General features: G+C 67.7%; 60 protein-coding genes and 1 tRNA gene (2 of these 61 running past the window's edge). 54 read left to right on the top strand and 7 right to left on the bottom strand.

The annotated features are described in order from the left end of the window. Window positions 1-712: the 5' portion of a pyridoxal phosphate-dependent aminotransferase gene (locus ACGFT2_RS28000; RefSeq protein ID WP_393283232.1), read on the bottom strand. The gene continues 515 nt to the left of window position 1, outside the view; only the first 712 of its 1227 coding nucleotides appear in the window; it begins with the start codon at window positions 710-712; the stop codon falls past the left edge of the window. Window positions 713-974: 262 nt separating this feature from the next. Here ACGFT2_RS28000 and ACGFT2_RS28005 point away from each other — a divergent pair. From ACGFT2_RS28005 to truA, 50 genes are all read left to right on the top strand, one after another. After that, window positions 975-1047: transfer RNA gene (locus ACGFT2_RS28005), tRNA-Trp, on the top strand. Window positions 1048-1153: 106 nt separating this feature from the next. Then, the gene (secE, locus tag ACGFT2_RS28010; RefSeq protein WP_393283489.1) at window positions 1154-1438 is read left to right on the top strand and encodes a preprotein translocase subunit SecE; all 285 of its coding nucleotides are present in this window, start codon (window positions 1154-1156) and stop codon (window positions 1436-1438) included. Between the two features lie 80 nt (window positions 1439-1518). Continuing rightward, complete coding sequence (gene nusG / locus ACGFT2_RS28015) at window positions 1519-2442, top strand: transcription termination/antitermination protein NusG (RefSeq protein ID WP_393283235.1); 924 nt, start codon at window positions 1519-1521, stop codon at window positions 2440-2442. Between the two features lie 210 nt (window positions 2443-2652). Continuing rightward, window positions 2653-2916, top strand: a complete 264-nt coding sequence (locus tag ACGFT2_RS28020; RefSeq protein ID WP_393283238.1) for a hypothetical protein — start codon at window positions 2653-2655, stop codon at window positions 2914-2916. Between the two features lie 133 nt (window positions 2917-3049). Continuing rightward, a complete protein-coding gene (gene rplK, locus ACGFT2_RS28025; RefSeq protein ID WP_037657523.1) occupies window positions 3050-3484 on the top strand; it encodes a 50S ribosomal protein L11 in 435 nt (144 codons plus the stop codon). A 97-nt stretch (window positions 3485-3581) separates the two neighbouring features. After that, window positions 3582-4307, top strand: coding sequence for a 50S ribosomal protein L1 (gene rplA, locus ACGFT2_RS28030; RefSeq protein ID WP_345046720.1), 726 nt, complete (start codon window positions 3582-3584; stop codon window positions 4305-4307). Window positions 4308-4471: 164 nt separating this feature from the next. Beyond that, window positions 4472-5461 (top strand): hypothetical protein, encoded by a 990-nt coding sequence (locus ACGFT2_RS28035; RefSeq protein ID WP_393283242.1) that lies wholly within the window; start codon window positions 4472-4474, stop codon window positions 5459-5461. Window positions 5462-5776: 315 nt separating this feature from the next. Next, window positions 5777-6307 (top strand): 50S ribosomal protein L10, encoded by a 531-nt coding sequence (rplJ, locus tag ACGFT2_RS28040; RefSeq protein ID WP_393283243.1) that lies wholly within the window; start codon window positions 5777-5779, stop codon window positions 6305-6307. A 116-nt stretch (window positions 6308-6423) separates the two neighbouring features. After that, window positions 6424-6813 carry a 50S ribosomal protein L7/L12 gene (gene rplL, locus ACGFT2_RS28045; protein ID WP_393283246.1) on the top strand — a complete coding sequence of 130 codons (390 nt, stop codon included), beginning with the start codon at window positions 6424-6426 and terminating at the stop codon, window positions 6811-6813. A 590-nt stretch (window positions 6814-7403) separates the two neighbouring features. Then, the gene (rpoB, locus tag ACGFT2_RS28050) at window positions 7404-10889 is read left to right on the top strand and encodes a DNA-directed RNA polymerase subunit beta (protein ID WP_393283247.1); all 3486 of its coding nucleotides are present in this window, start codon (window positions 7404-7406) and stop codon (window positions 10887-10889) included. 97 nt (window positions 10890-10986) lie between these two features. Next, window positions 10987-14886, top strand: a complete 3900-nt coding sequence (locus ACGFT2_RS28055; protein ID WP_393283250.1) for a DNA-directed RNA polymerase subunit beta' — start codon at window positions 10987-10989, stop codon at window positions 14884-14886. 607 nt (window positions 14887-15493) lie between these two features. Continuing rightward, window positions 15494-15865: a 30S ribosomal protein S12 gene (rpsL, locus tag ACGFT2_RS28060; protein ID WP_003948652.1), complete on the top strand. Its 372-nt coding sequence runs from the start codon at window positions 15494-15496 to the stop codon at window positions 15863-15865. A gap of 2 nt (window positions 15866-15867) precedes the next feature. Beyond that, window positions 15868-16338 carry a 30S ribosomal protein S7 gene (rpsG, locus tag ACGFT2_RS28065; protein WP_005481264.1) on the top strand — a complete coding sequence of 157 codons (471 nt, stop codon included), beginning with the start codon at window positions 15868-15870 and terminating at the stop codon, window positions 16336-16338. A gap of 39 nt (window positions 16339-16377) precedes the next feature. Then, on the top strand, window positions 16378-18504 hold the full coding sequence (gene fusA / locus ACGFT2_RS28070; protein WP_393283253.1) for an elongation factor G: 2127 nt from the start codon (window positions 16378-16380) through the stop codon (window positions 18502-18504). A gap of 158 nt (window positions 18505-18662) precedes the next feature. Then, on the top strand, window positions 18663-19856 hold the full coding sequence (gene tuf / locus ACGFT2_RS28075) for an elongation factor Tu (RefSeq protein ID WP_393283255.1): 1194 nt from the start codon (window positions 18663-18665) through the stop codon (window positions 19854-19856). 176 nt (window positions 19857-20032) lie between these two features. Continuing rightward, a complete protein-coding gene (locus ACGFT2_RS28080; RefSeq protein ID WP_393283257.1) occupies window positions 20033-20491 on the top strand; it encodes a hypothetical protein in 459 nt (152 codons plus the stop codon). 16 nt (window positions 20492-20507) lie between these two features. Continuing rightward, on the top strand, window positions 20508-22640 hold the full coding sequence (locus ACGFT2_RS28085; protein ID WP_393283259.1) for a hypothetical protein: 2133 nt from the start codon (window positions 20508-20510) through the stop codon (window positions 22638-22640). A 161-nt stretch (window positions 22641-22801) separates the two neighbouring features. Further along, window positions 22802-23176 carry a hypothetical protein gene (locus ACGFT2_RS28090; RefSeq protein ID WP_393283261.1) on the top strand — a complete coding sequence of 125 codons (375 nt, stop codon included), beginning with the start codon at window positions 22802-22804 and terminating at the stop codon, window positions 23174-23176. Window positions 23177-23749: 573 nt separating this feature from the next. Further along, a complete protein-coding gene (locus ACGFT2_RS28095) occupies window positions 23750-23899 on the top strand; it encodes a hypothetical protein (RefSeq protein WP_393283264.1) in 150 nt (49 codons plus the stop codon). Between the two features lie 434 nt (window positions 23900-24333). Further along, window positions 24334-24642 carry a 30S ribosomal protein S10 gene (rpsJ, locus tag ACGFT2_RS28100; protein ID WP_003948644.1) on the top strand — a complete coding sequence of 103 codons (309 nt, stop codon included), beginning with the start codon at window positions 24334-24336 and terminating at the stop codon, window positions 24640-24642. Between the two features lie 17 nt (window positions 24643-24659). After that, window positions 24660-25304: a 50S ribosomal protein L3 gene (gene rplC / locus ACGFT2_RS28105; protein WP_020135811.1), complete on the top strand. Its 645-nt coding sequence runs from the start codon at window positions 24660-24662 to the stop codon at window positions 25302-25304. An 8-nt stretch (window positions 25305-25312) separates the two neighbouring features. Further along, window positions 25313-25969, top strand: a complete 657-nt coding sequence (gene rplD, locus ACGFT2_RS28110; protein WP_393283266.1) for a 50S ribosomal protein L4 — start codon at window positions 25313-25315, stop codon at window positions 25967-25969. Next, a complete protein-coding gene (rplW, locus tag ACGFT2_RS28115; protein WP_393283269.1) occupies window positions 25969-26388 on the top strand; it encodes a 50S ribosomal protein L23 in 420 nt (139 codons plus the stop codon). The genes rplD and rplW overlap by 1 nt, the downstream gene beginning before the upstream one ends. Before the next feature lie 40 nt (window positions 26389-26428). Further along, window positions 26429-27265: a 50S ribosomal protein L2 gene (gene rplB, locus ACGFT2_RS28120; RefSeq protein ID WP_235456332.1), complete on the top strand. Its 837-nt coding sequence runs from the start codon at window positions 26429-26431 to the stop codon at window positions 27263-27265. Window positions 27266-27277: 12 nt separating this feature from the next. Next, the gene (gene rpsS / locus ACGFT2_RS28125; RefSeq protein ID WP_003948639.1) at window positions 27278-27559 is read left to right on the top strand and encodes a 30S ribosomal protein S19; all 282 of its coding nucleotides are present in this window, start codon (window positions 27278-27280) and stop codon (window positions 27557-27559) included. Window positions 27560-27603: 44 nt separating this feature from the next. Then, window positions 27604-27951, top strand: coding sequence for a 50S ribosomal protein L22 (rplV, locus tag ACGFT2_RS28130; protein ID WP_003974262.1), 348 nt, complete (start codon window positions 27604-27606; stop codon window positions 27949-27951). Continuing rightward, window positions 27951-28772 (top strand): 30S ribosomal protein S3, encoded by an 822-nt coding sequence (rpsC, locus tag ACGFT2_RS28135; protein WP_003998826.1) that lies wholly within the window; start codon window positions 27951-27953, stop codon window positions 28770-28772. Before rplV ends, rpsC begins: the two co-directional genes overlap by 1 nt. 5 nt (window positions 28773-28777) lie before the next feature. After that, the gene (rplP, locus tag ACGFT2_RS28140; protein ID WP_004927269.1) at window positions 28778-29197 is read left to right on the top strand and encodes a 50S ribosomal protein L16; all 420 of its coding nucleotides are present in this window, start codon (window positions 28778-28780) and stop codon (window positions 29195-29197) included. Further along, window positions 29197-29421: a 50S ribosomal protein L29 gene (gene rpmC, locus ACGFT2_RS28145; protein WP_010036720.1), complete on the top strand. Its 225-nt coding sequence runs from the start codon at window positions 29197-29199 to the stop codon at window positions 29419-29421. The genes rplP and rpmC overlap by 1 nt, the downstream gene beginning before the upstream one ends. Next, window positions 29421-29705, top strand: coding sequence for a 30S ribosomal protein S17 (rpsQ, locus tag ACGFT2_RS28150; RefSeq protein ID WP_014674375.1), 285 nt, complete (start codon window positions 29421-29423; stop codon window positions 29703-29705). The genes rpmC and rpsQ overlap by 1 nt, the downstream gene beginning before the upstream one ends. A gap of 99 nt (window positions 29706-29804) precedes the next feature. Further along, window positions 29805-30173 (top strand): 50S ribosomal protein L14, encoded by a 369-nt coding sequence (rplN, locus tag ACGFT2_RS28155; protein ID WP_003998823.1) that lies wholly within the window; start codon window positions 29805-29807, stop codon window positions 30171-30173. A gap of 2 nt (window positions 30174-30175) precedes the next feature. Beyond that, a complete protein-coding gene (gene rplX / locus ACGFT2_RS28160) occupies window positions 30176-30499 on the top strand; it encodes a 50S ribosomal protein L24 (RefSeq protein ID WP_030671805.1) in 324 nt (107 codons plus the stop codon). Next, the gene (rplE, locus tag ACGFT2_RS28165; protein ID WP_016434630.1) at window positions 30499-31056 is read left to right on the top strand and encodes a 50S ribosomal protein L5; all 558 of its coding nucleotides are present in this window, start codon (window positions 30499-30501) and stop codon (window positions 31054-31056) included. Before rplX ends, rplE begins: the two co-directional genes overlap by 1 nt. A 5-nt stretch (window positions 31057-31061) precedes the next feature. Further along, window positions 31062-31247 (top strand): type Z 30S ribosomal protein S14, encoded by a 186-nt coding sequence (locus tag ACGFT2_RS28170; protein WP_003948630.1) that lies wholly within the window; start codon window positions 31062-31064, stop codon window positions 31245-31247. A gap of 210 nt (window positions 31248-31457) precedes the next feature. Continuing rightward, a complete protein-coding gene (gene rpsH / locus ACGFT2_RS28175; protein WP_007384075.1) occupies window positions 31458-31856 on the top strand; it encodes a 30S ribosomal protein S8 in 399 nt (132 codons plus the stop codon). A gap of 24 nt (window positions 31857-31880) precedes the next feature. Further along, window positions 31881-32420 carry a 50S ribosomal protein L6 gene (gene rplF, locus ACGFT2_RS28180; RefSeq protein WP_393283277.1) on the top strand — a complete coding sequence of 180 codons (540 nt, stop codon included), beginning with the start codon at window positions 31881-31883 and terminating at the stop codon, window positions 32418-32420. A gap of 3 nt (window positions 32421-32423) precedes the next feature. Then, window positions 32424-32807, top strand: a complete 384-nt coding sequence (gene rplR, locus ACGFT2_RS28185; protein WP_030860987.1) for a 50S ribosomal protein L18 — start codon at window positions 32424-32426, stop codon at window positions 32805-32807. A gap of 39 nt (window positions 32808-32846) precedes the next feature. After that, window positions 32847-33452 carry a 30S ribosomal protein S5 gene (gene rpsE / locus ACGFT2_RS28190; protein WP_003992370.1) on the top strand — a complete coding sequence of 202 codons (606 nt, stop codon included), beginning with the start codon at window positions 32847-32849 and terminating at the stop codon, window positions 33450-33452. Window positions 33453-33454: 2 nt separating this feature from the next. Further along, window positions 33455-33637 (top strand): 50S ribosomal protein L30, encoded by a 183-nt coding sequence (gene rpmD / locus ACGFT2_RS28195; RefSeq protein ID WP_003974250.1) that lies wholly within the window; start codon window positions 33455-33457, stop codon window positions 33635-33637. Window positions 33638-33639: 2 nt separating this feature from the next. Next, the gene (gene rplO, locus ACGFT2_RS28200; protein ID WP_003974249.1) at window positions 33640-34095 is read left to right on the top strand and encodes a 50S ribosomal protein L15; all 456 of its coding nucleotides are present in this window, start codon (window positions 33640-33642) and stop codon (window positions 34093-34095) included. 234 nt (window positions 34096-34329) lie between these two features. After that, entirely contained in the window at window positions 34330-35643 is a 1314-nt protein-coding gene (secY, locus tag ACGFT2_RS28205) for a preprotein translocase subunit SecY (protein ID WP_393283282.1), read from the top strand. Further along, window positions 35643-36308, top strand: a complete 666-nt coding sequence (locus tag ACGFT2_RS28210; RefSeq protein ID WP_393283284.1) for an adenylate kinase — start codon at window positions 35643-35645, stop codon at window positions 36306-36308. Before secY ends, ACGFT2_RS28210 begins: the two co-directional genes overlap by 1 nt. A 126-nt stretch (window positions 36309-36434) precedes the next feature. Then, window positions 36435-37271, top strand: a complete 837-nt coding sequence (gene map / locus ACGFT2_RS28215) for a type I methionyl aminopeptidase (protein ID WP_393283287.1) — start codon at window positions 36435-36437, stop codon at window positions 37269-37271. A gap of 163 nt (window positions 37272-37434) precedes the next feature. After that, window positions 37435-37656 (top strand): translation initiation factor IF-1, encoded by a 222-nt coding sequence (infA, locus tag ACGFT2_RS28220; RefSeq protein WP_003948620.1) that lies wholly within the window; start codon window positions 37435-37437, stop codon window positions 37654-37656. A gap of 59 nt (window positions 37657-37715) precedes the next feature. Then, on the top strand, window positions 37716-37829 hold the full coding sequence (gene rpmJ / locus ACGFT2_RS28225) for a 50S ribosomal protein L36 (protein WP_003974245.1): 114 nt from the start codon (window positions 37716-37718) through the stop codon (window positions 37827-37829). 188 nt (window positions 37830-38017) lie between these two features. After that, window positions 38018-38398, top strand: coding sequence for a 30S ribosomal protein S13 (gene rpsM / locus ACGFT2_RS28230; RefSeq protein ID WP_037680379.1), 381 nt, complete (start codon window positions 38018-38020; stop codon window positions 38396-38398). Window positions 38399-38463: 65 nt separating this feature from the next. Continuing rightward, complete coding sequence (rpsK, locus tag ACGFT2_RS28235) at window positions 38464-38868, top strand: 30S ribosomal protein S11 (RefSeq protein WP_003956432.1); 405 nt, start codon at window positions 38464-38466, stop codon at window positions 38866-38868. Between the two features lie 149 nt (window positions 38869-39017). After that, window positions 39018-40040 (top strand): DNA-directed RNA polymerase subunit alpha, encoded by a 1023-nt coding sequence (locus tag ACGFT2_RS28240; protein WP_067018978.1) that lies wholly within the window; start codon window positions 39018-39020, stop codon window positions 40038-40040. 190 nt (window positions 40041-40230) lie between these two features. Then, window positions 40231-40731 (top strand): 50S ribosomal protein L17, encoded by a 501-nt coding sequence (rplQ, locus tag ACGFT2_RS28245; RefSeq protein WP_393283290.1) that lies wholly within the window; start codon window positions 40231-40233, stop codon window positions 40729-40731. Window positions 40732-40867: 136 nt separating this feature from the next. Further along, window positions 40868-41722 carry a tRNA pseudouridine(38-40) synthase TruA gene (gene truA / locus ACGFT2_RS28250; protein WP_393283293.1) on the top strand — a complete coding sequence of 285 codons (855 nt, stop codon included), beginning with the start codon at window positions 40868-40870 and terminating at the stop codon, window positions 41720-41722. 1 nt (window position 41723) lies between these two features. On the opposite strand, the gene ACGFT2_RS28255 is transcribed toward truA, so the two are convergent. Continuing rightward, the gene (locus ACGFT2_RS28255) at window positions 41724-42602 is read right to left on the bottom strand and encodes a hypothetical protein (RefSeq protein WP_393283295.1); all 879 of its coding nucleotides are present in this window, start codon (window positions 42600-42602) and stop codon (window positions 41724-41726) included. A 289-nt stretch (window positions 42603-42891) separates the two neighbouring features. Here ACGFT2_RS28255 and rplM point away from each other — a divergent pair, with 289 nt between their 5' ends. From rplM to glmM, 3 genes are all read left to right on the top strand, one after another. Continuing rightward, complete coding sequence (gene rplM, locus ACGFT2_RS28260) at window positions 42892-43335, top strand: 50S ribosomal protein L13 (RefSeq protein ID WP_353600321.1); 444 nt, start codon at window positions 42892-42894, stop codon at window positions 43333-43335. Window positions 43336-43377: 42 nt separating this feature from the next. Next, on the top strand, window positions 43378-43890 hold the full coding sequence (gene rpsI / locus ACGFT2_RS28265) for a 30S ribosomal protein S9 (RefSeq protein WP_393283298.1): 513 nt from the start codon (window positions 43378-43380) through the stop codon (window positions 43888-43890). 179 nt (window positions 43891-44069) lie between these two features. Continuing rightward, the gene (gene glmM, locus ACGFT2_RS28270) at window positions 44070-45428 is read left to right on the top strand and encodes a phosphoglucosamine mutase (RefSeq protein WP_393283300.1); all 1359 of its coding nucleotides are present in this window, start codon (window positions 44070-44072) and stop codon (window positions 45426-45428) included. Between the two features lie 327 nt (window positions 45429-45755). Here glmM and ACGFT2_RS28275 read toward each other — a convergent pair whose 3' ends face one another. The 4 genes from ACGFT2_RS28275 to ACGFT2_RS28290 form a co-directional block, all read right to left on the bottom strand. Next, window positions 45756-46700 (bottom strand): DUF389 domain-containing protein, encoded by a 945-nt coding sequence (locus ACGFT2_RS28275; protein WP_393283303.1) that lies wholly within the window; start codon window positions 46698-46700, stop codon window positions 45756-45758. Between the two features lie 31 nt (window positions 46701-46731). Continuing rightward, entirely contained in the window at window positions 46732-47700 is a 969-nt protein-coding gene (coaA, locus tag ACGFT2_RS28280) for a type I pantothenate kinase (RefSeq protein ID WP_393283305.1), read from the bottom strand. A 194-nt stretch (window positions 47701-47894) separates the two neighbouring features. After that, window positions 47895-48248, bottom strand: coding sequence for a hypothetical protein (locus ACGFT2_RS28285; RefSeq protein WP_393283308.1), 354 nt, complete (start codon window positions 48246-48248; stop codon window positions 47895-47897). 28 nt (window positions 48249-48276) lie between these two features. Beyond that, window positions 48277-53223, bottom strand: a complete 4947-nt coding sequence (locus ACGFT2_RS28290; RefSeq protein ID WP_393283310.1) for an RICIN domain-containing protein — start codon at window positions 53221-53223, stop codon at window positions 48277-48279. Between the two features lie 553 nt (window positions 53224-53776). Here ACGFT2_RS28290 and glmS point away from each other — a divergent pair. After that, window positions 53777-55624: a glutamine--fructose-6-phosphate transaminase (isomerizing) gene (gene glmS / locus ACGFT2_RS28295; protein WP_393283312.1), complete on the top strand. Its 1848-nt coding sequence runs from the start codon at window positions 53777-53779 to the stop codon at window positions 55622-55624. A 127-nt stretch (window positions 55625-55751) separates the two neighbouring features. Here the strand turns inward: glmS and ACGFT2_RS28300 are convergent, their stop codons facing one another. Continuing rightward, window positions 55752-55863: the 3' end of a helix-turn-helix transcriptional regulator gene (locus ACGFT2_RS28300; RefSeq protein ID WP_393283315.1), read on the bottom strand. It continues 737 nt past the right edge of the window; only the last 112 of its 849 coding nucleotides appear in the window; its start codon lies off the right edge, out of view; the stop codon is at window positions 55752-55754.

Consider the following 55863-nt stretch of genomic DNA (forward strand, 5'->3'; position numbering starts at 1 on the left):
TGTCGCGCAGTTCCGGCAGGAGCGCCGGCAGGGACACGGAGACCGCGTCGCCGTAGACCAGGTGCTCGTAGATCTCGTCGGTCAGCACCCACAGGCCGTGCTCGAGGGCCCAGCGGCCGATCGCCTCGGTCTCGGCCTCGCTGTAGACGGCGCCGGTCGGGTTGGACGGGGAGACGAAGAGGACGACCTTGGTCTTCTCCGTGCGCGCCGCCTCAAGCTGCTCGACGGAGACGCGGTAGCCGGTCGTCTCGTCGGCCACGACCTCCACCGGGACACCGCCGGCGAGACGGATCGACTCCGGGTACGTCGTCCAGTACGGCGCAGGCACGATGACCTCGTCGCCCGGGTCGAGGATCGCGGCGAACGCCTCGTAGATGGCCTGCTTGCCGCCGTTGGTGACGAGGATCTGCGAGACGTCGGGCTCCCACCCGGAGTCCCGCAACGTCTTCGCGGCGATCGCCGACTTCAGCTCCGGCAGGCCGCCGGCCGGGGTGTAGCGGTGGTACTTCGGGTTCTTGCAGGCCTCGACGGCCGCCTCGACGATGTAGTCCGGGGTCGGGAAGTCGGGCTCACCGGCGCCGAAGCCGATCACCGGACGTCCGGCGGCCTTCAGGGCCTTGGCCTTGGCGTCCACGGCGAGGGTGGCGGACTCGGAGATCGCGCCGACTCGGGCGGAGACCCGGCGCTCGGTGGGAGGGGTTGCAGCGCTCATGAGGCCCATCGTTCCAGACCGCAAACGCCCCCGGCACACGGGTTTCACAGACTGAACAGCAAGGGGTCGAGGCGTGAACAGGGATCCGAATCCGGCGGCCGGCCAGGACGATCTTCGGCCGGGCCGCTCCGGACGGGCGCATTCTGTTCGACGCCGGGCCGTCGACCACGTACACTCACACCTCGTTGGTCTTCGGCAGCCGCGGCCGCAACCGGTGCACACCGAGCACTCGGTCGGATGCGGTACGTTGGGGGACACACAAAGGGTCGTAGCTCAATTGGTAGAGCACCGGTCTCCAAAACCGGCGGTTGGGGGTTCAAGTCCCTCCGGCCCTGCTACACACACCGCCAGGATGTGTGCGCATGTACGTACAGCATTGCACCGCCGTGCGGCTCAGAAACCGGGCGCGGCACGGCCATGACCCGGGATCAGGTGAGGACTATGACGGACGCCGTGGGCTCCATCGACACGCCTGATGCTCAGGACGAGTTGCCCGAGTCGAAGAAGGCTCGCAAGGGCGGCAAGCGCGCCAAGAAGGGCCCGCTCAAGCGCCTGGCCACTTTCTACCGCCAGATCGTCGCGGAACTCCGCAAGGTCGTCTGGCCGTCGCGCAACCAGCTGACGTCGTACACCACCGTGGTGATCTTCTTCGTCGCCATCATGATCGCCCTGGTGACCGTGATTGACTATGGGCTCAACCACGCGGCCAAGTACGTCTTCGGCTGAGTCCAGAGCGAAGGGCGCCGTGGTACCGGCGCCCGTTTTCGCATGTTCCACCCCTATGTATCCAGGAAGAAGCAGCCATCGTGTCTGACCCGAACCTGAACGACGCCACCGAGCCTCGCGAAAATGCCGCCGAGACGGTGGACGACGAGCTCGACATCGTCGAGGGCGCGGACGAGCAGGACGAGTTCGAGGCTGCCGAGGCCGAGTCGGGCGAGCCCGCCGAAGAGGCCGCTCTGCACGTCGAGGACGAGGAAGACGACGCCGAGGAGGGTGACGAGGAAGTCGCCGCCGCCGAGGCCGCCGAGGAGACGGAAGCCGCTGACGCGGAAGCCGCCGACGCGGAAGCCGCCGACGCGGAAGCCGTCGAGGAGGAGCCGGCCGCGCCGGTCGACCCGGTCCAGGCCCTGCGCGAGGAACTGCGCACCCTGCCCGGCGAGTGGTACGTCATCCACACCTACGCCGGTTACGAGAACCGCGTGAAGACCAACCTGGAGCAGCGCGCCGTCTCGCTGAACGTCGAGGACTACATCTTCCAGGCCGAGGTGCCGCAGGAAGAGGTCGTCCAGATCAAGAACGGCGACCGCAAGACGATCAAGCAGAACAAGCTGCCGGGTTACGTCCTGGTCCGCATGGACCTGACGAACGAGTCCTGGGGCGTCGTCCGCAACACCCCGGGCGTCACCGGCTTCGTCGGCAACGCCTACGACCCGTACCCGCTGACCCTGGACGAGATCGTCAAGATGCTCGCGCCGGAGGCCGAGGAGAAGGCCGCCCGCGAGGCCGCCGAGGCCGAGGGCAAGCCCGCCCCGCAGCGCAAGGTCGAGGTCCAGGTGCTGGACTTCGAGGTCGGCGACTCGGTCACCGTCACCGACGGCCCGTTCGCCACGCTGCAGGCGACCATCAACGAGATCAACGCCGACTCGAAGAAGGTCAAGGGCCTGGTGGAGATCTTCGGCCGGGAGACGCCGGTCGAGCTGTCCTTCGACCAGATCCAGAAGAACTGAGCGCACCCCCCGAGAGCGCCCCGCCGGTGAGAACCGGCCCGGGGCGCTCTCGTCGTGTCCGGCCCGCCGTCCGCGGCGTCCTGGCCGCGTGGTGCTGCTCGCGACGTACGCCGCCTTCGTCCCGGCCGCCCTCCTGCGGACCGAGGTCCGGGGGCGGAGCCGGCCGAGGCCACCTTCCACGACGGGGCGTGCTTCCTCGGCGGCTGCCGCGTGACGCTCTCCGTGGCGGGTGAGGAGCTGACGGCAGGTCTGCCGTTCGGCACGCGCGCGCGTGGCCATGTCGAGGGCGACACCGTGGACGTGCTCCACGCGCCCGGTGAGCCGGATCAGGTCGTACTCGCCGCTGACGACGGGCGAGGGAGCGTCGCCGTGCTGCTCGCCGTGCCGGGCGGCGCCACCGTGCTCGTGCTGCTGGCGGGAGCCGTGCACGTGCTGCGCGAGCGACGGTCCGAGGGGTCTGCGCAAGCCGCCTGACCAGGACGATTTCCTGTCCGGACGGGACACCGGCTATCGTGGTGCGGTATGCCATCTATGTGATCTTGCCCCGATGGGCGCAGGTCCAGGACATGGATGGCAATCAACCTCTCAGTAAGGACCCGGAGAGAGCATGCCTCCCAAGAAGAAGAAGGTCACGGGGCTTATCAAGCTCCAGATCCAGGCCGGTGCGGCCAACCCGGCTCCGCCGGTCGGCCCCGCGCTGGGCCAGCACGGCGTCAACATCATGGAGTTCTGCAAGGCCTACAACGCCGCGACCGAGTCGCAGCGTGGCTGGGTCATCCCGGTGGAGATCACGGTCTACGAGGACCGTTCCTTCACCTTCGTGACCAAGACGCCGCCGGCCGCGAAGATGATCCTCAAGGCCGCGGGCGTCGAGAAGGGCTCGGGCGAGCCGCACAAGACCAAGGTCGCCAAGATCACCCAGGCGCAGGTCCGCGAGATCGCCACCACCAAGATGCCCGACCTCAACGCGAACGACCTGGACGCGGCCGCGAAGATCATCGCCGGCACCGCGCGCTCCATGGGCGTCACGGTCGAGGGCTGAAGTCACCCCCAGCAGTCGATGCGGCCGTAGCCGGTCGCACGTGGCAGGGCCCGCTCGGCCCGTACCACGACTCCTTTCAGAACACACAGGAGCAGTTGTGAGCAAGCGCAGCAAGGCTCTCCGCGCTGCGGACGCCAAGATCGACCGGGAGAAGCTCTACGCCCCGCTCGAGGCCGTCCGTCTCGCCAAGGAGACCTCCACCACCAAGTTCGACGGCACCGTCGAGGTCGCCTTCCGCCTGGGTGTCGACCCGCGCAAGGCCGACCAGATGGTCCGTGGCACCGTGAACCTGCCGCACGGCACCGGCAAGACCGCCCGGGTCCTGGTCTTCGCGACCGGTGACCGTGCTGCGGCCGCGGAGGCCGCGGGCGCCGACATCGTCGGCTCCGACGAACTGATCGACGAGGTCGCGAAGGGCCGTCTGGACTTCGACGCCGTCGTCGCCACCCCGGACCTCATGGGCAAGGTCGGCCGCCTCGGCCGCGTCCTCGGCCCGCGTGGCCTGATGCCGAACCCGAAGACCGGCACCGTCACCCCCGACGTCGCCAAGGCCGTCACCGAGATCAAGGGCGGCAAGATCGAGTTCCGCGTCGACAAGCACTCGAACCTGCACTTCATCATCGGCAAGGCGTCCTTCGACGACTCGCAGCTGGTGGAGAACTACGGCGCCGCGCTGGAGGAGATCCTCCGTCTGAAGCCGTCCGCCGCCAAGGGCCGGTACATCAAGAAGGCCGCCATCAGCACCACGATCGGCCCCGGCATCCCGGTCGACCCCAACCGCACCCGCAACCTCCTCGTCGAGGAGGACCCGGCCGCCGTCTGAGCCTCCCGCTCACCTCGGTAGCCGCGTCGCGTACGCGTAACCGGAGGACGGGTCCTGCAACCTTCGAGGTGCAGGGCCCGTCCTTTCTTTGTGCGACTTGTCGTACGACCGTCAGTGGCCTGGGTTACGGTGCAGGCACGGGATTCGTATAGGGGTGGGACTGAATGAAGAGCACGACCGTGCGCGCAATGGGCCTGTCGATCGCGGTGGCCGCCGCACTGACCGGTGTGGCGGCCTGCGGCTCGTCGGACACCGGCAAGGACGGCAAGGACGGCAAGGACGGCAAGGCGGCGGGCGGGGGCGCTGTGCACGTCAGCCCGATCGCCGCCCTGCGGTCCGTCGAGAAGTCCACGGACAAGGCCGACTCCGCCAAGGTGCGGTCCACCACCGCCATGGGCGACCTCATGGCGATGACGGCCAACGGCGCCCTCACCTGGGGTGACGGCCTCCAGGGCAACCTGACCATCACCTACACCGGCGGCAAGATGGCTCAGCTGATGCGCCAGGCCGGCTCCACGTCGATGGAGGCCCGCTACCTGCCGGACGCCTACTACGCGCACATGAGCGACACGTACGCCCAGCAGACCGGCGGCAAGCACTGGCTCAAGTACTCCTACGACGACCTCGCCAAGCTCGGCGGCGCCTCCGGTTCGTACATGAAGGACCAGCTGCAGAACTCCACGCCGGACCAGTCCGTGCGGATGCTGCTGGCCTCCGGCGACGTCAAGAAGGTCGGCGAGGAGACCGTCTCCGGCATCCACACCACGCACTACTCGGGCACGGTGGACGTCGCGGACCTCGCGGACAAGAGCAGCAACCTCAGCGCCGGCCAGCTGGCGGCCCTGAAGAAGCAGCTCAGCCAGGCGGGTGTCAGCACCGACACCGTCAACATCTGGATCAACGACGACAACCTGCTGGTCAAGAAGACCGAGAAGGCGGACACCGCCAACGGCACCATGACCAACACCTCGTTCTACAGCGACTACGGCGTGAAGGTCAGCGCCGAGGCGCCGCCGGCCGGTGACACCAAGGACTTCGCGGACCTGCTCAAGTCCGGTGGCACCGTGGGCGGTGGCACGGCGAGCGGTGGCACCGTGGGCGGCGGGACCGTGGGCGGCAGCACCGTCGGGGGCGGCACCGGCACCAGCTCCTGAGACCGGCGAAGCCGAAGGACCGGGGCGGCCCGTACGAGCCGATTTGCTCGACGGCGCCCCGGTCCCGTACTCTCCACGAGAAGCCAAAGACCGCTGGTCGTTGCCGTGCGCTCGCAAGAGGGCGCGGTGGCCGAAGGATCCGCTGAAAAGTGGGCGACCCGCGCAGGTAAATGTGGAAGTACTCCCGGACAGCACGCGCTCTCGCGTGTGTGACCGGTCGAGTCCGCCCCGTGCGCCTGCGCCGGGGCGTTTCGTTTCCCCAGTCCTCCTTCGGGTCCGCGCGGTCAGAATCACCCGGAAGGAGGCCGAGGCTCTATGGCGAGGCCCGACAAGGCTGCCGCAGTGGCCGAGTTGACGGAGCAGTTCCGCAACTCCAGCGCTGCCGTGCTGACCGAGTACCGCGGTCTCACCGTGGCGCAGCTCAAGACGCTGCGCCGGTCGCTCGGTGAGAACGCCCAGTACGCCGTGGTGAAGAACACGCTGACCAAGATTGCGGCCAACGAGGCCGGGATCTCGACGCTGGACGACCTGTTCAACGGTCCGACGGCTGTCGCCTTCGTCACCGGTGACCCGGTGGAGTCGGCGAAGGGTCTCCGTGACTTCGCCAAGGACAACCCGAATCTCGTCATCAAGGGCGGTGTCCTTGACGGCAAGGCGCTGTCCGCCGACGAGATCAAGAAGCTTGCGGACCTCGAGTCCCGCGAGGTTCTGCTCAGCAAGCTGGCCGGTGCCTTCAAGGCGAAGCAGTCCCAGGCTGCCTCCGTCTTCCAGGCGCTGCCGTCGAAGCTCGTCCGCACCGTGGACGCGCTCCGTGCCAAGCAGGCCGAGCAGGGCGGTGCCGAGTAATTCGGCTCGCTTTCTGATCCTGGCCGCATGATGCGGCGAGGGTCTCAGCGGGCCGACGTACGCCCGCCACACCCAGTACATCCGGCACCTGCCGATTGAGTGGAAGGACCGCCATCATGGCGAAGCTCACCCAGGACGAGCTGCTTGCCCAGTTCGAGGAGATGACCCTCATCGAGCTCTCCGAGTTCGTGAAGGCCTTCGAGGACAAGTTCGACGTCACCGCCGCCGCTGCCGCCCCGGTCGTCATGGCCGGCGCCGGCGCTGGTGCCGGTGCCGCCGAGGCCGAGGAGGAGAAGGACGAGTTCGACGTCATCCTCACCGGCGCCGGCGAGAAGAAGATCCAGGTCATCAAGGTCGTGCGTGAGCTGACCTCGCTGGGCCTGAAGGAGGCCAAGGACCTCGTCGACGGCACCCCGAAGCCGGTCCTCGAGAAGGTCACCAAGGAAGCCGCGGAGAAGGCCGCCGAGTCCCTCAAGGGCGCTGGCGCCTCCGTCGAGGTCAAGTAAGACCTTCCGGGTTCTCCCGAACCCGACTGCACGCGCCTGCGGCCCGTGTCGCGGTGAACCGCGCCTCGTAGGGCTGTAACGCGAACGCACCGAAGAGCGATCATCCATCCGGGTGGTCGCTCTTCGGCGTATCGGGAGGGCCGACCGCGGTTGCCTTGCACTCGCGACGGCGAGGGGTATGGTGATCTTCGTCGTGTCTCCGGCCAGTCTCGTTTGGACTGAGGGGCCTTGACGAACCGCACGCAGCGCGCAATTCTCAGGACGCGTCGTCACAAGGATCCGAATCCGAGGCATGGATCGACGGCGAAGAGGGCAGGATCAACGTGCGTTGAGGGCAGCATGCCGAGGGCGTTGAAACAAGAGCGGTGAGCACAACGAGGGTCTCGAAAAACAGGCGCTGGACATCAGTGTGCCAAGTGGCTACACTGACCCTTTGCGCTGCCTGTTAGCTGTCCCCTGCCCGTCACCAGGGGTCTGCCCTCACTCGAGCACCGATAACAAAGCTCCTTTGACCTGGGGTTTCTGTGTCGGTGTACGGGGGAGGGGCCGGTACGCGCGTAGTGAGTCCGAGCCCTCGGAAGGACCCCCTCTTGGCCGCCTCGCGCAATGCCTCGACCGCGAATTCGAACAACGGCGCCAGCACCGCCCCGCTGCGCATCTCCTTTGCAAAGATCAAGGAGCCTCTCGAGGTTCCGAACCTGCTCGCGCTGCAGACCGAGAGCTTTGACTGGCTGCTCGGCAACACCGCCTGGCAGAGTCGGGTCGAGGAGGCTCTGGAGAACGGTCAGGACGTCCCCACCAAGTCCGGTCTGGAGGAGATCTTCGAGGAGATCTCTCCGATCGAGGACTTCTCCGGGTCGATGTCGCTGACGTTCCGGGACCACCGCTTCGAGCCGCCGAAGAACTCCATCGACGAGTGCAAGGAGCGCGACTTCACGTACGCCGCCCCGCTCTTCGTCACCGCCGAGTTCACCAACAACGAGACCGGTGAGATCAAGTCCCAGACGGTCTTCATGGGCGACTTCCCGCTCATGACGAACAAGGGCACCTTCGTCATCAACGGCACCGAGCGTGTCGTGGTGTCCCAGCTGGTCCGTTCCCCCGGTGTCTACTTCGACTCCTCTATCGACAAGACGTCCGACAAGGACATTTTCTCCGCCAAGATCATCCCGTCCCGGGGCGCCTGGCTGGAGATGGAGATCGACAAGCGCGACATGGTCGGTGTCCGCATCGACCGCAAGCGCAAGCAGTCGGTCACCGTGCTGCTGAAGGCTCTCGGCTGGACCACCGAGCAGATCCTCGAGGAGTTCGGCGAGTACGAGTCGATGCGCGCCACCCTGGAGAAGGACCACACCCAGGGCCAGGACGACGCGCTGCTCGACATCTACCGCAAGCTGCGTCCGGGCGAGCCCCCCACGCGTGAGGCCGCGCAGACGCTGCTGGAGAACCTCTACTTCAACCCCAAGCGCTACGACCTCGCCAAGGTCGGCCGCTACAAGGTGAACAAGAAGCTCGGCGCGGACGAGCCGCTGGACGCCGGTGTGCTCACCACCGACGACGTCATCGCCACCATCAAGTACCTGGTGAAGCTGCACGCCGGCGAGACCGAGACGACCGGCGAGTCCGGCCGCTCGATCATCGTCGAGACCGACGACATCGACCACTTCGGCAACCGTCGTATCCGCAGCGTCGGCGAGCTGATCCAGAACCAGGTCCGTACGGGTCTCGCCCGTATGGAGCGCGTCGTGCGCGAGCGCATGACGACCCAGGACGTCGAGGCGATCACGCCGCAGACCCTGATCAACATCCGGCCGGTCGTCGCCTCCATCAAGGAGTTCTTCGGCACCAGCCAGCTGTCGCAGTTCATGGACCAGAACAACCCGCTGTCGGGTCTGACGCACAAGCGTCGTCTCAACGCCCTCGGCCCGGGTGGTCTCTCCCGTGAGCGGGCCGGCTTCGAGGTCCGTGACGTCCACCCCTCGCACTACGGCCGCATGTGCCCGATCGAGACGCCGGAAGGCCCGAACATCGGCCTGATCGGCTCGCTCGCCTCCTACGGCCGGGTCAACGCGTTCGGTTTCATCGAGACGCCGTACCGCAAGGTCGTCGACGGCCAGGTCACCGACGAGGTCGACTACCTGACCGCCGACGAGGAGGACCGCTTCGTCATCGCGCAGGCCAACGCCCCGCTGACCGACGAGATGCGGTTCGCCGAGGCCCGCGTGCTGGTCCGCCGCCGAGGCGGCGAGGTCGACTACGTCGGCGGCGAGGACGTGGACTACATGGACGTCTCGCCGCGCCAGATGGTGTCGGTCGCGACCGCCATGATCCCCTTCCTCGAGCACGACGACGCCAACCGTGCCCTCATGGGCGCGAACATGATGCGGCAGGCCGTGCCGCTCATCAAGTCCGAGGCCCCGCTCGTCGGCACCGGCATGGAGTACCGCTCCGCGGCCGACGCCGGCGACGTGGTCAAGGCCGAGAAGGACGGTGTGGTCCAGGAGGTCTCCGCGGACTACATCACCACCGCCAACGACGACGGCACGTACATCACGTACCGCCTGGCCAAGTTCTCCCGGTCCAACCAGGGGACCTCGGTCAACCAGAAGGTCATCGTCAACGAGGGCGACCGCCTCATCACGGGCCAGGTGCTCGCGGATGGTCCGGCCACCCAGAACGGCGAGATGGCCCTGGGCAAGAACCTGCTCGTGGCGTTCATGCCGTGGGAGGGTCACAACTACGAGGACGCGATCATCCTGTCGCAGCGCCTCGTGCAGGACGACGTCCTCTCCTCGATCCACATCGAGGAGCACGAGGTCGACGCCCGTGACACCAAGCTCGGCCCCGAGGAGATCACCCGGGACATCCCGAACGTCTCCGAGGAGGTCCTCGCGGACCTCGACGAGCGCGGCATCATCCGTATCGGTGCCGAGGTCATCGCCGGCGACATCCTCGTCGGCAAGGTGACCCCGAAGGGTGAGACCGAGCTGACCCCCGAGGAGCGCCTGCTGCGCGCGATCTTCGGCGAGAAGGCCCGTGAGGTCCGCGACACCTCGCTGAAGGTGCCGCACGGCGAGACCGGCAAGGTCATCGGTGTGCGCGTCTTCGACCGCGAGGAGGGCGACGAGCTGCCGCCGGGCGTGAACCAGCTGGTCCGCGTCTACGTCGCGCAGAAGCGCAAGATCACCGACGGTGACAAGCTCGCCGGCCGGCACGGCAACAAGGGTGTCATCTCCAAGATCCTGCCCATCGAGGACATGCCGTTCCTCGAGGACGGAACCCCGGTCGACATCATCCTGAACCCGCTGGGTGTCCCGTCCCGAATGAACCCGGGACAGGTCCTGGAGATCCACCTCGGCTGGCTCGCCAGCCGCGGCTGGGACGTCTCCGGCCTCGCGGAGGAGTGGGCCCAGCGCCTGCAGGTCATCGGCGCCGACCAGGTCGCCCCCGGCACCAACGTCGCCACCCCGGTGTTCGACGGTGCGCGCGAGGACGAGCTGGCGGGTCTGCTGCAGCACACCATCCCGAACCGGGACGGCGAGCGCATGGTGCTCCCGACCGGTAAGGCGCGGCTGTTCGACGGCCGTAGCGGTGAGCCGTTCCCGGACCCGATCTCGGTCGGCTACATGTACATCCTGAAGCTGCACCACCTGGTCGACGACAAGCTGCACGCCCGTTCGACCGGTCCGTACTCGATGATCACCCAGCAGCCGCTGGGTGGTAAGGCGCAGTTCGGCGGCCAGCGGTTCGGCGAGATGGAGGTGTGGGCCCTCGAGGCCTACGGCGCCGCGTACGCCCTCCAGGAGCTGCTGACCATCAAGTCCGACGACGTCACCGGCCGCGTGAAGGTCTACGAGGCCATCGTCAAGGGCGAGAACATCCCCGAGCCCGGCATCCCCGAGTCCTTCAAGGTGCTCATCAAGGAGATGCAGTCGCTCTGCCTGAACGTGGAGGTGCTGTCCAGCGACGGTATGTCCATCGAGATGCGCGACACCGACGAGGACGTCTTCCGCGCTGCGGAGGAGCTCGGCATCGACCTGTCCCGGCGCGAGCCGAGCAGCGTCGAAGAGGTCTGACGGGAGTCCGGCGGGGCCCTCACCCACAGGGCCCCGCCGACCCCCAGGCCCCCGTTTCAGACCACAGACTTTCGACCCTGAGAGGGATTGACGCATAGTGCTCGACGTCAACTTCTTCGACGAGCTCCGGATCGGCCTGGCCACCGCTGACGACATCCGTCAGTGGAGCCACGGCGAGGTCAAGAAGCCCGAGACCATCAACTACCGCACCCTCAAGCCCGAGAAGGACGGACTCTTCTGCGAGAAGATCTTCGGTCCGACCCGGGACTGGGAGTGCTACTGCGGCAAGTACAAGCGCGTCCGCTTCAAGGGCATCATCTGTGAGCGCTGTGGCGTCGAGGTCACGCGCGCCAAGGTGCGTCGTGAGCGGATGGGCCACATCGAGCTCGCCGCCCCCGTCACCCACATCTGGTACTTCAAGGGTGTCCCCTCGCGCCTCGGCTACCTGCTGGACCTGGCGCCGAAGGACCTCGAGAAGGTCATCTACTTCGCGGCGTACATGATCACGTTCGTCGACGAGGAGCGCCGCACCCGCGACCTGCCCTCCCTGGAGGCGCACGTCTCCGTGGAGCGCCAGCAGGTCGAGAACCGCCGCGACGCCGACCTCGAGGCCCGCGCCAAGAAGCTCGAGACCGACCTGGCCGAGCTGGAGGCCGAGGGCGCCAAGGCCGACGTGCGCCGCAAGGTGCGCGAGGGTGCCGAGCGTGAGATGAAGCAGCTGCGCGACCGTGCGCAGCGCGAGATCGACCGTCTCGACGAGGTGTGGACCCGGTTCAAGAACCTCAAGGTCCAGGACCTCGAGGGCGACGAGCTGCTCTACCGCGAGCTGCGTGACCGCTTCGGCACGTACTTCGACGGTTCGATGGGTGCCGCGGCGCTGCAGAAGCGCCTGGAGTCCTTCGACCTCGACGAGGAGGCCGAGCGCCTCCGCGAGATCATCCGCACCGGCAAGGGCCAGAAGAAGACCCGTGCGCTCAAGCGCCTGAAGGTCGTCTCCGCGTTCCTGCAGACCTCCAACAGCCCCAAGGGCATGGTCCTGGACTGCGTCCCGGTCATCCCGCCGGACCTGCGTCCGATGGTGCAGCTGGACGGTGGCCGCTTCGCGACCTCCGACCTGAACGACCTGTACCGCCGTGTGATCAACCGCAACAACCGCCTGAAGCGCCTTCTCGACCTCGGTGCGCCCGAGATCATCGTGAACAACGAGAAGCGCATGCTCCAGGAGGCCGTCGACGCGCTCTTCGACAACGGCCGTCGTGGTCGCCCGGTCACGGGCCCCGGCAACCGTCCGCTGAAGTCGCTGTCCGACATGCTCAAGGGCAAGCAGGGTCGTTTCCGTCAGAACCTGCTCGGCAAGCGAGTCGACTACTCGGCGCGTTCCGTCATCGTCGTCGGCCCGCAGCTGAAGCTGCACCAGTGCGGTCTGCCCAAGGCCATGGCGCTGGAGCTCTTCAAGCCGTTCGTGATGAAGCGCCTGGTCGACCTGAACCACGCGCAGAACATCAAGAGCGCCAAGCGCATGGTGGAGCGCGGCCGCACCGTCGTGTACGACGTCCTCGAAGAGGTCATCGCCGAGCACCCGGTGCTGCTGAACCGTGCTCCCACCCTGCACCGCCTCGGCATCCAGGCCTTCGAGCCGCAGCTGGTCGAGGGCAAGGCCATCCAGATCCACCCGCTCGTCTGCACCGCGTTCAACGCGGACTTCGACGGTGACCAGATGGCCGTGCACCTGCCGCTGTCCGCGGAGGCGCAGGCCGAGGCCCGCATCCTGATGCTGTCCTCGAACAACATCCTCAAGCCGGCCGACGGCCGCCCGGTGACGATGCCGACCCAGGACATGGTCCTCGGTCTGTTCTTCCTCACCACCGACGGCGAGCTGCGTGACACCAAGGGCGAGGGCCGCGCGTTCGGCTCGACGGCCGAGGCGATCATGGCGTTCGACGCCGGCGAGCTGGCGCTGCAGTCGCAGATCGACATCCGCTTCCCGGTGGGCACCATCCCGCCGCGCGGCTGGATGCCGCCGGCCCGTGAGGAGGGCGAGCCCGAGTGGCAGCAGGGGGACTCGTTCCGCCTGCGCACCACCCTGGGCCGCGCGCTCTTCAACGAGCTGCTGCCCGAGGACTACCCGTTCGTCGACTACTCGGTGGGCAAGAAGCAGCTCTCCGAGATCGTCAACGACCTGGCCGAGCGCTACCCCAAGGTCATCGTGGCGGCGACGCTCGACAACCTGAAGGCGTCCGGCTTCTACTGGGCGACCCGTTCCGGTGTCACCGTGGCCATCTCCGACGTCGTCGTTCCCGAGGCGAAGAAGGAGATCGTCAAGGGCTACGAGGCGCAGGACGAGAAGGTCCAGAAGCAGTACGAGCGCGGTCTGATCACCAAGGAAGAGCGCACTCAGGAGCTCATCGCGATCTGGACCAAGGCGACCAACGAGGTCGCCGAGGCGATGAACGAGAACTTCCCCAAGACGAACCCCATCTTCATGATGGTTGACTCGGGTGCCCGAGGAAACATGATGCAGATGCGGCAGATCGCCGGTATGCGTGGTCTGGTGTCGAACGCGAAGAACGAGACCATCCCGCGTCCGATCAAGGCGTCCTTCCGCGAGGGCCTGTCCGTGCTGGAGTACTTCATCTCCACCCACGGTGCCCGTAAGGGTCTGGCGGACACCGCCCTGCGTACCGCCGACTCGGGTTACCTCACCCGTCGTCTGGTCGACGTCTCCCAGGACGTCATCATCCGCGAGGAGGACTGCGGCACCGACCGCGGCCTCAAGCTCAAGATCGCGGAGCGGGGCGCGGACGGCGTGCTGCGCAAGACCGAGGACGTCGAGACGTCCGTGTACGCGCGCTGCCTCGCCGAGGACATCGTGGTCGAGGGCCAGGTGCTGGCCCCGGCCGGCACCGACCTGGGCGACGTCCTCATCGAGGAGCTCGTCGGCCGCGGCATCGAGGAGGTCAAGACCCGTTCGGTCCTGACCTGCGAGTCCGCCGTCGGTACCTGCGCGATGTGCTACGGCCGTTCGCTGGCCACCGGCAAGCTGGTCGACATCGGTGAGGCGGTCGGCATCATCGCCGCCCAGTCCATCGGTGAGCCCGGTACCCAGCTGACGATGCGTACCTTCCACACCGGTGGTGTGGCCGGTGACGACATCACCCAGGGTCTGCCCCGTGTCGTCGAGCTCTTCGAGGCCCGTACCCCGAAGGGTGTCGCCCCGATCTCCGAGGCCTCCGGCCGCGTGCGGATCGAGGAGACCGAGAAGACCAAGAAGCTCGTCGTCACCCCGGACGACGGCAGCGACGAGACGGCGTTCCCGATCTCCAAGCGTGCCAAGGTCCTGGTCCGCGAGGGCGACCACGTCGAGGTGGGCCAGCAGCTCACCGTGGGTGCCACCAACCCGCACGACGTGCTGCGCATCCTGGGTCAGCGTGCCGTCCAGGTCCACCTGGTCGGCGAGGTCCAGAAGGTCTACAACTCGCAGGGTGTGTCGATCCACGACAAGCACATCGAGATCATCATTCGGCAGATGCTCCGCCGTGTGACGATCATCGAGTCGGGCGACGCGGAGCTGCTGCCCGGCGAGCTGGTCGAGCGCTCGAAGTTCGAGACCGAGAACCGTCGCGTGGTCCAGGAGGGCGGTCACCCGGCCTCCGGTCGTCCGCAGCTGATGGGTATCACCAAGGCCTCGCTGGCGACGGAGTCCTGGCTGTCGGCCGCCTCCTTCCAGGAGACGACCCGAGTCCTGACGGATGCGGCGATCAACGCCAAGTCCGACAGCCTCATCGGCCTCAAGGAGAACGTCATCATCGGTAAGCTCATCCCGGCCGGTACGGGCCTGTCCCGCTACCGCAACATCCGGGTGGAGCCGACCGAGGAGGCCAAGGCCGCGATGTACTCGGCCGTCGGCTACGACGACATCGACTACTCGCCGTTCGGCACCGGCTCCGGCCAGGCCGTTCCGCTGGAGGACTACGACTACGGTCCGTACAACCAGTAAGCGAGCAGCATGAGCCGAAGGGCGGCCACCCCCCGTGCGGGGTGGCCGCCCTTCGGCGTCACGCCGGCTGTGACACGTCGCACGTGCGTCGTCGCGCCGGCTGTGACGCGTCACGCGTGCGTACCCGGCGTGTACGCGTGGTGCCGGCTGCGGCCTTCCCGCCGCTTCGGCACGTACGCGTGCGTGCCGGTGTCCGGCCCTGCGGCCGAGAGGTGTGGACGCGGTGGCGTGGTGGTGCCCCGGGGCGCCGTGAGGGCCCGCTGAGCCGCTCCAGGGGGCAGGGAGGGCGTGCGGGGAGACCCGCCGGGGCTCCGGTATCCATGATCGCCGAGGGTCACCGACCCGGTGGAGGGTCTGCCGTGATAGGGGTGGGTCCCATTTGTTTTGACCGCAGCGAATGAGGTAGGTACGCTCAGACCTTGTGCCTGGGGTGTGCCCTGGCTCTCGTGCGTGCCTTCGACCGCACAGCGAGCCGTCACCGGCCACCGTAATCTGCGCCCTTCCCGCCTTGCGGGGGGAGTCTGCGGGATTCGACACACCCGACCGCGTGGGTCGGCGTTGTTCCAGGTTAGCTTTACCTATTCGGCACACAGAAACCGGAGAAGTAGTGCCTACGATCCAGCAGCTGGTCCGCAAGGGCCGGCAGGACAAGGTCGAGAAGAACAAGACGCCCGCACTCGAGGGTTCCCCTCAGCGTCGCGGCGTCTGCACGCGTGTGTTCACGACCACCCCGAAGAAGCCGAACTCGGCCCTGCGTAAGGTCGCGCGTGTGCGTCTGACCAGCGGGATCGAGGTCACCGCTTACATTCCGGGTGAGGGACACAACCTGCAGGAGCACTCCATCGTGCTCGTGCGTGGTGGCCGTGTGAAGGACCTGCCGGGTGTTCGCTACAAGATCATCCGAGGTTCCCTGGACACCCAGGGTGTCAAGAACCGCAAGCAGGCCCGCAGCCGCTACGGCGCCAAGAAGGAGAAGTAAGAATGCCTCGTAAGGGCCCCGCCCCGAAGCGCCCGGTCATCATCGACCCGGTCTACGGTTCTCCTCTGGTGACCTCCCTCATCAACAAGGTGCTGCTGAACGGCAAGCGCTCCACCGCCGAGCGCATCGTGTACGGCGCCATGGAGGGTCTTCGCGAGAAGACCAGCAATGACCCGGTCATCACGCTGAAGCGCGCGCTGGAGAACATCAAGCCGACCCTCGAGGTCAAGTCCCGCCGTGTCGGTGGTGCGACGTACCAGGTTCCGATCGAGGTCAAGCCCGGTCGTGCCAACACGCTCGCGCTGCGCTGGCTGGTCGGTTACTCCCGCGCCCGTCGCGAGAAGACCATGACCGAGCGTCTGCTCAACGAGCTTCTCGACGCCTCCAACGGCCTGGGTGCCGCTGTGAAGAAGCGCGAGGACACGCACAAGATGGCCGAGTCCAACAAGGCCTTCGCGCACTACCGCTGGTAGTCGCTACCCACATCGAGACCGAGAGAAGACTGAAGCCTTATGGCTACCACTTCACTTGACCTGGCCAAGGTCCGCAACATTGGGATCATGGCCCACATCGACGCGGGCAAGACGACCACCACTGAGCGGATCCTGTTCTACACCGGTGTGTCGTACAAGATCGGTGAGGTCCACGACGGCGCCGCCACCATGGACTGGATGGAGCAGGAGCAGGAGCGTGGCATCACGATCACGTCTGCTGCCACCACCTGTCACTGGCCGCTGGAAGACGTCGACCACACCATCAACATCATCGACACCCCGGGTCACGTCGACTTCACCGTCGAGGTGGAGCGTTCCCTGCGTGTGCTCGACGGTGCCGTGACGGTGTTCGACGGCGTCGCCGGCGTCGAGCCCCAGTCCGAGACGGTGTGGCGTCAGGCGGACCGCTACGGCGTCCCGCGTATCTGCTTCGTCAACAAGCTCGACCGCACCGGTGCCGAGTTCCACCGCTGTGTCGACATGATCTCTGACCGCCTCGGCGCTCAGCCGATCGTGATGCAGCTGCCGATCGGTGCCGAGGCCGACTTCAAGGGCGTCATCGACCTCGTGACGATGAAGGCCCTGGTCTGGTCCGCCGAGGCCACCAAGGGCGAGATGTACGACACCGTCGACATCCCGGACACGCACACCGAGGCTGCCGAGGAGTACCGCGGCAAGCTGCTCGAGGCCGTGGCCGAGAACGACGAAGAGATCATGGAGCTGTACCTGGAGGGCGTGGAGCCCTCCGTGGAGCAGCTGTACGCCGCGATCCGTCGTATCACCATCGCGTCCGGCAAGGGCACCGGCACCACCGTGACCCCGGTGTTCTGCGGCACCGCGTTCAAGAACAAGGGCGTCCAGCCCCTGCTCGACGCGGTCGTGCGCTACCTGCCGTCCCCGGTCGACATCGAGGCCATCGAGGGCCACGACGTCAAGGACCCCGAGGTCGTCGTCAAGCGCAGGCCGTCCGACGAGGAGCCCCTCTCGGCGCTGGCGTTCAAGATCATGAGCGACCCGCACCTCGGCAAGCTCACCTTCGTCCGGGTCTACTCGGGCCGCCTGGAGTCCGGCACCGCCGTGCTGAACTCCGTCAAGGGCAAGAAGGAGCGCATCGGCAAGATCTACCGCATGCACGCCAACAAGCGTGAGGAGATCGAGTCGGTGGGCGCCGGTGACATCGTCGCCGTCATGGGCCTGAAGCAGACCACCACCGGTGAGACGCTGTCCGACGACAAGAACCCGGTCATCCTGGAGTCCATGGACTTCCCGGCGCCGGTCATCCAGGTCGCCATCGAGCCCAAGTCGAAGGGCGACCAGGAGAAGCTCGGCGTCGCGATCCAGCGTCTGGCCGAGGAGGACCCGTCCTTCCAGGTCCACTCGGACGAGGAGACCGGCCAGACCATCATCGGTGGCATGGGCGAGCTGCACCTCGAGGTGCTGGTCGACCGTATGCGCCGTGAGTTCAAGGTCGAGGCCAACGTCGGCAAGCCGCAGGTGGCCTACCGTGAGACGATCCGCAAGGCCGTCGAGCGCGTCGACTACACGCACAAGAAGCAGACCGGTGGTACGGGTCAGTTCGCCAAGGTCCAGATCGGCATCGAGCCGATCGAGGCCGGCGAGACCTCGTACGAGTTCGTGAACAAGGTGACCGGTGGTCGTATCCCGAAGGAGTACATCCCTTCGGTCGACGCCGGTGCGCAGGAGGCCATGCAGTTCGGCATCCTCGCCGGTTACGAGATGACCGGTGTCCGCGTGATCCTGCACGACGGTGCCTACCACGAGGTCGACTCCTCCGAGCTCGCCTTCAAGATCGCCGGTTCGCAGGCGTTCAAGGAGGCCGCGCGCAAGGCCAGCCCCGTGCTGCTCGAGCCGATGATGGCCGTCGAGGTCACCACGCCCGAGGACTACATGGGTGAGGTCATCGGCGACATCAACTCCCGCCGTGGTCAGATCCAGGCCATGGAGGAGCGGGCTGGTGCCCGCGTCGTGAAGGGCCTCGTGCCCCTGTCGGAGATGTTCGGCTACGTCGGCGACCTCCGTAGCAAGACGTCGGGTCGCGCAAGCTACTCGATGCAGTTCGACTCCTACGCCGAGGTTCCGCGGAACGTCGCCGAGGAGATCATCGCGAAGGCCAAGGGCGAGTAACGCACCGCGTTAACACGCCGTAGGCTTGACTCCGGAGCCTCCAGGGGCATTCCCTCGCAAACGCGGACGGAATGCCCCCGGGTTCCGGGCCATTACAGCAAAGATCACCTGGCGCCGATGAAGTAAGGCGTACAGAACCACTCCACAGGAGGACCCCAGTGGCGAAGGCGAAGTTCGAGCGGACTAAGCCGCACGTCAACATCGGCACCATCGGTCACATCGACCACGGTAAGACGACCCTCACGGCCGCCATTACCAAGGTGCTGCACGACGCGTACCCGGACCTGAACGAGGCCACCCCGTTCGACAACATCGACAAGGCGCCCGAGGAGCGCCAGCGCGGTATCACCATCTCCATCGCGCACGTCGAGTACCAGACCGAGGCGCGTCACTACGCCCACGTCGACTGCCCTGGTCACGCGGACTACATCAAGAACATGATCACCGGTGCCGCGCAGATGGACGGCGCGATCCTGGTGGTCGCCGCCACCGACGGCCCGATGCCGCAGACCAAGGAGCACGTGCTCCTGGCCCGCCAGGTCGGCGTTCCGTACATCGTCGTCGCCCTGAACAAGGCCGACATGGTGGACGACGAGGAGATCCTGGAGCTCGTCGAGCTCGAGGTCCGTGAGCTCCTCACCGAGTACGAGTTCCCCGGCGACGACGTTCCGGTCGTCAAGGTCTCCGCGCTCAAGGCCCTCGAGGGCGAGCAGGAGTGGGTGGACTCCGTCCTCAACCTGATGAAGGCCGTCGACGAGTCGATCCCGCAGCCGGAGCGCGACGTCGACAAGCCGTTCCTCATGCCGATCGAGGACGTCTTCACGATCACCGGTCGCGGTACGGTCGTCACCGGCCGTATCGAGCGCGGTATCCTGAAGGTCAACGAGACCGTGGACATCATCGGTATCAAGACCGAGAAGACCACCACCACGGTCACGGGCATCGAGATGTTCCGCAAGCTGCTCGACGAGGGCCAGGCCGGTGAGAACGTCGGTCTGCTCCTCCGTGGCATCAAGCGCGAGGACGTCGAGCGCGGCCAGGTCATCATCAAGCCGAACACGGTGACGCCGCACACCGAGTTCGAGGCGCAGGCCTACATCCTGTCCAAGGACGAGGGTGGCCGCCACACGCCGTTCTTCAACAACTACCGTCCGCAGTTCTACTTCCGTACCACGGACGTGACCGGCGTGGTGACCCTCCCCGAGGGCACCGAGATGGTCATGCCGGGCGACAACACCGAGATGACGGTGTCGCTGATCCAGCCCGTCGCCATGGAAGAGGGCCTGAAGTTCGCCATCCGTGAGGGTGGCCGCACGGTGGGCGCCGGCCAGGTCACCAAGATCGTCAAGTAGGTTCCGCCTGCTTGAGGGTCATCGACTGACCTGAGGTCTCCGACCTGCGAGAGGCCCGTACGACTCCGGTCGTACGGGCCTCTTCGTCGTATCCGGACACCCGGGGCAGGGGGGCGCGTCGATGCGACGCGCCCCCCTGCCCGAGCGGCGTCAACGCGACGCCGTCGCGACACACCGTGACGGAGACCGGGCTGTACCGGTTGAAGTCCGTGGACGGTGGATCCGGACGGTCCGGCGGCGGTTCGCCGGCCGTTTCGGCGGGCGAGAGGTGGATGATGGGCGGTCTGTCCGGTGGCGGGGCGGCGAGGGGCCTGGTGTCCTCGCCCGCCGAGAAGCGGGCGGCGGCGCGGGCCGTCGAGGAGCACCTCGAACCGGGCACGCGCAAGGCCGGCCGGTGGGCGGACGAGCAGACGGCGGCCGCGGTGAAGGCGTTCGGCGCGCGGGACGGGGACGGCTGGCTGACCTCGGGCGCGCTGCACGCGGCCCACGAGACCTGGGCCGGGCAGGTCAAGAACCTGCTGGACCGGCTGGGCGCCGAGAAGGACGCCCTGCGCGCCGCGAACACGGTCCTCACCGGCGCGGACATCGGCATCGGCGGCGCGCTGCGCAAGCTGTCCGCGCTGGACCGGTACTGACGGGGGCGGCGGGCCGATGCCGACGTACCACGAGATCCTGACCGCCGACCTCGGCAGTCTCACCACCGCGGCGGAACGCTGGGACGGCATGGCGGGGGAGTTCGCCAAGCGGGAGAGGGAGTACCGCGAGGACGTGTACGGCGTCTCCACCGGCTCCGCCTCCTGGGCGGGCATGAGCGCGGAGGCGGCACACGGACGGTTCGCCGTCACGCTCAAGGAGTTCGAGTACGCGCAGACGGAGGCCAAGGCGATCGCCTCCCTCCTGCGGGACGCGCACGCACAGTTCGTGGAACTGCGGAGCCGGCTCACGGCGGTGCGGCGGGAGGCGGTGGCGGCGGGGATGCGGGTCTCGGAGCGCGGCCTGGTGACCCCCGCCCCGGACGCCGAGCGGACGGCAGCGGACCCGGACAGGCCGGCCCCGGACGGGACGGACCGGGATCACGGGGACCGGGACCATGCTGACCGGGGTCACGCCGACGGGGATCACGCGTCGGCCGTCCACTCCTGGCAGGACCGCATCGACAAGGCGGTCCGGGACGTCACGGACGCGGACACCGGCGTACGGATCGCACTGGCGGCAGTGGTCGTCGACTCCGGCCCGCTGGTCGGGGGCCGCGGATTCAACGGCAGGGCGATAGGGGACGTCGAGAAGTACGAGGCGCTGGACGTGGAGAAGGCCCTGGCCCGCCTGAGCCGGGGGGAGCGTCTCTCCGGCAGCGCACTCGCCGAACTGGAGAGGACGTTCCGCGACAACGCCGACGACGAGGCGTTCTCACGGACTCTGCTGGACGACCTGGGTGCCGAGGGCACGATCCGGCTGACGAACCAGCTGAACGACCTGATGCATGTGCGGGGCGGCCGGAGCGGGCCGCTCCTGTGGTCCTGCTCCGCGATCGAGTCCGGCCTGGCGGACTCGCTGGCGACGGCGACCCGGAACACGGACTCGGACTGGTACCGGCAGTGGCGGGCGGACATGCGGCACGCGGGCGTCGAGCGCTTCGCGACGGCCGAGCAGGCAGCCCGTCTGGACCAGGCCGTGGGCTACCAGTCCCTGGTGACCCTGATGCGGCACGGGCACGGCTGCGCGCCGGCCATGCTGGAGAACCTGACCGACGACATGATCGCCGCGGAGCGCCGTGAGCCGGGGATCTGGCGGCTGAAGGGCGACTACGCCGGCCGGCACGGCGGCTGGTTCGCCAACGATCCGGTGGACGGTGCGCTGGGCGTCATGAGCCGGGACCCGGCTGCGGCGGCGCACTATCTGTCCTCGGACGACCGTATGAAGTACCTGGTCAAGGACCGGGACTGGGACGTCACGCTGCACGTACGGCAGGGGCCGACGGCCACCATGTACGCGGCCGGGCTCGACGCGGACGACCGGGCGGGCTTCGGCGCGGCGCTCCAGGCGGCGGCGACCGGCATCGATCCGTCGGACCGGCACGCGCACTATGTCGCCCACGGCAAGCAGAACGAGGCGGTCTTCCGGTCGGCTCTGGCCCAACTGGCGGCCCAGGGCGACGACTTCCCGCCGGCGCTGCGGCGCCCGATGGCCGACGTCCTGGTCAATCACGGCGCCACGGTCCACGCCTCCATGAGCGAGATCGACATCGCCCGCTCGCCTCTGGAGCAGCAGCAGCTCTTCGAGGTGGCCAAGCAGGTGTCCAAGGACGAGGGGGCGTACGGCGCGCTGAACGGGGGCCTGAACCAGGCGATGGTGTCCGGGATCCACCAGGACCACTCCGACTCCGCGGAATCCCTGATCCGCGCCGGCCGCACGGTCGGCTTCCTGGAGGAGGCCCGGCTACAGGCGCAGGGGGACCCGAAGACAGCGGAATTCGAAGCGAAGCCCCTCTTCGACAAGGCGATCAGCTACCTCCCGGTGGCGGGCGACGACGTCCAGGAAGGCTTCGACTATGTGACGGATCAGTGGTTGGCGGATGAGCAGGAGAGGTTGGATGACCAGCGCGCTCACGACAATGTGCGGGCCTACTCCAGGAGGAATGGCCAACTGATGGGGCTAGCACAGGAGTGGATGAAGACGCATACGGTGCCGGCCGGATCGTATTTCCACCCCAAAGACGAGATTAACAGGTCGGCCCGCGATGGAATCGTCCACGCGACCGGGGTGTCGGGGGAGCAGCCCACGTGAACATGTTCCGCTGTGGTGGCTTCATGAGGATGATCGCCTTACCTCTCTTTCTCTGCGCGGTTTCGTGCGGCTGCGCTAGTGATCGAGCGGTGCCTGAGACTGTCTGCGGGACTCGTGTTGATCCTGCTCTGACAAGCCTGCTCCTACCGTCCCTTGAAGACTTGCATGAGTTCACCCGGGTCGATCGAGATGAATCCGTCAGCGCGCCTTGTGTGCTTCTATCGGGGCCTGATCCGTCACTTGAGTTTCAATTCTCGTGGGATGAATTCGCGACGGACCTGATGGCTCAGGCGACAGGCAACGGTACCGTTTCACGCGTGAACCAACCTCGTAGATCAGATTTGGCGGCGAAGGCGGTCGTTGGGACTGACGGAGCCATCGCAACGACTCGATGCAAAACCAAACGTGGGAAATACTTCACGCTCACCCTCCAGCTCCCCCAGGTCAAACTCATGGACCAATCCCACCGCAAGGACATCGAGAAGTTTATGCGGGCCTATTTTCCGGCCACTGTGCGCACGCTTGGCTGCTCCTGAGGAGCCATCGGAACCCCAGTAGCGACTGTCAGCGTGACGCGAGCACGCCATAGGTGCAGACGGGGGTTGGCGTCTTGCCAGCGAAGGGCGCCGAACAGGCCGTAGGAATGCGACTCGCCCGGTACCCGGCAGACCCGGTTGGCGGTGGACCGACCGGCGCCGGCCGGATGAACCTCGCCTCCACGCCCGCCGAGAAACGCACCGCGGCGACCCCGATCGAGCAGCGGCCCACCGGCCTGTCCACCGCCCGGCTCGGCGCGCCCGGCGCGGCGAAGCCGCTGCGGCAGGCCCAGGGGTCGCGTCGCGCTGCGCGACACGGCGCAGGCGCGCAACGGCACGCCCGGGGGGCATGGAGTACCCGGCCGACCCGGACGTGCCACAGACCAACTGCTATCTGGTCACGAAGGGGAGGAACCGGGCTATGGCCTCTACGCCTATTACGGCGCCGCCGCCACGGACTTCCCGACGAGCGAGGGCGGCCGGCTCGAGGAGGGCTACGGTCCCGGACACGGTGATCGTGACTACGCCTGGGCCACCGCCACGTGCCCCCGGCCGGCGCGGTCCGCCGTGTTCGTGCTGTACCACCTGTACGACCGGGACACCGACAGCTACCCAGGCCCGCATTGCTCCGCCTCGTTCGCCCGCTCCGCCCTCAAGGCCTCCGCCGGTCACGAGGCCCAGCAGCGCGGCTGCACCGACGTACGGACGATGTCCCGGTCGTGAGGCCGGCCTCGCGGGGCATCCGGTTTGACCTACGTCACCTTCGGGGTAATCTCTTCGGCCCGATTGGCCAGGCGGCTGCCCCATATGGCAGACTGTCCGAGTTGCTCGGTCGAGTGTTGATGCTGCGCGCCTCCCGCCGGGAGGACCGGAAGCGAGTCCCACAGTACTCGTCGCCCTAACTGCCTGCGGGCAGCGCTGGGGCGGACGTACGGGAATCTTCCGGGAAGTGTGAGCGCGACACCGGCCAGGCACCCGGTGGGTTTTTTGCCCCCGGCCTGCGGTTCCGGAAGGGCCGTGCGCATTCCCTGCAGGGATGTTCGAACAAGGGACATCTTTGTCAGCGGGAGAGCGACACGCCCGACCGCGTGGGTCGGAGACAGAAGGCGTAACCGCAGGGTTCCAGAGCGTTAGAGAGACAGGACTACTGAGTAGCCATGGCGGGACAGAAGATCCGCATCCGGCTCAAGGCCTACGACCACGAGGTCATCGATTCCTCGGCGAAGAAGATCGTCGAGACGGTGACGCGCACTGGTGCGTCGGTCGCGGGCCCGGTGCCGCTGCCCACTGAGAAGAACGTGTACTGCGTCATCAAGTCGCCGCACAAGTACAAGGACTCGCGCGAGCACTTCGAGATGCGCACGCACAAGCGCCTGATCGACATCCTCGACCCGACCCCCAAGACCGTTGACTCTCTGATGCGACTCGACCTCCCGGCCGGTGTCGACATCGAGATCAAGCTCTGAGGGCTGGTGATCTGAGAATGGCTAAGCAGATCAAGGGCATCCTGGGCGAGAAGCTCGGCATGACGCAGGTGTGGGACGAGAACAACCGTGTTGTTCCGGTCACCGTCGTCAAGGCCGGCCCCAATGTCGTCACCCAGGTCCGCACGAACGACGTCGACGGCTACGAGTCCGTCCAGATCGCGTTCGGCGAGATCGACCCGCGCAAGGTGAACAAGCCCCTCAAGGGCCACTTCGCCAAGGCCGACGTCACTCCCCGCCGCCACCTCGTCGAGATCCGTACCGCTGACGCCAGCGAGTACACCCTCGGCCAGGAGATCACCGCCGAGGTGTTCGAGGCCGGCATCAAGGTCGACGTGACCGGCAAGAGCAAGGGCAAGGGCTTCGCCGGTGTCATGAAGCGTCACAACTTCAAGGGCCTCGGCGCCGGACACGGCACCCAGCGCAAGCACCGCTCGCCCGGTTCCATCGGTGGCTGCGCCACCCCGGGCCGCGTGTTCAAGGGCCTCCGCATGGCGGGTCGCATGGGCAACGAGCGGGTCACCACCCAGAACCTGACCGTCCACGCCGTTGACGCGGAGAAGGGTCTGCTGCTCATCAAGGGCGCGGTTCCCGGTCCGAACGGCGGCCTCGTCCTGGTCCGCACCGCGGCCAAGGGGGCCTGAGGTAACCGATGAGCACTGTTGACATCCTTTCGCCGGCGGGCGACAAGGCCGGTTCCGTCGAGCTCCCCGCGGAGATCTTCGACGTGGAGAAGATCAGCATCCCGCTGATCCACCAGGTCGTCGTCGCGCAGCTGGCCGCTGCCCGCCAGGGCACGCACAAGACCAAGACCCGCGGTGAAGTCCGTGGTGGTGGCAGGAAGCCTTACCGCCAGAAGGGCACCGGCCGCGCCCGTCAGGGCTCGACCCGCGCGCCGCAGTTCGCCGGTGGTGGCGTCGTGCACGGTCCCGTGCCGCGTGACTACTCGCAGCGCACCCCGAAGAAGATGAAGGCCGCGGCCCTGCGCCACGCCCTCACCGACCGGGCGCGTCACAACCGCATCCACGTCGTCTCCGGCGTGGTCGAGGGCGCGAACCCCAGCACCAAGGCCGCCAAGAGCCTGTTCGGCAAGATCTCGGAGCGCAAGAACCTGCTCCTGGTCGTCGACCGCTCCGACGAGGCCGCGTGGCTGTCCGCCCGCAACCTGCCCCAGGTCCACATCCTGGAGCCGGGCCAGCTGAACACGTACGACGTTCTCGTCTCGGACGACGTGGTCTTCACCCAGGCCGCTTTCGAGTCCTTCGTGTCTGGCCCCAAGGCCGCTGACACCGAAGGGAGCGAAGCCTGATGGCTACGCGTCACCCGAGCATTGCCTCGAAGGCCGCCAAGGCTGCCAAGGTCGCGCGCGTCGCCAAGGCGAAGCGTCACGCCACCGAGGGCAAGAACACCGTCGAGACCCCGCTGAGCAAGTCCTTCACGGACCCCCGTGACGTGCTGCTCAAGCCGGTCGTCTCGGAGAAGAGCTACGCGCTCCTCGACGAGAACAAGTACACGTTCATCGTCGCCCCGGGCGCCAACAAGACCCAGATCAAGCAGGCCGTCCAGGCGGTCTTCGACGTCAAGGTCACCGGGGTCAACACGATCAACCGCCAGGGCAAGCGCAAGCGCACGAAGACCGGCTTCGGTCAGCGTGCCGGCAGCAAGCGGGCGATCGTGACCCTCGCCGAGGGCGACCGTATCGACATCTTCGGCGGTCCGACCGCCTGAGGGCGGTCCGGATCGTCCGATATCGGACGAGGACTGAGAAATGGGAATCCGCAAGTACAAGCCGACTACGCCGGGCCGTCGTGGCGCCAGCGTCGCCGACTTCGTCGAGGTCACGCGGTCCACGCCGGAGAAGTCGCTGGTCCGCCCGCTGCACAGCAAGGGCGGCCGTAACAACGCCGGTCGTGTGACCGTTCGCCACCAGGGTGGCGGACACAAGCGCGCCTACCGCGTGATCGACTTCCGTCGTCACGACAAGGACGGCGTGCCGGCGAAGGTCGCGCACATCGAGTACGACCCCAACCGCACCGCGCGCATCGCGCTGCTGCACTACGCCGACGGCGAGAAGCGCTACATCCTCGCCCCGCGCAACCTGCAGCAGGGTGACCGCGTCGAGAACGGTCCCGGGGCCGACATCAAGCCGGGCAACAACCTGGCCATCCGCAACATCCCGGTCGGTACCACGCTCCACGCGATCGAGCTCCGTCCCGGTGGCGGTGCCAAGTTCGCCCGCTCCGCCGGTGCCTCCGTGCAGCTGCTCGCGAAGGAGGGCTCGATGGCCCACCTCCGCATGCCGTCCGGTGAGATCCGCCTGGTCGACGTCCGCTGCCGCGCCACCATCGGTGAGGTCGGCAACGCCGAGCAGAGCAACATCAACTGGGGCAAGGCCGGCCGTAAGCGGTGGCTGGGCGTTCGCCCGACCGTCCGTGGTGTCGTCATGAACCCGGTCGACCACCCGCACGGTGGTGGTGAGGGCCGGACCTCCGGTGGTCGCCACCCTGTGTCCCCGTGGGGCAAGAAGGAAGGCCGTACTCGTTCGCCCAAGAAGGCGTCGAACAAGTACATCGTCCGCCGCCGCAAGACGAACAAGAAGCGCTAAGGACGGGTTGAGATGCCTCGTAGCTTGAAGAAGGGACCCTTCGTCGACGACCACCTGATCAAGAAGGTGGATGTCCAGAACGAAGCCGGTACCAAGAACGTCATCAAGACCTGGTCCCGTCGCTCGATGATCGTCCCGGCCATGCTCGGCCACACGATCGCGGTGCACAACGGCAAGACCCACATCCCGGTGTTCGTCACCGAGTCGATGGTCGGTCACAAGCTCGGCGAGTTCTCGCCGACGCGCACCTTCCGGGGTCACGTCAAGGACGACCGGAAGTCGAAGCGCCGCTAAACGCGGATCGCATTCAGACACGTAAGTAACTGAGAGGGACAACCATGGAAGCCAGGGCCCAGGCGCGGTACATCCGCGTTACGCCCATGAAGGCCCGCCGCGTGGTGGACCTTATCCGTGGCATGGATGCCACGGAGGCTCAGGCGGTCCTGCGATTCGCTCCGCAGGCCGCCTCCGTGCCCGTCGGCAAGGTGCTCGACAGCGCCATCGCCAACGCCGCGCACAACTACGACCACACCGACGCCGACAGCCTCTTCATTTCGGAGGCGTACGTCGACGAGGGCCCGACCCTGAAGCGGTTCCGGCCGCGCGCCCAGGGCCGTGCCTACCGGATCCGCAAGCGGACCAGCCACATCACCGTGGTCGTCAGCAGCAAGGAAGGAACCCGGTAATGGGCCAGAAGGTTAACCCGCATGGGTTCCGGCTCGGTGTCACGACCGACTTCAAGTCGCGTTGGTACGCCGACAAGCTGTACAAGGACTACGTCAAGGAAGACGTCGCCATCCGTCGGATGATGACGTCCGGCATGGAGCGCGCCGGTATCTCGAAGGTTGAGATCGAGCGCACCCGTGACCGCGTGCGTGTGGACATCCACACCGCTCGTCCGGGCATCGTCATCGGCCGCCGTGGCGCCGAGGCCGACCGCATCCGCGGCGACCTCGAGAAGCTCACGGGCAAGCAGGTCCAGCTGAACATCCTCGAGGTCAAGAACCCCGAGACCGACGCTCAGCTGGTTGCTCAGGCCGTCGCCGAGCAGCTCTCCTCCCGCGTCTCCTTCCGTCGGGCCATGCGCAAGAGCATGCAGTCCGCCATGAAGGCCGGCGCCAAGGGCATCAAGATCCAGTGCGGTGGCCGCCTCGGCGGCGCCGAGATGTCCCGCTCGGAGTTCTACCGCGAGGGCCGCGTGCCCCTGCACACGCTCCGCGCGAACGTGGACTACGGCTTCTTCGAGGCCAAGACGACCTTCGGCCGCATCGGTGTGAAGGTCTGGATCTACAAGGGCGATGTCAAGAACATCGCCGAGGTCCGCGCCGAGAACGCTGCGGCCCGTGCGGGTAACCGCCCGGCCCGTGGTGGTGCCGACCGCCCGGCCCGTGGTGGCCGTGGTGGCGAGCGGCGCGGTCGCAAGCCGCAGCAGGCTGCCGGCGCCGAGGCCCCCAAGGCCGAGGCTCCCGCGTCCGCTCCGGCTGAGAGCACCGGAACGGAGGCCTGACCGAAATGCTGATCCCCCGTAGGGTCAAGCACCGCAAGCAGCACCACCCCAAGCGCCGCGGTCAGGCCAAGGGCGGTACGACGGTCGCGTTCGGCGAGTACGGCATTCAGGCCCTCACGCCGGCGTACGTGACCAACCGCCAGATCGAGGCGGCCCGTATCGCGATGACCCGCCACATCAAGCGTGGCGGCAAGGTCTGGATCAACATCTACCCGGACCGCCCGCTGACGAAGAAGCCTGCCGAGACCCGCATGGGTTCCGGTAAGGGTTCTCCGGAGTGGTGGATTGCGAACGTGCACCCGGGCCGGGTCATGTTCGAGCTGTCGTACCCCAACGAGAAGATCGCCCGTGAGGCGCTGACTCGTGCGGCCCACAAGCTGCCGATGAAGTGCCGGATCGTCAAGCGCGAGGCAGGTGAAGCGTGATGTCGGCCGGTACCAAGGCGTCCGAGCTGCGCGAGCTGGGCAACGAGGAGCTGCTGAACAAGCTCCGCGAGGCCAAGGAAGAGCTGTTCAACCTCCGCTTCCAGGCGGCGACTGGTCAGCTCGAGAACCACGGTCGGCTCAAGGCCGTCCGTAAGGACATCGCGCGGATCTACACCCTGATGCGTGAGCGCGAGCTGGGCATCGAGACGGTGGAGAGCGCCTGATGAGCGAGAGCAACGTGACTGAGAACACCGAAGCCCGTGGCTTCCGTAAGACCCGTGAGGGTCTGGTCGTCAGCGACAAGATGGACAAGACCGTCGTCGTCGCTGTCGAGGACCGTGTGAAGCACGCGCTGTACGGCAAGGTCATCCGCCGTACGAACAAGCTCAAGGCCCACGACGAGCAGAACGCTGCGGGCGTCGGCGACCGTGTCCTCCTCATGGAGACCCGGCCGCTGTCCGCGACGAAGCGCTGGCGCGTCGTCGAGATCCTCGAGAAGGCCAAGTAATTCCTGCGGGCAAACCCGCAGGTCAGTTCCGCCAGGCTCGGCAGGGGTCCTCGTGATTGAGGCCCCTGCCGGGAACCGGCAGACGATCAGGAGATAGACGTGATCCAGCAGGAGTCGCGACTGCGCGTCGCCGACAACACTGGTGCGAAGGAAATCCTTTGCATCCGTGTGCTCGGTGGCTCCGGTCGCCGCTACGCGGGCATCGGTGACGTCATCGTCGCCACCGTCAAGGACGCGATCCCCGGTGGCAACGTGAAGAAGGGTGACGTCGTCAAGGCGGTCATCGTTCGCACCGTCAAGGAGCGCCGCCGTCCGGACGGCTCGTACATCCGCTTCGACGAGAACGCCGCCGTCATTCTGAAGAACGACGGCGACCCTCGCGGCACCCGTATCTTCGGCCCCGTCGGCCGCGAGCTGCGCGAGAAGAAGTTCATGAAGATCATCTCGCTCGCGCCGGAGGTGCTGTAAGCATGAAGATCAAGAAGGGCGACCTGGTCCAGGTCATCACCGGTAAGGACAAGGGCAAGCAGGGCAAGGTCATCGCGGCCTACCCCCGCGAGGACCGTGTCCTGGTCGAGGGTGTCAACCGGGTCAAGAAGCACACCAAGGCCGGTCCGACCGCTCGCGGTTCGCAGGCCGGCGGCATCGTCACGACCGAGGCGCCGATCCACGTCTCCAACGTCCAGCTGGTCGTTGAGAAGGACGGCAACAAGGTCGTCACGCGTGTCGGTTACCGCTTCGACGACGAGGGCAACAAGATCCGCGTTGCCAAGCGGACGGGTGAGGACATCTGATGGCTACCACCACCACTCCGCGTCTGAAGCAGAAGTACCGCGAGGAGATCGCGGGCAAGCTGCGTGACGAGTTCAAGTACGAGAACGTCATGCAGATTCCCGGCCTCGTCAAGATCGTGGTCAACATGGGTGTGGGCGACGCCGCCCGCGACTCCAAGCTGATCGAGGGCGCCATCCGCGACCTCACCACGATCACCGGTCAGAAGCCGGCCGTCACCAAGGCCCGCAAGTCCATCGCGCAGTTCAAGCTGCGCGAGGGTCAGCCGATCGGTGCCCACGTCACGCTCCGTGGCGACCGCATGTGGGAGTTCCTGGACCGCACCCTGTCGCTCGCGCTCCCGCGCATCCGCGACTTCCGTGGTCTGTCCCCCAAGCAGTTCGACGGCCGTGGCAACTACACCTTCGGTCTCACGGAGCAGGTCATGTTCCACGAGATCGACCAGGACAAGATCGACCGCGTCCGGGGTATGGACATCACCGTGGTCACCACGGCGACCAACGACGCTGAGGGCCGCGCGCTCCTTCGTCACCTCGGCTTCCCGTTCAAGGAGGCGTGAGCGAGATGGCGAAGAAGGCTCTGATTGCCAAGGCTGCTCGCAAGCCCAAGTTCGGTGTGCGTGGCTACACCCGCTGCCAGCGCTGCGGCCGCCCGCACTCCGTGTACCGCAAGTTCGGCCTGTGCCGCGTGTGCCTTCGTGAGATGGCTCACCGTGGCGAGCTGCCGGGCGTGACCAAGAGCTCCTGGTAATCCCGGTAACACGGGATTCCTGAAGCTCTCGGTAAGCATCTGGGTCGGCAGAGGCCCTTCCCCGCATGCCGTAGGCTAGCGGGGTTGGGCGTCTGTCGCCCGTACGACTTACTACGCCGTAGGTCCACCGCGCCGCACCCGTCCCGTCTCGGATCGGGGAGAGGGATGGCGCACCAGGAAACCCCGGCGAGAGAGGCCGAAGGCCAATTCATGACCATGACTGATCCGATCGCAGACATGCTTACGCGTCTGCGGAACGCGAACTCGGCATACCACGACTCCGTGACGATGCCGGCATCGAAGATCAAGTCTCACATCGCGGAGATCCTCCAGCAGGAGGGCTTCATCACGGGCTGGAAGGTCGAGGACGCCGAGGTCGGCAAGAACCTCGTTCTCGAGCTGAAGTTCGGCCCGAACCGTGAGCGCTCCATCGCGGGCATCAAGCGGATCTCCAAGCCCGGTCTCCGGGTGTACGCGAAGTCCACCAACCTGCCGAAGGTGCTGGGCGGCCTCGGCGTGGCGATCATCTCCACGTCGCACGGGCTTCTCACCGACAAGCAGGCCGGCAAGAAGGGCGTGGGTGGGGAAGTCCTCGCCTACGTCTGGTAGCGGAAGGGAACGGAGGAAACAGCTATGTCGCGTATTGGCAAGCTCCCCATCACGGTTCCCGCCGGCGTGGACGTCACCATCGACGGCCGTACGGTCTCGGTCAAGGGCCCCAAGGGCTCGCTGACCCACACCGTTGTCGCGCCGATCGACATCGTCAAGGGTGAGGACGGCGTTCTGAGCGTCACCCGTCCGAACGACGAGCGTCAGAACAAGGCCCTCCACGGCCTGTCCCGCACGCTGGTGGCGAACATGATCACCGGCGTGACCCAGGGTTACGTGAAGAAGCTCGAGATCAGCGGTGTCGGTTACCGCGTTATGGCCAAGGGTTCGAACCTCGAGTTCGCGCTCGGCTACAGCCACCCGATCATCGTCGAGGCGCCCGAGGGCATCACCTTCAAGGTGGAGAGCCCGACCCGCTTCCAGGTCGAGGGCATCGACAAGCAGAAGGTCGGCGAGGTTGCGGCGAACATCCGCAAGCTGCGCAAGCCTGACCCGTACAAGGCCAAGGGCGTCAAGTACGAGGGCGAAGTCATCCGCCGCAAGGTCGGAAAGGCGGGTAAGTAAGCCATGGCATACGGGCAGAAGATCCTCAAGGGCGACGCCTACAAGCGCGCCGCGATCAAGCGCCGTCACATCCGGATCCGCAAGCGGATCGCCGGTACGGCGGAGCGCCCCCGTCTGGTCGTGACCCGCTCCAACCGCCACATCGTGGCGCAGGTGATCGACGACCTCAAGGGCCACACCCTGGCGTCCGCGTCCACCCTGGACGCGTCCGTCCGCGGTGGCGAGGGCGACAAGTCGGCGCAGGCCAAGCAGGTCGGCGCCCTGGTCGCCGAGCGCGCCAAGGCCGCCGGTGTCGAGGCTGTCGTGTTCGACCGTGGTGGCAACCAGTACGCCGGGCGCATCGCCGCCCTGGCGGACGCCGCCCGCGAAGCCGGGCTCAAGTTCTGAGCCTGCCGTAGCTAGCGGAAACAGAGAGAGGTAATTCCAATGGCTGGACCCCAGCGCCGCGGTGGCGGTGCCGGTGGCGGCGAGCGGCGGGACCGGAAGGGCCGTGACGGCGGCGCTGCTGCCGCCGAGAAGACCGCGTACGTTGAGCGCGTTGTCGCGATCAACCGCGTCGCCAAGGTTGTGAAGGGTGGTCGTCGCTTCAGCTTCACCGCGCTGGTCGTGGTGGGCGACGGTGACGGCACCGTGGGTGTCGGTTACGGCAAGGCCAAGGAGGTGCCGGCCGCCATCGCCAAGGGTGTTGAGGAGGCCAAGAAGCACTTCTTCAAGGTCCCCCGTATCCAGGGCACCATCCCGCACCCCATCCAGGGTGAGAAGGCTGCCGGCGTCGTGCTGCTCAAGCCCGCGTCCCCGGGTACCGGTGTTATCGCCGGTGGTCCGGTGCGCGCCGTGCTCGAGTGCGCCGGTATCCACGACGTGCTGTCGAAGTCGCTCGGCTCCGACAACGCGATCAACATCGTGCACGCGACCGTGGCGGCCCTGAAGGGCCTCCAGCGTCCCGAGGAGATCGCGGCCCGCCGTGGTCTGCCGCTCGAGGACGTCGCCCCCGCGGCTCTGCTGCGTGCACGTGCCGGGGCGGGTGCGTAATCATGGCGCAGCTGAAGATTACGCAGGTCAAGTCCTACATCGGCAGCAAGCAGAACCACCGCGACACCCTGCGGTCCCTTGGTCTCAAGGGCATCAACACGCAGGTCGTCAAGGAGGACCGCCCCGAGTTCCGCGGCATGGTGCACACCGTCCGCCACCTCGTGACGGTCGAGGAGGTCGACTGATCATGGCGGAGAACAACCCGCTCAAGATCCACAACCTCCGTCCCGCCCCGGGCGCCAAGACCGCCAAGACCCGTGTGGGTCGTGGTGAGGCGTCGAAGGGTAAGACGGCCGGTCGTGGTACCAAGGGCACCAAGGCCCGCTACCAGGTTCCGGAGCGCTTCGAGGGTGGCCAGATGCCCCTCCACATGCGTCTCCCGAAGCTGAAGGGCTTCAAGAACCCGTTCAAGACCGAGTTCCAGGTCGTGAACCTCGACAAGCTGGCCGCGCTCTACCCCGAGGGTGGCGAGGTCACCGTCGAGGGTCTGGTGGCCAAGGGTGCCGTTCGCAAGAACAGCCTCGTCAAGGTCCTCGGCCAGGGCGAGATCTCCGTGGCGCTGCAGGTGACGGTCGACGCCGTCTCCGGCTCCGCCAAGGAGAAGATCACCGCCGCCGGCGGTACGGTCACCGAGCTGGTCTGAGTCTCTCGGACTCCTCGATGACGTGAACGATCCCTACCGGGGATACCCCACAAAAAGGGGTATCCCCGGTTGGTCGTTCCTAGGGCGGTGCTCTCGCCGGTAAGGTGGCTTGCACTGCCTACTTTCACCGGGCGTCCCCATGGGGCACCCTGAGCGGCAGTCGTCCGTTATCTATTCGTCGAACTTCAAGACCGTCACCCTTGACGCAGTTGCGCGGGGGTCGCAGGAGGCACCGTGCTCACCGCGTTCGCCCGGGCGTTCAGGACGCCCGACCTGCGCAAGAAGCTGCTCTTCACGCTGGGCATCATCGTGGTCTACCGGGTCGGTACCCACATCCCGATCCCCGGCGTCAACTACAAGGCCGTCCAGACCTGCGTGAACGAGGCACAGGGGAACCAGGGCCTCTTCGGTCTCGTGAACATGTTCAGCGGTGGCGCGCTGCTGCAGATCACGATCTTCGCGCTCGGCATCATGCCGTACATCACGGCAAGCATCATCCTTCAGCTGCTGACCGTGGTCATCCCGCGTCTGGAGGCGCTGAAGAAGGAGGGCCAGGCCGGTACGGCGAAGATCACGCAGTACACCCGCTACCTGACGGTGGCGCTCGCCATCCTGCAGGGCACCGGTCTGGTCGCCACTGCCCGCAGCGGCGCGCTCTTCAACGGCTGCTCCGTCGCCACGAGCATCGTCCCGGACCAGGCGATCTTCACCACGATCACCATGGTCATCTGCATGACCGCCGGTACGGCCGTCGTCATGTGGCTCGGCGAGCTGGTCACCGACCGCGGCATCGGCAACGGCATGTCGATCCTGATGTTCATCTCGATCGCCGCCACCTTCCCGTCCGCGCTGTGGGCGATCAAGAAGCAGGGCACTCTGGCCGGCGGCTGGATCGAGTTCGGCACCGTGATCCTGGTCGGCCTGGTCATGGTCGCGCTCGTCGTCTTCGTCGAGCAGGCCCAGCGCCGCATCCCGGTGCAGTACGCGAAGCGCATGATCGGCCGGCGTTCCTACGGCGGTACGTCCACGTACATCCCGCTCAAGGTGAACCAGGCGGGTGTGATTCCCGTCATCTTCGCCTCCTCGCTGCTCTACATCCCGGCACTCGTGGCGCAGTTCGCGGGAGGCAAATCGGGCTGGAAGACCTGGGTCGAGCAGAATCTCACCAAGGGCGACCACCCGATTTACATCGTTACGTACTTCTTGCTCATCGTTTTCTTCGCCTTCTTCTACGTCGCTATCTCCTTCAACCCCGAGGAAGTAGCCGACAACATGAAGAAGTATGGTGGCTTCATCCCGGGCATCCGGGCTGGCCGACCGACCGCTGAGTACCTGAGCTACGTACTCAACCGGATCACCTGGCCGGGTTCGCTGTATCTGGGCGTGATCGCTCTCGTACCGACGATGGCGTTGGTTGGCTTCAATGCAAGCCAGAACTTCCCCTTCGGCGGGACCAGCATCCTGATCATCGTGGGTGTCGGCCTCGAGACGGTGAAGCAGATCGAGAGCCAGCTCCAGCAGCGCAATTACGAAGGGTTCCTCCGCTGATGCGTATCGTCCTCGTCGGGCCGCCCGGTGCCGGTAAGGGAACGCAGGCCGTCCGGCTCGCAGAGAAGCTGAGCATTCCGCACATCTCCACGGGCGACCTGTTCCGGGCCAACATCAGCCGGCAGACCGAGCTGGGCAAGCTCGCGAAGTCCTACATGGACGCCGGCAACCTCGTCCCCGACGAGGTCACCATCGCGATGGCCAAGGACCGCATGGAGCAGCCGGACGCTGAGAACGGCTTCCTGCTGGACGGCTTCCCGCGCAACGTCTCGCAGGCGGAGGCGCTGGACGAGCTGCTGGAGTCCGAGGGCATCACGCTGGACGCGGTGCTGGACCTTGAGGTCCCCGAGGAGGAGGTCGTCAAGCGGATCGCCGGCCGGCGCATCTGCCGCAACGACTCCTCCCACGTCTTCCACGTGACGTACAGCCCGGCGAAGAAGGAAGGCGTCTGCGACGTCTGCGGCGGCGAGCTGTACCAGCGCGACGACGACTCCGAGGACACGGTCCGCAAGCGACTCGAGGTCTACCACACGCAGACCGAGCCGATCATCGACTACTACAAGGCGCAGGGCCTGGTCGTGACGATCTCCTCCCTGGGCCCCGTGGACGAGATCACGCAGCGTGCCCTGGAGGCACTCAAGCGCGAGAAGGCCGGAAACAAGTAGATCGCGGTCCTTCCGGCCGCGGTGCCCTCCCTCCCCGGACTTCGTCCGCGGGACCCCGAGGGCGCCGCGGCCGTAGTGTTGTACAGGTAAACCAGCCGACGTGAGTGACGGAGAGCGCAGGCCCCCATGGTGCAGATCAAGACCCCCGAGCAGATCGCCAAGATGCGGACGGCGGGCCTGGTCGTAGCCGCCATTCACGCGGCCACCCGCGAGGCGGCCGTTCCGGGGGCCTCCACCAAGGACCTGGACGAGGTGGCCCGCAAGGTGCTCGCCGAGCACGGGGCCAAGTCGAACTTCCTGGGGTACGGCGGCTTCCCGGCGACGATCTGCACCTCCGTCAACGACGTGGTCGTCCACGGCATCCCCTCCGAGGACGTCGTCCTCAAGGACGGCGACATCATCTCCATCGACTGCGGTGCGATCGTCGACGGCTGGCACGGTGACGCCGCCTACACGGCCTTCGTGGGCACCGGTCACGCCCCGGAGCTGGTCGAGCTCTCCCGGGTGACCGAGGAGTCGATGTGGGCCGGGATCGCGGCCATGAAGTCGGGCGGCCGGCTGGTCGACATCTCCCGGGCCATCGAGACCTACATCCGCCGCCAGCCCAAGCCCGGCGGCGGACGCTACGGCATCATCGAGGACTACGGCGGCCACGGCATCGGCACCGAGATGCACATGGACCCGCACCTGCTGAACTACGTGGACCGGCGCCGCGGCAAGGGCCCCAAGCTGGTCCCCGGCTTCTGCCTGGCGATCGAGCCCATGGTCTCCCTGGGCACCCCGCGGACCGAGGTCCTCTCCGACGACTGGACGGTCATCACGACCGACGGCACCTGGTCCTCCCACTGGGAGCACTCGGTCGCCCTGACGCCGGACGGCCCCCTGGTGCTGACGGCGCCGGACGGCGGCCGGGCGAAGCTCGCCGAGTACGGCATCACGGCCGCTCCCGATCCTCTCGCATAGGGAGCACTCCCATGGGGCAGACTTCCTCGATTCGCCTTTCCCGGTGCTCCGACGTAGACTGACTCGTCGGCTCTCGTGCACCCGCATGTCCGCATGCTCCCGTAAGGGAAATCAAGGGAAATGCCCGAGAGTCGATCAAGGTAGTCGATTCGAAGGGCGAAGCGTGGCCAAGAAGCAAGGTGCCATCGAGATCGAGGGCACTGTCGTCGAGTCTCTGCCGAACGCCATGTTCAAGGTCGAGCTCCAGAACGGCCACCAGGTCCTGGCACACATCAGCGGCAAGATGCGTATGCACTACATCCGCATTCTCCCTGACGACCGGGTCGTGGTGGAGCTGTCTCCGTACGACCTGACGCGTGGCCGGATCGTCTACCGGTACAAGTAGATCTTGCCCGCGCCCCGGGCCCGCCCGGAGCGATGGCACTGACCCGGAGAACCTCACCAATGAAGGTCAAGCCGAGCGTCAAGAAGATCTGCGACAAGTGCAGGGTGATCCGCCGTCACGGCCGGGTCATGGTCATCTGCGACAACCCGCGCCACAAGCAGCGCCAGGGCTGACGCACGACCGATCCCTCTGCATTCATCGCAGGGATTCGCGCGACGCGAGCTGAATATGTTCATACGCAGGACCCGAGCCCTCCAGCTCGACACCCCCGGTTCGGAGGCCGGGGACCCGGTTCGTACCTGGTACGGCGGCCGGGAGCCGGTTCTGCGGAAGACCTCCGAAGATCACCAGGAGCCATTGAATGGCACGCGTTTCCGGTGTTGACATCCCGCGCGAAAAGCGCGTGGAGGTCGCCCTCACCTACGTGTTCGGCATCGGCCGGACCCTTTCGCAGCTGACGCTGGCGGAGACGGGCATCGACCCGAACACCCGTGTTCGTGACCTGAGCGAAGAGCAGCTGGTCGCGATCCGCGAGTACGTCGACAACAACATCAAGACCGAGGGTGACCTCCGTCGCGAGATCCAGGCCGACATCCGCCGCAAGGTGGAGATCGGCTGCTACCAGGGTCTCCGTCACCGTCGCGGTCTGCCCGTCCGCGGTCAGCGCACCAGCACCAACGCTCGTACCCGCAAGGGCCCGCGTCGCGCCATCGCCGGCAAGAAGAAGCCGGGCAAGAAGTAGTCCGCAGCGGACACCTGTCCACGGTCTTCGCTGTAGGACCGACCACCTCCCGTAGGAGTTAGTAGATGCCCCCCAAGGGACGTCAGGGCGCTGCCAAGAAGGTGCGCCGCAAGGAAAAGAAGAACGTCGCTCACGGCCACGCGCACATCAAGAGCACGTTCAACAACACGATCGTGTCCATCACGGACCCGTCCGGCAACGTGATCTCCTGGGCCTCCGCCGGCCACGTCGGCTTCAAGGGCTCCCGGAAGTCCACGCCGTTCGCCGCGCAGATGGCCGCCGAGTCGGCTGCCCGCCGCGCCCAGGAGCACGGCATGCGCAAGGTCGACGTGTTCGTCAAGGGCCCGGGTTCCGGTCGTGAGACCGCGATCCGCTCCCTGCAGGCCACGGGTCTCGAGGTCGGCTCCATCCAGGACGTCACCCCGACCCCGCACAACGGCTGCCGTCCGCCGAAGCGCCGCCGCGTCTGACGCACGGTCGCTTCGAGGATTCGGGCGGTACGACCCCGTAACAAGGGCCGTATCGCCCGTACCCTTGCAGTACCCGCACTTCTCACCGGGTGCGGTTTCCGTCGGGCGTCAAATAGCGGGCGTCCACGAAAGAAGGATCTGATCCACACATGCTGATCGCTCAGCGTCCCTCGTTGACCGAAGAAGTCGTCGACGAGTTCCGCTCCCGGTTCGTGATCGAGCCGCTGGAGCCGGGCTTCGGCTACACCCTCGGCAACTCCCTGCGCCGTACCCTCCTGTCCTCGATCCCCGGCGCTGCTGTCACCAGCATCCGGATCGACGGCGTGCTGCACGAGTTCACCACCGTGCCGGGCGTCAAGGACGACGTCACCGACCTGATCCTCAACATCAAGCAGCTGGTCGTCTCCTCGGAGCACGACGAGCCGGTCGTGATGTACCTGCGCAAGCAGGGCCCGGGTCTGGTCACCGCCGCCGACATCGCGCCCCCGGCCGGTGTCGAGGTGCACAACCCCGACCTGGTGCTCGCCACGCTCAACGGCAAGGGCAAGCTGGAGATGGAGCTGACCGTCGAGCGCGGCCGCGGCTACGTCTCCGCCGTGCAGAACAAGCAGGTGGGCCAGGAGATCGGCCGTATCCCGGTCGACTCCATCTACTCGCCGGTTCTCAAGGTCACCTACAAGGTCGAGGCGACCCGTGTCGAGCAGCGCACCGACTTCGACAAGCTGATCGTCGACGTCGAGACCAAGCAGGCCATGCGTCCCCGCGACGCCATGGCGTCGGCCGGTAAGACCCTGGTCGAGCTGTTCGGTCTCGCCCGCGAGCTGAACATCGACGCCGAGGGCATCGACATGGGCCCGTCCCCCACGGACGCCGCCCTGGCCGCCGACCTCGCGCTGCCGATCGAGGAGCTGGAGCTCACGGTCCGCTCCTACAACTGCCTCAAGCGTGAGGGCATCCACTCCGTGGGTGAGCTGGTCGCGCGCTCCGAGGCCGACCTGCTGGACATCCGCAACTTCGGTGCGAAGTCCATCGACGAGGTCAAGGCGAAGCTGGCCGGCATGGGCCTGGCCCTCAAGGACAGCCCGCCCGGATTCGACCCGACCGCCGCCGCCGACGCCTTCGGCGCCGACGACGACGCGGACGCCGGTTTCGTGGAGACCGAGCAGTACTGAGCACTCCGTGAGGAGGCCGGTTCTGTGACCGCGAGGCCGTCGTGGCCGGTCGCGCAGTTCCCCGCGCCCCTTCGGGGCGCGGACACTCCGGGCGCCTGAAAAGGCGCCCGGATCTCCGACGGGCGACCGCCCGCTCGGATACTGACTCCGGTACCTGATACGGCCGGGGCAGACACACAGGAGAAGAACCATGCCGAAGCCCACCAAGGGTGCCCGTCTGGGCGGCAGTGCCGCGCACGAGAAGCTCCTCCTCGCGAACCTCGCGAAGAGCCTCTTCGAGCACGGCCGCATCACCACCACCGAGGCGAAGGCCCGCCGCCTGCGCCCGTACGCGGAGCGTCTGGTCACCAAGGCGAAGAAGGGCGACCTTCACAACCGCCGTCAGGTGCTCCAGGTCATCACGGACAAGAGCATCGTCCACACGCTCTTCACCGAGATCGGCCCGCGCTACGAGAACCGTCCCGGTGGCTACACCCGCATCACCAAGATCGGTAACCGCCGTGGCGACAACGCGCCCATGGCCGTCATCGAGCTGGTCGAGGCGCTGACGGTGCAGCAGAACGCCGTCGGTGAGGCCGAGGCCGCCACCAAGCGTGCGGTCAAGGAGTCCGACGCGGCGAAGGCCGAGGAGACCAAGGTCGAGGAGACCGAGGCCACCGAGGCTCCGGCCGAGGAGTCCAAGGACGCGTAAGCGTTCTGCCGGGGACTGCCCGCCGGCCGCGGTTCGTCGTGGCCGGTCGCGCAGTTCTCCGCGCCCCTTCAGGGCGATGGCGGGCCCGTTCCTTTCGAGGAGCGGGCCCGTTCTCGTGTCGCGAGAGGATCTGTCTGTGAGTGACGAAGTACGACCCGGGTCCGTGCGCATCCGCCTCGACCTCTCCTACGACGGCGCCGCCTTCCACGGCTGGGCCAAGCAGGCCGGCGGCCGGCGGACCGTGCAGGGGGAGATCGAGGACGCCCTGCGCACGGTGACGCGGTCGAAGGAGACGTACGAGCTGACCGTGGCCGGGCGGACGGACGCCGGCGTGCACGCGCGCGGGCAGGTGGCGCACGTCGATCTGCCGGCGCCGGTGTGGGCCGAGCACCGCGAGAAGCTGCTCAAGCGGCTCGCCGGGCGGCTGTCGAAGGATGTGCGGGTCTGGCGGCTCACCGAGGCCCCGGCCGGCTTCGACGCCCGGTTCTCGGCGATCTGGCGGCGCTACGCGTACCGGGTGACGGACAACCCGGGGGGCGTCGACCCGCTGCTGCGGGGGCACGTGCTCTGGCACGACTGGCCCCTGGACGTGGACGCCATGAACGAGGCGGCGCGGGTGCTGGTCGGCGAGCACGACTTCGCCGCCTACTGCAAGAAGCGGGAGGGCGCGACCACCATCCGCACGCTGCAGGAGCTGAGCCTGGTGCGGGGCGCGGACGGGGTCGTCACGGCGACCGTCCGGGCGGACGCGTTCTGTCACAACATGGTGCGGTCGCTGATCGGCGCGCTGCTGTTCGTCGGCGACGGGCACCGGGGTCCCGAGTGGCCCGGGAAGGTGCTGGCCGCCGGGGTGCGGGACTCCGCCGTGCATGTCGTACGGCCGCACGGGCTGACCCTGGAGGAGGTCGGTTACCCCGCCGACGAACTGCTGGCCGCGCGCAACAAGGAGGCGCGGAACAAGCGCTCGCTGCCGTCGGCGGGGTGCTGCTGAGCTACTGGGCCGCCGCCGCGGAAGCCTGCGCCTCGCCGCGGCGGTGGATCTGGCGGAAGGCGAACTCGGCCAGGTCGTCGCCGGTGCGGAAGACCTTCGTGTCCTTCTTGGCCACGTCTTTTCCGCTGGTGAAGCCGGAGATCGTGAAATAGGCGTAGCGGCCGTAGGCGTTGCGGGTGGAGCGGCAGAACGCCCCGTCGCAGAAGGGCTTGACGCCCTTGCCGGACAGCGAGCGCACGATGCTGCGGTCGTCCGTCTGGGACTTGGCCTTCGTGGCCTGGGCCTCGGTGTCGAAGACGGCGACACCGACGGTGACCGCGACGCCGTCCTTGCTGTAGGTGGCGCGGATCAGACGGGTGCAGCCGTTCGCCGTGAGCACCTTGGAGAGGGTGCCGCCGGCGGCGGTGGCGCAGCTCCCGGTGTCGGCCGTGGCGCCCTTCTTGTACACCGCGTCGCCCATGGTCAGGCGGGTGCCCGGGAAGAGGGTCCCGGGGCCGAGCGGGGCGGTGTCCTTCTTGGCGCTGGATATGAAGTCCTTCGGATCCAGCGGCGGCGGCGCGCTGGTGGGTGCGAAGGACGGTGCCGTGGCTGAGCCGCTGGGCAGCGTGGCGCTGGCCGGCAGGTTGCTGGGGCCGGCCTCGGGACCGCCGCCGCCGTTCGCGGAGACGACGGCCATCGCGACGGCCGTGCCCACGGCGATCACGGCGAGCGCGCCGCCGCCGATGAACAGCAGCCTCCGGCGTTTGTTCCGGGTCTCCGAGGCCTCCGCGAGCGCGGCCCAGTCCGGAGTTCCGTCGTCGGCGCCGCTGCTCCAGGGCTGCTGCGATTGCGGTTTCCAGGGATCCCACTGAGACTGGGGTCCCCCCTGCCCGTAACTCATGGGGCGCATCTTAGACGGGGGACGGGGTGTGCCGGACCGCGTCCGGCGGCATGCCGCGTTTGTCCGTCGGCATGCCTCGTTTTGACCCGTCCGGGGGCCGGGCGGTAACCTGCTTCTTCGTTGTGTATTGGCTTGCTCATTCTCACGGGACGGGCCCTTACACCGGTCCACCGGGCCGATGACCAGCGACCCACGTACGCGGTATGCGTCGCCGCAGTGCGGTCCAGGCTGTCGTGATCGTTTCGGTGACCTGTTCAGGACCATTCACTCGAAGCGAAGGCTACGAACCGTGCGTACGTACAGCCCCAAGCCCGGCGATGTGACGCGCCAGTGGCACGTCATCGACGCTCAGGACGTTGTCCTGGGCCGTCTCGCCACCACCGCAGCGACCCTTCTGAGGGGCAAGCACAAGCCGATCTACGCGCCGCACGTCGACGCTGGTGACTTCGTCATCATCATCAACGCCGACAAGGTGCACCTGTCCGGCAACAAGCGGACCCAGAAGATGGCGTACCGCCACTCCGGCTACCCGGGTGGTCTGCGCTCCGTCCGCTACGACGAGCTCCTCGACAAGAACCCCGAGAAGGCGGTCGAGAAGGCCGTCAAGGGCATGCTCCCCAAGAACACGCTGGGCCGTCAGATGCTCTCGAAGCTGAAGGTCTACAAGGGTGACCAGCACCCGCACGGCGCGCAGCAGCCGCAGCCGTTCGAGATCACCCAGGTCGCGCAGTAATACCGGCCACCCCCTAAGACCGAACAGAATCTGAGGAGAATCGTGGCCGAGACCACTGCCGAGCAGCCGCTCGAAGAGCTTGACATCGACAGCTACACCACCGAGTCCGAGGTCCCCGTCGAGGGCGAGTACACCTCGGAGTCGTCGGCTTCCCGCTTCGGCGAGCCCCAGCCGGCCGCCGGCCTGGGCCGTCGCAAGAACGCCATCGCCCGCGTCCGGATCGTCCCGGGCACCGGCAAGTGGAAGATCAACGGTCGCACCCTCGAGGACTACTTCCCGAACAAGGTGCACCAGCAGGAAGTCAACGAGCCCTTCAAGGTGCTCGAGCTCGAGGGTCGTTACGACGTCATCGCCCGCATCGCGGGTGGCGGTGTCTCCGGTCAGGCCGGTGCGCTCCGTCTCGGTGTCGCCCGCGCCCTGAACGAGGCCGACGTCGACAACAACCGCGGCCCGCTCAAGAAGGCCGGCTTCCTGAAGCGCGACGACCGTGCGGTCGAGCGCAAGAAGGCCGGTCTGAAGAAGGCCCGCAAGGCGCCGCAGTACAGCAAGCGCTAAACAGCAGCTGCCTGCTCGTACTCCGAACGCCCCGGCGGCACGCCACATGTGCCGTCGGGGCGTTCGTTTATCCCGGCCAAGGGCGTATAACGACACAAGACGCTCAAAGGCTTGTGTGACCGGATCGCATGGCGTCTGCCATGATTCCCGGCAGCATGGACGCTTCCTCAGGAGGACAAGTGGGACGACTCTTCGGCACGGACGGCGTGCGCGGTGTCGCCAACGGGGATCTGACGGCCGAGATGGCGCTCGGCCTCTCCGTCGCCGCGGCACACGTGCTGGCCGAGTCGGGCACCTTCGAGGGCCACCGGCCGAAGGCCGTGGTCGGACGGGACCCGCGCGCGTCCGGGGAGTTCCTGGAGGCGGCCGTGGTCGCGGGCCTGGCCAGCGCGGGTGTGGACGTGCTGCGCGTCGGTGTGCTGCCGACGCCGGCGGTCGCCCACCTCACCGGTGCGCTCGGCGCCGACCTGGGTGTGATGCTCTCCGCCAGCCACAACGCCATGCCGGACAACGGCATCAAGTTCTTCGCCCGGGGCGGCCACAAGCTGGCCGACGACCTGGAGGACCGGATCGAGGCGGTGTACGACTCGCACCGGCACGGTGAGCCCTGGCAGCGGCCGACGGGCGCCGGGGTCGGCCGGGTGCGGTCGTACGAGGAGGGCTTCGAGCAGTACGTCGCCCATCTGCTGTCGGTGCTGCCCAACCGGCTCGACGGCCTGAAGATCGTCCTGGACGAAGCGCACGGTGCGGCCTCGGGGGTCTCGCCGGCGGTGTTCTCCCGGGCGGGCGCCGAGGTCGTCACGATCGGTGCCGAGCCGGACGGGCTCAACATCAACGACGGCTGCGGCTCCACCCACCTGGACAAGCTGAAGGCAGCCGTCGTCGGGCACGGCGCGCACCTCGGCATCGCGCACGACGGTGACGCCGACCGCTGCCTGGCCGTGGACCACACCGGCGAGGAGGTCGACGGCGACCAGATCCTCGCCGTGCTGGCGCTGGCGATGCGGGAGCGTTCCGAGCTGCGGGCCGACACGGTCGTCGCCACGGTGATGTCCAACCTGGGCTTCAAGCTGGCGATGGAGCGGGCGGGCGTCCGGCTCGTGCAGACGGCCGTCGGCGACCGGTACGTGCTGGAGGAGATGAAACAGCACGGCTTCGCCCTGGGCGGCGAGCAGTCCGGGCACGTGATCATCCTCGACCACGCGACGACCGGTGACGGCACGCTGACCGGCCTTCTGCTGGCCGCGCGGGTCGCGCAGACCGGCCGTACGCTGCGGGACCTTGCCTCCGTGATGGAGCGGCTGCCGCAGGTCCTGATCAACGTCCCGGACGTGGACAAGTCCCGGGTGAAGACGTCCGCGGACCTTGCTGCCGCCGTCACCGAGGCGGAGCGGGAGCTGGGGGAGACCGGGCGGGTGCTGCTGCGGCCCTCGGGCACCGAGCCGCTGGTCCGGGTGATGGTCGAGGCGGCGGACATCGAGCAGGCGCGGTCGGTCGCGGGGCGGCTGGCGGACGCGGTGAAGTCGGCGCTGGGGTAGTTCCGGGACCGCCTTGGACACGCCGGGATGCGGGATGGCTCCGAGGTCGGGGTGATCCCGGATTCGGGGCAGTCCCGGGTTCGGGAGGTCCCGGGCCTGTTCCGGGTTCGGGAGATCCTGGGCCTGTTCCGGGTTCGGGAGATCCCGGGCCTGTTCCGGGTTCGGGAGGTCCCGGGCCGGGAGGGTCCCGGGTTCGCGGTGGTGGGGGCTGTGCGTCGCGGGCCGCGGGTGCGTGCGGTGCCGGTCGCGCAGTTCCCCGCGCCCCGGGTGGGCCGTAAGCGCCGTTGGCCGCGTGGTGCGGCGTGTCTCCGGGGCGGCCGTGGTGCTCTAGCCGGGAGCTTGCCGTTGCCGCTTCCGCTGCCTGGACCAGAGGCTCTTCTGGGTGAGGAGGGTGAGGGTGCCCGCCAGGACGATGCCCAGCAGGTTGAGCAGGAGCTGGTTGGTCGAGCCGACCGTCTGCCGGGTGTCGCCGTAGGCGAGGGCCACCGCCGCGTTGGCGGCGGCCGGGACCGTCGTCACCGAGATGGCCACGCCCACCAGAGCCCCGGACTTCGCCGAGGTCAGGGAGAGGGTGCCGGCGATGCCGGCCAGGACCGCGACGATGAACGAGAAGGCGTCGGGGGCGTAGACGAACGCGGTGCTGGGCCGCTTGCCCTCCAGCTGGGACCGGTGGAACAGCCCGATGGCGTCCATGAACAGGCTGAAGCCGACCGTCACCGCCATCGCCGCCGCGAACCCGACCAGCAGTGCGGCCACCGACCGCCACGCCAGGCGCGGACGGCGCTGCACCAGGGCCGTGCAGATGCCGGCCAGCGGGCCGAACTCCGGCCCCACCGCCATGGCGCCCACGATCAGGATGGCGTTGTCCAGGACCACGCCGCACGCCGCGATCATCGTGGCCAGCGTGATGAAGGCCAGGTAGGTGACCGACAGGGTCGACTCCTCGTGGGTCGCGTCGGTCAGCCCCTCCCACAGCACCGCGTCCGCGCCCTCGCCCGGCGCCTCCTTCTCCGCCCTGTCGGCCCGCCGGGACAGGGAGAGGTCGATGTTCTCCACCGCGATGGACCCGGTCGTGTCCAGGCCCAGCCCGCGCAGCGACGTGAGTAGCTCGTCGCCCGCCTCGCGCGCCACGTCGCACATGACCACGTCCCCGGCGGGACTTCGGGCGGCGCCCGGCAGGATGACGAGGTGGGCGGTGCCGACCGTCTTCTCGATCAGCCGCACCACCTCGTCCGTCGTCTCGGCCGGGGTGATCAGGCGCAGATGCAGCATGACGCCTTTCTAACAGGGCGCCAGGGACACGTCATAGTTTCCGCAGGCGGAGCCGCTGCACCTTGTGGTCCGGGCCCTTGCGCAGGATGAGGGCCGCGCGGCCGCGGGTGGGGGCGATGTTCTCGACCAGGTTGGGCTTGTTGATCGTCCGCCACAGGGTGCGGGCGTAGTCGACGGCTTCTTCCTCGGACACCTGGGTGTACTTGCGGAAGTAGGAGTTGGGGTTCTGGAAGGCCGTCTGGCGCAGCTTCCTGAAGCGGTTGAGGTACCAGCGCTCGATGTCCTCGGTGCTCGCGTCGACGTAGACGCTGAAGTCGAAGTAGTCGGCCAGGCCGACCCGGGTGCGGCCGTCCTTGCCGGGCAGCGCGGGCTGCAGGACGTTCAGGCCCTCGACGATCAGGATGTCCGGGCGGCGGACGGTGAGCCGCTGGTCGGGGACGATGTCGTAGATGAGATGGGAGTAGACGGGGGCCGTCACCTCGCCCTTGCCGGCCTTGATGTCCGCGACGAACCGGGTGAGGGCGCGGCGGTCGTAGGACTCGGGGAAGCCCTTGCGCGACATCAGGCCGCGGGCCTCCAGTTCCTTGGTGGGCAGCAGGAAGCCGTCGGTGGTGACCAGTTCGACGCGCGGGTGCTCGGGCCAGCGGGAGAGCAGGGCCTGGAGGAGACGGGCCACGGTGGACTTGCCGACCGCCACGGAGCCGGCGACCCCTATGACGAACGGGGTGCCGGACTGGGAGCCCTGTTCGCCGAGGAAGGTGTTCAGTGCTCCTCTCAGGCCGTCCGTGGCGCCGACGTAGAGGTTGAGGAGCCGGGAGAGCGGGAGGTAGATGTCCCGCACCTCGTCGAGGTCGATGACGTCACCGAGGCCGCGGAGCTTCTCCACCTCCTCGGCGGTGAGCGGCAGCGGCGTCTTGTTCCGCAGCGCGCTCCACTCGGCGCGGGTGAGGTCGACGTAGGGAGTCGCCTCCGGCCTGTGCCGGTGGGCGCTCCGGGGCATCGAAGGGACCTGTGAGATCACAGTCCATTGTTAACGGAGTTTGAACGGGGCGGTGGGGTGGGGTGCGTCACGTGGTGGCACGGCCGGCAACCGTGGGCGGCGGCGCCGGTGGGCACCGGGACGGTCCGCCGGAAAGTGGGGAGCGGCCCGACCGCGTCGGGAGGCCCCTTCAGGAAGAGGCCTCCCGACCAGTTTCAGCGCGTTCCCCGCATGTGGCCAAACCATGACGGATCGTCCATCGCGCCCTCATCCTCGTGCCACTGGGGAGGCGCCGAGACGACGAAGCTCCTCAGGCCGTCACCCAGCGCGAACAGACGCCCGGGCTTGACTTCCACCCCGTGGTCCAGGCCGATCTTCTCGCATTCCTCGTCGTCGGCCCGGCGGATGACCAAGCCGTCGTAGCCGGGACGGAGAAGCATGAGGTCGACGTTGGCGAAGTGGATGTCGATCCGGGTCTCCGGCGGCCTGTCCCGGCTACTGCGGAGGAGCAGCCTGCGATGACCGACGGTGTACTGCCAGACCTTGAAGTACCGGTCGGATCGGAACATCTCGGAACCGGCGGTCTCCGGCGTCAACTCAGGACCCGCCATTCAGTGCGTCCCAGTTCGGCTCGGGTATGTGCACAACTTTGCCCTCTTTGCTGTAGAACGTGATATTGCGCCACTCGAAGTTCTCCATCTGTATCTGGAGACCGATCTGACCCATCTCCCACTGAGTGGCCGCCCAGTCGCCGGAGCGCCACGCCTTGTAGGCAAGCGCGTACTGCTCAGCCGGTGAGTCTCCGTCGAAACCCTTCAGGCTGACTGCGACCTTGCCGTTGTTGCGCAGGACGTTCGAGACCTCGGTCATCCACAGGGCGACCGGCTTCCCGTTGACCTTGCCGACCACTTCCGCGAACGCGTCGCCGTTGAACGTGTAGCCCCCCTCGAGTTCCTTGGCGAGTGCTTCCGAGTGCTCGCCGATTCCGAGCACCATGGTTCCGATCGGACACCCATTGGTGTTGTGGACCAGAACCGGTGTCGTTCCGGCCAGCACATAGTAGGTGTGGAGGCTGTCGACAGTGAGGTTGTAGGCGGAGTGGAGCCCGTGGAAGCGGTGGACGTGGAGCACGGTGACGGTCGCACCACTGCTGGTACGCAGCGTCTGTCCGGGACGAAGGTCGCCTCCGTCTATCCAGCGATGGGCGCTGGGCGACCAGAAGGGGTGGTGCTGCGTGGCGGTGATGCGCGCATGCCCGACGTCGATCGTGATGTCGGCGAAGTCGGTGTCGTCCGGCGTGTAGATGGTGCGGGAGACGGCGTGGGTTTCGGTGCGGCCACTTTCGGGATCGGTGGCGAGAACCGCATCGCCGATCCTGATGTCCTCGATCTCCCTGGTCGTGCCGTCGGCCATCAGCACGCGCGTGGTGCCGGGGAAGCTGTTGCCGGTGCACCATTTCCGCGCCTTGCCGAGAGCCTCGATGGCCTTGGCGCCGATTCCTGCGATCGCCTCTTCGGAGAGCCCGGCAGTGCGCAGGGCCTTCCAGGCGTCCGTGAATCCGATGCCGGTACGAGCGGCGGCGTCGAGGGCCTTGACGGCGCGTGAGATCTCGGTGAGCGCGCCGTCGACCGGAATGTACGTGGCGAGGCTCCAGGCGCAGGCGGTCTTGTCGCCGTGCCAGCAGTCCATCAGGTCTTCGGCGAAGAACGAGAACAGGATCGATCCGGCCACATCACCGAAGAGGCTCTGCCATCCGGCGCGGACGATGTCCTTGCCGGAGAACTTGTGCGTCCAGCCGTCGATCTTGATGTTCTTTAGCGTGGCCCGCTTGAGGAACTCCCACGCCGCCTTCGGGCACCCGTCGGCCGTGGCCTGGGCCTGGTCGTCGGTGCACAGGTAGAAGTCGGCCTCGTACGTGACGACCAGGTCGTACTTCGCGTTGCAGCCACGGAAGGCTGCTTCCGACATGCCCGGGCACGTGCCGATCTGCCGGGAACTGACGATCTCGACGGTGGACTCGTCCGGAACGGCGAACACGCCGGGAAGGCCCGTACCGGACCCTTGGGATGCGTCCTTGTTGGCCTCCTCCCGTTCCGCCCGGTCGGCCGCTTCCTGGGCTTCCTTCGCGTACTTGTCGGCGTCCTTGGCCGCCTGTTCGGCCTCGGTCGCCGCGGCGTCGGCGCGGGTGGCGGCGGCTCGGGCGTCCTTGGCGTCCTGTTCGGCCTGGCTGGCGGCGGAGCGGGCGGCTTCGGCGTCGAGTTCGGCGGCGTCGGCGGAGTCGCGGGCGTCCTTGGCGTAGCCCTCGGCGTTGCCGGCCGCCTTGTCGGCGGCTGCCGCGTCGTCGGTTGCCTGTTTGTCGTACTCGATGGTGCGGGCCAGTGACGACTGCGCCGCGGCTGCGGCCTTGGCTGCGTCGGCCGAGTAGCCGAGGGCCTCCTTGGAGTAGGTGCGGGCGTCGGCGGCGTACTCGGCGGCGTTCGCCGCGTGCTGGTAGGCCTCCTTGGCGTCGCCCTTGGCCTGGTCGGCGAGGTTCTTGGCGGCGTCGGCCTCGGCGGCGGCGTTCTTGGCGTGCGCGTCGGCGACGGCCTGCTGCTGCTCGGCGATCGTCTTCGACGACTGCCCGGTCAGTACCACCAGGCCGGCGGCGGAGTCCGTGTCCACGTACGCGGATCCGAGCTGGATGGCGTCGTTGGCGGGGTTGGCGACCTGCTGGGCCGCTTCGCCCGCGTCCACGGCCGCCTGCGCGGTGACGTGGGCGTAGCCGGCGGCCTTGGCGGAGGCGGCGAGTGCCTTGCCGGCTTCCTTGTTCGCCGCGTCGGCCTGGGTCTTGGCGTCCTTGGCGTGCTGCTCCGCCTCGTCGGCCAGCTTGACGGCGGCCTTCGCCTCGGCGGCGGCGTCCTGGGACGCCTTGATGGCGTCCGCGGCGGCGCTGGTGGCCGTCTTGACGGCCGCGTCGGCCTTGAGCTTGTCCGCCTGCGCGGCGTCCGCGTCGGAGCGGGCACGCTTCGCGGCGGCTTCCGCGCGCGTGGCCGCGGCATCCGCGTCGGCCGCCGCCTTGGTCGCCGCGTCGGCCTCCGAACGGGCCCTGCCCGCGGCGGCTTCGGCGTTGTCGGCCGCCGTGTCCGCGTCGTTCGCCGCGGCACGGGCCGCGTCAGCCGCCGCGCCCGAGTCCAGCTTGTCGGCGTAGGCCTCCTTGGCGTAGGCCTTGGCGCGGGCCGCGTCCGCCTTCTGCTCGGCGTCCCACGCGTCGTCGCGCATCTCCTTGGCGTGGTCCTTGGCCTTGACCGCGTCGTCGCGCCGGTCTCCGGCCGTCTTCTCGGCGGCCTCGGCCTTGTCCTTGGCGTCCTTCGCCTTCGTCGCCTCGGACTCGGCGTTCTTGCGGTGCTGGGCGGCCTCGGCCCGCTTGGCGGCGGCGTTCTCCTTCTCCGCCTTGGCCGTCTTCTCCTCGGCCTCCGCCGCGAGCCGCTTGGCGTGCGCGTCGGCGGCGGCCGCCTTGGCGTCGCCCTCGGCCTTCAGTGCGACGGTGAGCTTGGCCTCCGCGGTCTCCTTGTCCTTCTTGGCGTTGTCGCGGTGCACCTTGGCGGCGTCGGCCGCGGCCTTGGCCTGCAACTCCGCCGCCTCGGCGGCCTTCTTGCGGAACTCCGCCTTCGACTGCGCCGCCTGCGCCAGGGCGCGCTGCGCGATCGTCGCGCTGTCCCCGGCCGAGGCGCGGGTCGCGGCCTCGGCGGTCTCACCGGCCTTCTCCAGCGCCGTCAGCGCGGCAGCCGCACCCTTGGTGACCTGGTCCTTCTGCAGGCCGACCAGCAGACCGCGACCCCGCGGAGCACCCGCCGCATCGGCGATGCCGTAGGCGGCCTGCAGCGCGGTGTCCGACGTGGTCGCCGCCTTCTGCGCGGCGGTCAGCTGCGTCTTGAGCACGGCCAGCTGGCTCTTGGCAGCGGCCTGCGCGGCCGACAGACCGGCCTTGGCCTTGGTGAACTGCGCCGTGGTCGGGTAGCCCAGCTTGTCGTCTCCGGTGTGACCCTCCGGGACGAGGCGGAACTTCTGCGCGGCGGAGCCGTTGCAGGTCGACTGCACGGCGTCCTTGCTGTTGTCGAACGTCGGCAGGTGCAGGCACTTGCCGGACGCCGCGTTCAGCAGCGGACCGGCGCTGCGGACGTCGAACTTCCACTGCTGGGCCTTGGCGCTGCCGCAGTCCCGGATCTGGATCTTCGTGCCGTCGGCGGTGGCCCCGTTCAGCACCTCCAGGCACTTGCCCGAGTTGATGTTGCGCAGGGTGTAGCCGCCGTCGTAGGAGGCCCACAGCTGCCACTTCTGGGCGGTGCTGCCGTTGCAGGTGTAGATCTGGACCGGGGTGCCGTTGGTCTTGCCGGCGCCCGCGACGTCGAGGCATTTGCCCGTAGCGCCCGGCACCTGGATGACCAGCGGGGCGTCACCGATGTAGCCGAGGCCGCCCGCGGACCAGTAGTCCTGCCAGCGGGTGATGTGGTCGGCGACCCAGGACTGCCCCAGCATCTCGGACAGGGCCTTCGAGCCCTTGGCCAGGGCCCCGGTGGCGTCCTTGTTCGCGTTGACGATCTGGTTGCGCTGGGTGGCCTGCGAGGAGACCTCCTGCTGCCACTCGCCGGCCGCGGTGGACGTGACGTCGTTCAGGACGGCGTCCGGGTCGAGCGGGTCACGCCACGCACAGGACGCGAATCGCGTTTTCAGATCCTCCACGGCCACGCGGTACTCAGCCGTACCCGGCTGCGGCGCCGTACGCGGAAAACCGCCCGCGGACAGGAAGATCCGCGCGTCGTCCGCGCCCATCTGGGCGATGGACGTGTGCATCCACTCGAAGGCGTCGTGCTCGTCGAGGGCCCGGTTCCACTCCTCCCGGGTCTTGCCGTCCGGCTTCGGGTCCTGCCCGTACAGCGGGGTGCCGAGATCGTCGACGGCCTTGACGGTCTTGGCGTCGGCCTGCGGAGTGGAGTCCTCGTAGAAGTCGCCGTCGTTCTTCCAGAACCGGTCGGCGACCCAGGTGGTCAGACCCGTCTGTTCGTAGAACGTCTGCTGGCCGTCGCCCGGAGAGCCGGGCGGCCAGTGGAAGCCGGTGACGGAGAATCCCCCTGGCGTCTCCAGGCCGTCGAGGGGCTTCTTCCATCCGTCCCGCAGAGCGGCGAGATCGTCCAACTGCTTGCCGGCGGCGTCGCGGTCGCTCTTGTAGGCGCCGGCCAGCGGCGTCTGCTCCCAGTTCTTCCGGTCCGCCAGGACATGGAGCTTGTCCGCCGGCTGGTCGAGACCGTTCTGCGCGACCGCGGCCATCGACGGGCCGCCCAGCCGCAGCACCTCGCTCATCAGGCACTGGTCCTGCCGCAGTTGCTCGGCGGCCGTGTCCTCGTACCACGGGTCCGAGTCGCTCACGGGCCCGGCGTTCAGCCGCACCGAGCCGGGCTGGACGGCCACACCGGCCAGCACGGCCAGCGTGGTCACCGAGGTGACGGCGGAGAAGATCTTTCGGGGACTTCGGGTTCCGCGCAGGCGGAACCAAGGTCTGGAATGCAAGAGCATCCCTTTCTCGGTCAGGGGGCTGTCGGCCGAAGCGCGGCGGAGAGCGGGCAGGGGAGACGAGCCGTGTCCTGAGGACGGCTCAGAAGCACACCTGGCCGGCCGGGCTGGCGTGTGCCGACGGCCGGCGCGGTGGCATGACGATGTGACCCCTCCCCGTGAGCGACGCCGTTCCCCGGGTCGCGATGCGCGTGATGACACAGTGGTCAGGCCGTGTCCGCGCGCGGCGCCACTTTAGGCATGTACACGTGGTATCGAACAAGAGGTCGTTTCTCCGGTGAAACCGGCTGGCGTGAAATCTCGCGGCCCCCGTCACGACGCGAACCGGAGGAAGTCGCTCACCTTCCCTGCACAGACAAGGAAATTCCGTGTGCTTCCTGTGGTCATGAGGGAGACGGTGAGTGTGATGGCCGATTGAAGTTGGCTGTTTTTCACCCTCTCCGGCCGGTGGGGTGGCGTGCGCGGAAACCGTTGATACCCCGGTGGTAATTTCCGATTTCGGGCACGCGGCGCCGGTTTCCGGCGGCTTCCGGACCGTAGGCTGCGCCACATGTGCGGAATCGTGGGATACGTAGGGTCGCAGTCGGCGCTCGAGGTCGTGATGGCCGGGCTGAAGCGACTGGAGTACCGGGGTTACGACTCGGCGGGTGTCGCCGTCCTCGCGGACGGCGGGCTGGCCGCCGTGAAGAAGGCCGGAAAGCTGGTCAACCTGGAGAAGGCACTGGCCGAGGGGCCACTGCCGACCGGTTCGACGGGCATCGGCCACACGCGCTGGGCCACGCACGGAGGCCCCACGGACGCGAATGCGCACCCCCACCTGGACAACGCGGGCCGGGTCGCCGTGGTCCACAACGGCATCATCGAGAACTTCGCCGTGCTGCGGGCGGAGCTGGCCGAACACGGCCACGAGCTGACCTCCGAGACGGACACCGAGGTGGTCGCGCACCTGCTGGCCGAGGAGTTCTCGGTGACCGGGAGCCTGGCGGAGGCGATGCGGCTGGTGTGCCGGCGGCTGGAGGGCGCGTTCACGCTGGTCGCCGCGCACGCCGACGAGCCGGACGTGGTCGTCGGCGCACGGCGCAACTCCCCGCTGGTGGTGGGTGTCGGGCAGGGCGAGGCGTTCCTGGCCTCCGACGTCGCCGCGTTCATCGCCCACACGCGCTCCGCGATCGAGCTGGGCCAGGACCAGGTGGTGGAGCTGCGCCGCGGCGGCGTCACGGTGACCGGTTTCGACGGCCGGCCGGCGGAGACCCGCGCCTACCACGTGGACTGGGACGCCTCCGCCGCGGAGAAGGGGGGCCACGACTACTTCATGCTCAAGGAGATCGCCGAGCAGCCCAAGGCGGTCGCCGACACACTGCTCGGGCGCATCGACCCGTCCGGCTCGCTGACCCTGGACGAGGTGCGGATCAGCCCGTCCGAGCTGCGCGAGGTCGACAAGGTCGTCATCGTCGCCTGCGGTACGGCCTTCCACGCCGGCCTGATCGCCAAGTACGCCATCGAGCACTGGACGCGCATCCCGTGCGAGGTGGAGCTGGCGAGCGAGTTCCGCTACCGGGACCCGATCCTGGACGGGCGTTCCCTCGTCATCGCCATCTCCCAGTCCGGCGAGACCATGGACACCCTGATGGCGCTGCGGCACGCCCGCGAGCAGGGTTCCAAGGTGCTGGCGATCTGCAACACCAACGGCTCGACGATCCCGCGCGAGTCGGACGCGGTGCTGTACACGCACGCCGGGCCCGAGGTGGCCGTCGCCTCCACGAAGGCCTTCCTGACCCAGCTGGTGGCCTGCTATCTGGTGGCCCTGTATCTGGGCCAGGTCCGGGGCACCAAGTGGGGCGACGAGATCCAGGACGTGATCCGCGACCTGTCCCGGATCTCGGAGGAGGTCGACCGGGTCCTGGAGACGATGGAGCCGGTACGGGCCCTGGCCCGCACCCTGGCCGGCAAGAACACCGTGCTGTTCCTCGGCCGGCACGTGGGCTACCCGGTCGCCCTCGAAGGCGCCCTGAAACTCAAGGAGCTGGCCTACATGCATGCCGAGGGCTTCGCGGCGGGCGAGTTGAAGCACGGCCCGATCGCGCTGATCGAGGAGGACCTGCCGGTCGTGGTGGTCGTCCCGTCGCCGCGTGGCCGGTCCGTCCTGCACGACAAGATCGTCTCCAACATCCAGGAGATCCGGGCACGCGGGGCGCGGACGATCGTGATCGCGGAGGAAGGGGACGAGGCGGTGGTGCCGTACGCCGACCACCTGATCCGTATCCCCGTGACGCCGACGCTGCTGCAGCCGCTGGTGGCCACGGTCCCGCTGCAGGTCTTCGCGTGCGAACTGGCCACCGCCCGGGGCAACGAGGTGGACCAGCCGCGCAACCTGGCGAAGTCCGTGACGGTGGAGTGAGACGGACGGCCGGCCCCCCGCTCCCGGTGGCCGGGCATCCGCTGTCCGTGGGTGGGCCCGCGCTCCCGGTGGCCGGGCATCCGCTGTCCGTGGGTGGGCCCGCGCTCCCGGTGGCCGGGCACCGCTCTCAGCGGGCGGTGCTCGACTCCCAACTGCCCAGCAGGACGAGGCGCTCGGCGGTCTCCGAGCCCGGCTCGGGCGTGTAGACCACGATCGTCTGGTCCGGGTCCGCGGGGGTC

This window comes from Streptomyces sp. NPDC048514 (assembly GCF_043199955.1).
Taxonomy (GTDB): domain Bacteria; phylum Actinomycetota; class Actinomycetes; order Streptomycetales; family Streptomycetaceae; genus Streptomyces.

What these genes read in the sequence shown, in the direction of transcription:
- secE (WP_393283489.1), top strand. Translation starts at nt 1,154, where the DNA reads ATGACGGACGCCGTGGGCTCCATCGACACGCCTGATGCTCAGGACGAG.
- rplK (WP_037657523.1), top strand. Translation starts at nt 3,050, where the DNA reads ATGCCTCCCAAGAAGAAGAAGGTCACGGGGCTTATCAAGCTCCAGATC.
- ACGFT2_RS28035 (WP_393283242.1), top strand. Translation starts at nt 4,472, where the DNA reads ATGAAGAGCACGACCGTGCGCGCAATGGGCCTGTCGATCGCGGTGGCC.
- rplJ (WP_393283243.1), top strand. Translation starts at nt 5,777, where the DNA reads ATGGCGAGGCCCGACAAGGCTGCCGCAGTGGCCGAGTTGACGGAGCAG.
- rplL (WP_393283246.1), top strand. Translation starts at nt 6,424, where the DNA reads ATGGCGAAGCTCACCCAGGACGAGCTGCTTGCCCAGTTCGAGGAGATG.
- rpsG (WP_005481264.1), top strand. Translation starts at nt 15,868, where the DNA reads ATGCCTCGTAAGGGCCCCGCCCCGAAGCGCCCGGTCATCATCGACCCG.
- fusA (WP_393283253.1), top strand. Translation starts at nt 16,378, where the DNA reads ATGGCTACCACTTCACTTGACCTGGCCAAGGTCCGCAACATTGGGATC.
- ACGFT2_RS28085 (WP_393283259.1), top strand. Translation starts at nt 20,508, where the DNA reads ATGCCGACGTACCACGAGATCCTGACCGCCGACCTCGGCAGTCTCACC.
- rpsJ (WP_003948644.1), top strand. Translation starts at nt 24,334, where the DNA reads ATGGCGGGACAGAAGATCCGCATCCGGCTCAAGGCCTACGACCACGAG.
- rplC (WP_020135811.1), top strand. Translation starts at nt 24,660, where the DNA reads ATGGCTAAGCAGATCAAGGGCATCCTGGGCGAGAAGCTCGGCATGACG.
- rplD (WP_393283266.1), top strand. Translation starts at nt 25,313, where the DNA reads ATGAGCACTGTTGACATCCTTTCGCCGGCGGGCGACAAGGCCGGTTCC.
- rplW (WP_393283269.1), top strand. Translation starts at nt 25,969, where the DNA reads ATGGCTACGCGTCACCCGAGCATTGCCTCGAAGGCCGCCAAGGCTGCC.
- rplB (WP_235456332.1), top strand. Translation starts at nt 26,429, where the DNA reads ATGGGAATCCGCAAGTACAAGCCGACTACGCCGGGCCGTCGTGGCGCC.
- rpsS (WP_003948639.1), top strand. Translation starts at nt 27,278, where the DNA reads ATGCCTCGTAGCTTGAAGAAGGGACCCTTCGTCGACGACCACCTGATC.
- rplV (WP_003974262.1), top strand. Translation starts at nt 27,604, where the DNA reads ATGGAAGCCAGGGCCCAGGCGCGGTACATCCGCGTTACGCCCATGAAG.
- rpsC (WP_003998826.1), top strand. Translation starts at nt 27,951, where the DNA reads ATGGGCCAGAAGGTTAACCCGCATGGGTTCCGGCTCGGTGTCACGACC.
- rplP (WP_004927269.1), top strand. Translation starts at nt 28,778, where the DNA reads ATGCTGATCCCCCGTAGGGTCAAGCACCGCAAGCAGCACCACCCCAAG.
- rpmC (WP_010036720.1), top strand. Translation starts at nt 29,197, where the DNA reads ATGTCGGCCGGTACCAAGGCGTCCGAGCTGCGCGAGCTGGGCAACGAG.
- rpsQ (WP_014674375.1), top strand. Translation starts at nt 29,421, where the DNA reads ATGAGCGAGAGCAACGTGACTGAGAACACCGAAGCCCGTGGCTTCCGT.
- rplX (WP_030671805.1), top strand. Translation starts at nt 30,176, where the DNA reads ATGAAGATCAAGAAGGGCGACCTGGTCCAGGTCATCACCGGTAAGGAC.
- rplE (WP_016434630.1), top strand. Translation starts at nt 30,499, where the DNA reads ATGGCTACCACCACCACTCCGCGTCTGAAGCAGAAGTACCGCGAGGAG.
- ACGFT2_RS28170 (WP_003948630.1), top strand. Translation starts at nt 31,062, where the DNA reads ATGGCGAAGAAGGCTCTGATTGCCAAGGCTGCTCGCAAGCCCAAGTTC.
- rpsH (WP_007384075.1), top strand. Translation starts at nt 31,458, where the DNA reads ATGACCATGACTGATCCGATCGCAGACATGCTTACGCGTCTGCGGAAC.
- rplF (WP_393283277.1), top strand. Translation starts at nt 31,881, where the DNA reads ATGTCGCGTATTGGCAAGCTCCCCATCACGGTTCCCGCCGGCGTGGAC.
- rplR (WP_030860987.1), top strand. Translation starts at nt 32,424, where the DNA reads ATGGCATACGGGCAGAAGATCCTCAAGGGCGACGCCTACAAGCGCGCC.
- rpsE (WP_003992370.1), top strand. Translation starts at nt 32,847, where the DNA reads ATGGCTGGACCCCAGCGCCGCGGTGGCGGTGCCGGTGGCGGCGAGCGG.
- rpmD (WP_003974250.1), top strand. Translation starts at nt 33,455, where the DNA reads ATGGCGCAGCTGAAGATTACGCAGGTCAAGTCCTACATCGGCAGCAAG.
- rplO (WP_003974249.1), top strand. Translation starts at nt 33,640, where the DNA reads ATGGCGGAGAACAACCCGCTCAAGATCCACAACCTCCGTCCCGCCCCG.
- ACGFT2_RS28210 (WP_393283284.1), top strand. Translation starts at nt 35,643, where the DNA reads ATGCGTATCGTCCTCGTCGGGCCGCCCGGTGCCGGTAAGGGAACGCAG.
- map (WP_393283287.1), top strand. Translation starts at nt 36,435, where the DNA reads ATGGTGCAGATCAAGACCCCCGAGCAGATCGCCAAGATGCGGACGGCG.
- rpmJ (WP_003974245.1), top strand. Translation starts at nt 37,716, where the DNA reads ATGAAGGTCAAGCCGAGCGTCAAGAAGATCTGCGACAAGTGCAGGGTG.
- rpsM (WP_037680379.1), top strand. Translation starts at nt 38,018, where the DNA reads ATGGCACGCGTTTCCGGTGTTGACATCCCGCGCGAAAAGCGCGTGGAG.
- rpsK (WP_003956432.1), top strand. Translation starts at nt 38,464, where the DNA reads ATGCCCCCCAAGGGACGTCAGGGCGCTGCCAAGAAGGTGCGCCGCAAG.
- ACGFT2_RS28240 (WP_067018978.1), top strand. Translation starts at nt 39,018, where the DNA reads ATGCTGATCGCTCAGCGTCCCTCGTTGACCGAAGAAGTCGTCGACGAG.
- rplQ (WP_393283290.1), top strand. Translation starts at nt 40,231, where the DNA reads ATGCCGAAGCCCACCAAGGGTGCCCGTCTGGGCGGCAGTGCCGCGCAC.
- ACGFT2_RS28255 (WP_393283295.1), bottom strand. Translation starts at nt 42,602, where the DNA reads ATGAGTTACGGGCAGGGGGGACCCCAGTCTCAGTGGGATCCCTGGAAA.
- ACGFT2_RS28275 (WP_393283303.1), bottom strand. Translation starts at nt 46,700, where the DNA reads ATGCTGCATCTGCGCCTGATCACCCCGGCCGAGACGACGGACGAGGTG.
- coaA (WP_393283305.1), bottom strand. Translation starts at nt 47,700, where the DNA reads ATGCCCCGGAGCGCCCACCGGCACAGGCCGGAGGCGACTCCCTACGTC.
- ACGFT2_RS28285 (WP_393283308.1), bottom strand. Translation starts at nt 48,248, where the DNA reads ATGTTCCGATCCGACCGGTACTTCAAGGTCTGGCAGTACACCGTCGGT.
- glmS (WP_393283312.1), top strand. Translation starts at nt 53,777, where the DNA reads ATGTGCGGAATCGTGGGATACGTAGGGTCGCAGTCGGCGCTCGAGGTC.